Source organism: Dermacoccus abyssi, assembly GCF_003515945.1.
Lineage (GTDB): Bacteria > Actinomycetota > Actinomycetes > Actinomycetales > Dermatophilaceae > Dermacoccus > Dermacoccus abyssi.
This window is the reverse complement of the sequence record NZ_QWLM01000014.1, coordinates 1-54919: the sequence shown is the minus strand read 5'-3', so window position 1 is coordinate 54919 and position 54919 is coordinate 1. Positions and strand designations below refer to the sequence as shown.

Annotated in this window: 60 protein-coding genes, 1 pseudogene and 1 riboswitch (1 of these 62 cut by a window edge); of the genes and pseudogenes, 40 read left to right on the top strand and 21 right to left on the bottom strand. The window is 68.5% G+C overall.

Annotated elements, in window-relative coordinates; translation table 11 throughout:
• On the bottom strand, window positions 1-509 hold the 5' portion of the coding sequence (locus D1832_RS11700; RefSeq protein ID WP_118914211.1) for a YceI family protein. 22 nt of this gene lie to the left of the window's left edge; the window shows 509 of its 531 coding nt (coding positions 1-509); its start codon is at window positions 507-509; its stop codon lies beyond the left edge, outside the window.
• Between the two features lie 212 nt (window positions 510-721).
• On the opposite strand from D1832_RS11700, the gene D1832_RS11695 reads away from it, so the two are divergent.
• The 8 genes from D1832_RS11695 to D1832_RS11660 are packed head-to-tail and all read left to right on the top strand — an operon-like array spanning window position 722 to window position 7655.
• On the top strand, window positions 722-1186 hold the full coding sequence (locus D1832_RS11695) for a MarR family winged helix-turn-helix transcriptional regulator (protein WP_047312429.1): 465 nt from the start codon (window positions 722-724) through the stop codon (window positions 1184-1186).
• Between the two features lie 45 nt (window positions 1187-1231).
• On the top strand, window positions 1232-2560 hold the full coding sequence (hemL, locus tag D1832_RS11690) for a glutamate-1-semialdehyde 2,1-aminomutase (protein WP_118914257.1): 1329 nt from the start codon (window positions 1232-1234) through the stop codon (window positions 2558-2560).
• A gap of 2 nt (window positions 2561-2562) precedes the next feature.
• Window positions 2563-3249 carry a histidine phosphatase family protein gene (locus D1832_RS11685; RefSeq protein WP_118914209.1) on the top strand — a complete coding sequence of 229 codons (687 nt, stop codon included), beginning with the start codon at window positions 2563-2565 and terminating at the stop codon, window positions 3247-3249.
• Complete coding sequence (locus D1832_RS11680; RefSeq protein ID WP_006944694.1) at window positions 3249-3863, top strand: TlpA family protein disulfide reductase; 615 nt, start codon at window positions 3249-3251, stop codon at window positions 3861-3863. Before D1832_RS11685 ends, D1832_RS11680 begins: the two co-directional genes overlap by 1 nt.
• Window positions 3860-4627: a cytochrome c biogenesis CcdA family protein gene (locus tag D1832_RS11675; protein ID WP_118914207.1), complete on the top strand. Its 768-nt coding sequence runs from the start codon at window positions 3860-3862 to the stop codon at window positions 4625-4627. Before D1832_RS11680 ends, D1832_RS11675 begins: the two co-directional genes overlap by 4 nt.
• Window positions 4627-6339: a cytochrome c biogenesis protein ResB gene (resB, locus tag D1832_RS11670; protein ID WP_241510996.1), complete on the top strand. Its 1713-nt coding sequence runs from the start codon at window positions 4627-4629 to the stop codon at window positions 6337-6339. The genes D1832_RS11675 and resB overlap by 1 nt, the downstream gene beginning before the upstream one ends.
• Entirely contained in the window at window positions 6339-7406 is a 1068-nt protein-coding gene (gene ccsB / locus D1832_RS11665) for a c-type cytochrome biogenesis protein CcsB (protein ID WP_118914205.1), read from the top strand. Before resB ends, ccsB begins: the two co-directional genes overlap by 1 nt.
• A gap of 3 nt (window positions 7407-7409) precedes the next feature.
• Window positions 7410-7655, top strand: a complete 246-nt coding sequence (locus D1832_RS11660; protein WP_047312426.1) for a DUF4229 domain-containing protein — start codon at window positions 7410-7412, stop codon at window positions 7653-7655.
• Between the two features lie 21 nt (window positions 7656-7676).
• On the opposite strand, the gene D1832_RS11655 is transcribed toward D1832_RS11660, so the two are convergent.
• Together D1832_RS11655 and D1832_RS11650 are read right to left on the bottom strand one after the other, a co-directional pair.
• Complete coding sequence (locus tag D1832_RS11655; protein ID WP_047312425.1) at window positions 7677-8249, bottom strand: vitamin K epoxide reductase family protein; 573 nt, start codon at window positions 8247-8249, stop codon at window positions 7677-7679.
• A complete protein-coding gene (locus D1832_RS11650) occupies window positions 8246-8902 on the bottom strand; it encodes a DsbA family protein (RefSeq protein ID WP_047312424.1) in 657 nt (218 codons plus the stop codon). The genes D1832_RS11655 and D1832_RS11650 overlap by 4 nt, the downstream gene beginning before the upstream one ends.
• Window positions 8903-8978: 76 nt before the next feature.
• On the opposite strand from D1832_RS11650, the gene D1832_RS11645 reads away from it, so the two are divergent.
• The 3 genes from D1832_RS11645 to D1832_RS11635 all read left to right on the top strand — a co-directional run bounded on the left by D1832_RS11645 (window position 8979) and on the right by D1832_RS11635 (window position 11066).
• Window positions 8979-9362, top strand: coding sequence for an ArsR/SmtB family transcription factor (locus tag D1832_RS11645; RefSeq protein ID WP_415544663.1), 384 nt, complete (start codon window positions 8979-8981; stop codon window positions 9360-9362).
• A 1-nt stretch (window position 9363) separates the two neighbouring features.
• Entirely contained in the window at window positions 9364-10284 is a 921-nt protein-coding gene (locus tag D1832_RS11640) for a cation diffusion facilitator family transporter (RefSeq protein WP_047312422.1), read from the top strand.
• Window positions 10285-10349: 65 nt separating this feature from the next.
• Window positions 10350-11066 (top strand): cation diffusion facilitator family transporter, encoded by a 717-nt coding sequence (locus tag D1832_RS11635; RefSeq protein ID WP_241510995.1) that lies wholly within the window; start codon window positions 10350-10352, stop codon window positions 11064-11066.
• Between the two features lie 72 nt (window positions 11067-11138).
• Here the strand turns inward: D1832_RS11635 and D1832_RS11630 are convergent, their stop codons facing one another.
• Window positions 11139-12023, bottom strand: coding sequence for a 1,4-dihydroxy-2-naphthoate polyprenyltransferase (locus D1832_RS11630; RefSeq protein ID WP_118914204.1), 885 nt, complete (start codon window positions 12021-12023; stop codon window positions 11139-11141).
• A 42-nt stretch (window positions 12024-12065) separates the two neighbouring features.
• Window positions 12066-13265, bottom strand: a complete 1200-nt coding sequence (locus D1832_RS11625) for an AMP-binding protein (protein ID WP_118914249.1) — start codon at window positions 13263-13265, stop codon at window positions 12066-12068.
• Window positions 13266-13590: 325 nt separating this feature from the next.
• Between D1832_RS11625 and D1832_RS11620 the strand changes: the two genes are divergently transcribed.
• From D1832_RS11620 to D1832_RS11600, 5 genes are all read left to right on the top strand, one after another.
• On the top strand, window positions 13591-14334 hold the full coding sequence (locus tag D1832_RS11620; RefSeq protein WP_047312419.1) for an SDR family NAD(P)-dependent oxidoreductase: 744 nt from the start codon (window positions 13591-13593) through the stop codon (window positions 14332-14334).
• Between the two features lie 169 nt (window positions 14335-14503).
• Window positions 14504-15430 carry an EamA family transporter gene (locus D1832_RS11615; protein ID WP_241510994.1) on the top strand — a complete coding sequence of 309 codons (927 nt, stop codon included), beginning with the start codon at window positions 14504-14506 and terminating at the stop codon, window positions 15428-15430.
• 37 nt (window positions 15431-15467) lie between these two features.
• Complete coding sequence (locus D1832_RS11610; protein ID WP_047312417.1) at window positions 15468-16427, top strand: 1,4-dihydroxy-2-naphthoyl-CoA synthase; 960 nt, start codon at window positions 15468-15470, stop codon at window positions 16425-16427.
• A gap of 71 nt (window positions 16428-16498) precedes the next feature.
• The gene (locus D1832_RS11605; protein ID WP_118914202.1) at window positions 16499-16849 is read left to right on the top strand and encodes a DMT family transporter; all 351 of its coding nucleotides are present in this window, start codon (window positions 16499-16501) and stop codon (window positions 16847-16849) included.
• The gene (locus D1832_RS11600) at window positions 16846-17175 is read left to right on the top strand and encodes a DMT family transporter (protein WP_118914200.1); all 330 of its coding nucleotides are present in this window, start codon (window positions 16846-16848) and stop codon (window positions 17173-17175) included. The genes D1832_RS11605 and D1832_RS11600 overlap by 4 nt, the downstream gene beginning before the upstream one ends.
• Window positions 17176-17262: 87 nt before the next feature.
• On the opposite strand, the gene D1832_RS11595 is transcribed toward D1832_RS11600, so the two are convergent.
• Together D1832_RS11595 and D1832_RS11590 are read right to left on the bottom strand one after the other, a co-directional pair.
• Window positions 17263-18084, bottom strand: coding sequence for an SDR family NAD(P)-dependent oxidoreductase (locus tag D1832_RS11595; RefSeq protein ID WP_118914199.1), 822 nt, complete (start codon window positions 18082-18084; stop codon window positions 17263-17265).
• A gap of 16 nt (window positions 18085-18100) precedes the next feature.
• Window positions 18101-18604: a DUF4188 domain-containing protein gene (locus D1832_RS11590; RefSeq protein WP_118914197.1), complete on the bottom strand. Its 504-nt coding sequence runs from the start codon at window positions 18602-18604 to the stop codon at window positions 18101-18103.
• A gap of 64 nt (window positions 18605-18668) precedes the next feature.
• On the opposite strand from D1832_RS11590, the gene D1832_RS11585 reads away from it, so the two are divergent.
• Window positions 18669-19247: a TetR/AcrR family transcriptional regulator gene (locus D1832_RS11585; RefSeq protein ID WP_182434772.1), complete on the top strand. Its 579-nt coding sequence runs from the start codon at window positions 18669-18671 to the stop codon at window positions 19245-19247.
• Between the two features lie 6 nt (window positions 19248-19253).
• Here the strand turns inward: D1832_RS11585 and D1832_RS11580 are convergent, their stop codons facing one another.
• Window positions 19254-19679, bottom strand: coding sequence for an SRPBCC family protein (locus tag D1832_RS11580; RefSeq protein WP_118914194.1), 426 nt, complete (start codon window positions 19677-19679; stop codon window positions 19254-19256).
• 180 nt (window positions 19680-19859) lie between these two features.
• Between D1832_RS11580 and D1832_RS11575 the strand changes: the two genes are divergently transcribed.
• From D1832_RS11575 to D1832_RS11565, 3 genes are all read left to right on the top strand, one after another.
• Window positions 19860-20222, top strand: coding sequence for a TraR/DksA family transcriptional regulator (locus tag D1832_RS11575; protein WP_118914245.1), 363 nt, complete (start codon window positions 19860-19862; stop codon window positions 20220-20222).
• 79 nt (window positions 20223-20301) lie between these two features.
• Window positions 20302-21306: an o-succinylbenzoate synthase gene (locus tag D1832_RS11570; RefSeq protein ID WP_182434771.1), complete on the top strand. Its 1005-nt coding sequence runs from the start codon at window positions 20302-20304 to the stop codon at window positions 21304-21306.
• Window positions 21307-21389: 83 nt separating this feature from the next.
• Window positions 21390-22067, top strand: coding sequence for an SDR family oxidoreductase (locus D1832_RS11565; protein ID WP_118914191.1), 678 nt, complete (start codon window positions 21390-21392; stop codon window positions 22065-22067).
• An 87-nt stretch (window positions 22068-22154) separates the two neighbouring features.
• Here D1832_RS11565 and D1832_RS11560 read toward each other — a convergent pair whose 3' ends face one another.
• Both D1832_RS11560 and D1832_RS11555 read right to left on the bottom strand, forming a co-directional pair.
• Window positions 22155-22922 carry an inositol monophosphatase family protein gene (locus D1832_RS11560; protein ID WP_118914189.1) on the bottom strand — a complete coding sequence of 256 codons (768 nt, stop codon included), beginning with the start codon at window positions 22920-22922 and terminating at the stop codon, window positions 22155-22157.
• 166 nt (window positions 22923-23088) lie between these two features.
• The gene (locus tag D1832_RS11555) at window positions 23089-23769 is read right to left on the bottom strand and encodes a DedA family protein (RefSeq protein WP_118914187.1); all 681 of its coding nucleotides are present in this window, start codon (window positions 23767-23769) and stop codon (window positions 23089-23091) included.
• A 68-nt stretch (window positions 23770-23837) separates the two neighbouring features.
• Here D1832_RS11555 and D1832_RS11550 point away from each other — a divergent pair, with 68 nt between their 5' ends.
• Both D1832_RS11550 and fbaA read left to right on the top strand, forming a co-directional pair.
• Window positions 23838-24578 (top strand): TrmH family RNA methyltransferase, encoded by a 741-nt coding sequence (locus D1832_RS11550; protein ID WP_118914186.1) that lies wholly within the window; start codon window positions 23838-23840, stop codon window positions 24576-24578.
• Window positions 24579-24672: 94 nt separating this feature from the next.
• Window positions 24673-25779, top strand: coding sequence for a class II fructose-bisphosphate aldolase (gene fbaA, locus D1832_RS11545; RefSeq protein ID WP_274541969.1), 1107 nt, complete (start codon window positions 24673-24675; stop codon window positions 25777-25779).
• A gap of 79 nt (window positions 25780-25858) precedes the next feature.
• Here the strand turns inward: fbaA and D1832_RS11540 are convergent, their stop codons facing one another.
• The 3 genes from D1832_RS11540 to D1832_RS11530 are packed head-to-tail and all read right to left on the bottom strand — an operon-like array spanning window position 25859 to window position 28568.
• The gene (locus D1832_RS11540; RefSeq protein WP_118914184.1) at window positions 25859-26677 is read right to left on the bottom strand and encodes an energy-coupling factor ABC transporter ATP-binding protein; all 819 of its coding nucleotides are present in this window, start codon (window positions 26675-26677) and stop codon (window positions 25859-25861) included.
• Entirely contained in the window at window positions 26674-27825 is a 1152-nt protein-coding gene (cbiQ, locus tag D1832_RS15395; RefSeq protein ID WP_182434770.1) for a cobalt ECF transporter T component CbiQ, read from the bottom strand. The genes D1832_RS11540 and cbiQ overlap by 4 nt, the downstream gene beginning before the upstream one ends.
• The gene (locus tag D1832_RS11530) at window positions 27822-28568 is read right to left on the bottom strand and encodes an energy-coupling factor ABC transporter permease (protein WP_082128877.1); all 747 of its coding nucleotides are present in this window, start codon (window positions 28566-28568) and stop codon (window positions 27822-27824) included. Before D1832_RS11530 ends, cbiQ begins: the two co-directional genes overlap by 4 nt.
• Window positions 28569-28602: 34 nt before the next feature.
• A riboswitch (cobalamin riboswitch) is annotated at window positions 28603-28726 on the bottom strand.
• Window positions 28727-28817: 91 nt separating this feature from the next.
• Here D1832_RS11530 and D1832_RS11525 point away from each other — a divergent pair.
• From D1832_RS11525 to D1832_RS11515, 3 genes are all read left to right on the top strand, one after another.
• Entirely contained in the window at window positions 28818-29219 is a 402-nt protein-coding gene (locus D1832_RS11525; protein ID WP_118914182.1) for a DUF3151 domain-containing protein, read from the top strand.
• A gap of 245 nt (window positions 29220-29464) precedes the next feature.
• The gene (locus tag D1832_RS11520; protein ID WP_118914180.1) at window positions 29465-30445 is read left to right on the top strand and encodes a helix-turn-helix domain-containing protein; all 981 of its coding nucleotides are present in this window, start codon (window positions 29465-29467) and stop codon (window positions 30443-30445) included.
• Window positions 30446-30599: 154 nt separating this feature from the next.
• Window positions 30600-31883 carry an adenylosuccinate synthase gene (locus D1832_RS11515; protein WP_118914179.1) on the top strand — a complete coding sequence of 428 codons (1284 nt, stop codon included), beginning with the start codon at window positions 30600-30602 and terminating at the stop codon, window positions 31881-31883.
• Between the two features lie 455 nt (window positions 31884-32338).
• On the opposite strand, the gene D1832_RS11510 is transcribed toward D1832_RS11515, so the two are convergent.
• Window positions 32339-32611 carry a hypothetical protein gene (locus tag D1832_RS11510; protein ID WP_118914177.1) on the bottom strand — a complete coding sequence of 91 codons (273 nt, stop codon included), beginning with the start codon at window positions 32609-32611 and terminating at the stop codon, window positions 32339-32341.
• A gap of 95 nt (window positions 32612-32706) precedes the next feature.
• On the opposite strand from D1832_RS11510, the gene D1832_RS11505 reads away from it, so the two are divergent.
• The 3 genes from D1832_RS11505 to lysS all read left to right on the top strand — a co-directional run bounded on the left by D1832_RS11505 (window position 32707) and on the right by lysS (window position 35872).
• Window positions 32707-33375, top strand: a complete 669-nt coding sequence (locus D1832_RS11505) for a TetR/AcrR family transcriptional regulator (RefSeq protein ID WP_118914175.1) — start codon at window positions 32707-32709, stop codon at window positions 33373-33375.
• 9 nt (window positions 33376-33384) lie between these two features.
• Window positions 33385-33894: a DUF402 domain-containing protein gene (locus tag D1832_RS11500; RefSeq protein ID WP_118914173.1), complete on the top strand. Its 510-nt coding sequence runs from the start codon at window positions 33385-33387 to the stop codon at window positions 33892-33894.
• A gap of 175 nt (window positions 33895-34069) precedes the next feature.
• Window positions 34070-35872: a lysine--tRNA ligase gene (gene lysS / locus D1832_RS11495; protein WP_338067322.1), complete on the top strand. Its 1803-nt coding sequence runs from the start codon at window positions 34070-34072 to the stop codon at window positions 35870-35872.
• A 58-nt stretch (window positions 35873-35930) separates the two neighbouring features.
• Here lysS and D1832_RS11490 read toward each other — a convergent pair whose 3' ends face one another.
• Window positions 35931-37346: a polysaccharide deacetylase family protein gene (locus D1832_RS11490; RefSeq protein ID WP_118914170.1), complete on the bottom strand. Its 1416-nt coding sequence runs from the start codon at window positions 37344-37346 to the stop codon at window positions 35931-35933.
• Between the two features lie 150 nt (window positions 37347-37496).
• On the opposite strand from D1832_RS11490, the gene D1832_RS11485 reads away from it, so the two are divergent.
• The 3 genes from D1832_RS11485 (at window position 37497) to D1832_RS11475 (ending at window position 40997) form a co-directional block, all read left to right on the top strand.
• The gene (locus tag D1832_RS11485) at window positions 37497-38489 is read left to right on the top strand and encodes a thermonuclease family protein (protein WP_241510991.1); all 993 of its coding nucleotides are present in this window, start codon (window positions 37497-37499) and stop codon (window positions 38487-38489) included.
• A 103-nt stretch (window positions 38490-38592) separates the two neighbouring features.
• Window positions 38593-40077 carry a S8 family peptidase gene (locus D1832_RS11480; RefSeq protein ID WP_241510990.1) on the top strand — a complete coding sequence of 495 codons (1485 nt, stop codon included), beginning with the start codon at window positions 38593-38595 and terminating at the stop codon, window positions 40075-40077.
• 107 nt (window positions 40078-40184) lie between these two features.
• Window positions 40185-40997, top strand: a complete 813-nt coding sequence (locus D1832_RS11475; RefSeq protein ID WP_182434769.1) for an acyl-CoA thioesterase — start codon at window positions 40185-40187, stop codon at window positions 40995-40997.
• Window positions 40998-41246: 249 nt separating this feature from the next.
• On the opposite strand, the gene D1832_RS11470 is transcribed toward D1832_RS11475, so the two are convergent.
• Together D1832_RS11470 and D1832_RS11465 are read right to left on the bottom strand one after the other, a co-directional pair.
• Window positions 41247-41579 carry a chorismate mutase gene (locus D1832_RS11470; RefSeq protein WP_047312604.1) on the bottom strand — a complete coding sequence of 111 codons (333 nt, stop codon included), beginning with the start codon at window positions 41577-41579 and terminating at the stop codon, window positions 41247-41249.
• 46 nt (window positions 41580-41625) lie between these two features.
• A complete protein-coding gene (locus tag D1832_RS11465; RefSeq protein ID WP_118914166.1) occupies window positions 41626-43890 on the bottom strand; it encodes a HelD family protein in 2265 nt (754 codons plus the stop codon).
• Window positions 43891-44150: 260 nt separating this feature from the next.
• On the opposite strand from D1832_RS11465, the gene D1832_RS11460 reads away from it, so the two are divergent.
• Window positions 44151-44465, top strand: coding sequence for a type II toxin-antitoxin system RelE/ParE family toxin (locus D1832_RS11460; protein ID WP_118914165.1), 315 nt, complete (start codon window positions 44151-44153; stop codon window positions 44463-44465).
• Window positions 44458-44751: an addiction module antidote protein gene (locus D1832_RS11455; protein WP_047312394.1), complete on the top strand. Its 294-nt coding sequence runs from the start codon at window positions 44458-44460 to the stop codon at window positions 44749-44751. Before D1832_RS11460 ends, D1832_RS11455 begins: the two co-directional genes overlap by 8 nt.
• Before the next feature lie 112 nt (window positions 44752-44863).
• On the opposite strand, the pseudogene D1832_RS15860 reads toward D1832_RS11455, so the two are convergent.
• A pseudogene (locus D1832_RS15860) lies at window positions 44864-44950 on the bottom strand (leucine zipper domain-containing protein); the annotation flags it as partial.
• 403 nt (window positions 44951-45353) lie between these two features.
• Here D1832_RS15860 and D1832_RS11445 point away from each other — a divergent pair.
• From D1832_RS11445 to D1832_RS11435, 3 genes are all read left to right on the top strand, one after another.
• Entirely contained in the window at window positions 45354-46070 is a 717-nt protein-coding gene (locus tag D1832_RS11445) for an RCC1 domain-containing protein (RefSeq protein WP_241510989.1), read from the top strand.
• A 182-nt stretch (window positions 46071-46252) separates the two neighbouring features.
• Entirely contained in the window at window positions 46253-47539 is a 1287-nt protein-coding gene (purD, locus tag D1832_RS11440; protein ID WP_118914161.1) for a phosphoribosylamine--glycine ligase, read from the top strand.
• Window positions 47540-47588: 49 nt separating this feature from the next.
• A complete protein-coding gene (locus D1832_RS11435; protein WP_118914159.1) occupies window positions 47589-48485 on the top strand; it encodes a phosphoribosylaminoimidazolesuccinocarboxamide synthase in 897 nt (298 codons plus the stop codon).
• Between the two features lie 66 nt (window positions 48486-48551).
• Here D1832_RS11435 and D1832_RS11430 read toward each other — a convergent pair whose 3' ends face one another.
• The gene (locus tag D1832_RS11430) at window positions 48552-48908 is read right to left on the bottom strand and encodes a hypothetical protein (protein ID WP_118914158.1); all 357 of its coding nucleotides are present in this window, start codon (window positions 48906-48908) and stop codon (window positions 48552-48554) included.
• Window positions 48909-49266: 358 nt separating this feature from the next.
• Between D1832_RS11430 and purS the strand changes: the two genes are divergently transcribed.
• From purS to purL, 3 genes are read left to right on the top strand one after another with little or no spacing between them, the layout of a single operon-like run.
• Window positions 49267-49530: a phosphoribosylformylglycinamidine synthase subunit PurS gene (purS, locus tag D1832_RS11425; RefSeq protein WP_118914156.1), complete on the top strand. Its 264-nt coding sequence runs from the start codon at window positions 49267-49269 to the stop codon at window positions 49528-49530.
• Window positions 49527-50198 carry a phosphoribosylformylglycinamidine synthase subunit PurQ gene (gene purQ, locus D1832_RS11420; RefSeq protein WP_118914154.1) on the top strand — a complete coding sequence of 224 codons (672 nt, stop codon included), beginning with the start codon at window positions 49527-49529 and terminating at the stop codon, window positions 50196-50198. The genes purS and purQ overlap by 4 nt, the downstream gene beginning before the upstream one ends.
• A 16-nt stretch (window positions 50199-50214) precedes the next feature.
• On the top strand, window positions 50215-52563 hold the full coding sequence (gene purL, locus D1832_RS11415; RefSeq protein ID WP_241510988.1) for a phosphoribosylformylglycinamidine synthase subunit PurL: 2349 nt from the start codon (window positions 50215-50217) through the stop codon (window positions 52561-52563).
• 78 nt (window positions 52564-52641) lie between these two features.
• Here the strand turns inward: purL and D1832_RS15390 are convergent, their stop codons facing one another.
• Window positions 52642-52779: a hypothetical protein gene (locus tag D1832_RS15390; protein ID WP_182434768.1), complete on the bottom strand. Its 138-nt coding sequence runs from the start codon at window positions 52777-52779 to the stop codon at window positions 52642-52644.
• Window positions 52780-53171: 392 nt separating this feature from the next.
• Between D1832_RS15390 and D1832_RS11410 the strand changes: the two genes are divergently transcribed.
• Window positions 53172-54587 (top strand): FAD-binding oxidoreductase, encoded by a 1416-nt coding sequence (locus tag D1832_RS11410; RefSeq protein ID WP_118914152.1) that lies wholly within the window; start codon window positions 53172-53174, stop codon window positions 54585-54587.
• Window positions 54588-54608: 21 nt separating this feature from the next.
• Here the strand turns inward: D1832_RS11410 and D1832_RS11405 are convergent, their stop codons facing one another.
• Window positions 54609-54830: a hypothetical protein gene (locus D1832_RS11405; protein ID WP_118914150.1), complete on the bottom strand. Its 222-nt coding sequence runs from the start codon at window positions 54828-54830 to the stop codon at window positions 54609-54611.
• Window positions 54831-54919: the final 89 nt, after the last annotated feature.

The following is a 54919-nucleotide window of genomic DNA, read 5'->3' as shown; positions in this document are numbered from 1 at the left end:
TCGAGGTTGATCTTGATCTTGTCGGAGACGAGCGCGTTGCCGCCGGGGGCTGCGGCGTCGAAGCTGAGGCCGAAGTCCTTGCGGTTGATCTCGCCCTGGGCCTCGAAGCCGGCGCGGGTGCCGCCCCACGGGTCGTCGGAGATGCCGTTGAACTCGTAGTCGAACGTGACGGGCTTCGTCACGTCCTTGATCGTCAGGTCGCCCGTGATGGTGTCGTCGCCGATGTTCGTGGCCTTGAACGTCATCGTCGGGTACTGCTCGACGTCGAAGAAGTCAGCGCTCTTGAGGTGAGCGTCGCGGTCGGCGTTGCGGGTCTGGACCGATGCCGTCTGCACGGTGAACTCGAGCGTCGAGTTCTTGCGGTCCTCGGCGACCTCCGCGTTGACGCTGACGTCCGTGAAGCGACCCTTCACCTTGGTGACGGCGAGGTGGCGCGCGACGAAGCCGATCTCCGTGTGGTCGGCGTCGATGTTCCAGGTGCCGGGAGCGATGTCGTTGAGGGAAACCATGGTTGTGGTCCTTCCGTTGCGATGTGTGGTCGGTGCTGAAAAGACGATACACGCAGATAGTTGAACATTCAACTACACTGAAGAAACGTGGATGGAAACAAGATGTCCACACGAAAGCGTTGACACTGAACGAAGTGCGAATCAACCCTCCGGTCGGATACCGGACGGTAGGGGCGCGCAATGGTGGCGAAGCACGAAACGGACGGTGGAGGATGACGAAAGAGACGCGCTGGCTCGATGAGGACGAGCAGACGGCATGGCGTCACTACCTGCGGGCATCGCGCGCGCTGAGCCTCGCGCTCGATCGCGAACTCCTCGACCACGGCATGTCGCTGGCCGAGTACGAGATCCTCTCGATGCTGTCCGAGGCCGAGGGGCGGCGTCTGCGGATGGGGGCGCTCGCCGACCTCGTCGTCCAGTCCCGCAGCCGCATCACGCACACCGCCACGCGCCTGCAGCGACGCGGGTGGGTGACGCGGGAGTCGTGTTCCAGCGATTCGCGTGGGGTCGAACTCGTCCTCACCGACGGCGGCTACGACGCCCTCCTGCTCGCAGCCCCCGTTCACGTCGCGAGCGTGCGTCGATACTTCGTCGACACCATGGATGGCGACCAACTGAGCATCGTCGGTGACGGCATGCGCCGCGTGCACGAGGAAGTCGGTGGCGAGCGGGGCTGAGGCCCGCCAAGGGCGTTGTCAGGGGGCGGTGGGAGAATGGACAACATGAGTGGAAGCACCTCGAAGTCCGCAGAACTCCTGGCCCACGCGCGCACGGTGACGCCCGGTGGTGTGAACTCGCCAGTGCGCGCCTTCCGCGCCGTCGGTGGCACGCCGCGGTTCATCCGCGAGGCGAAGGGGCCGTGGCTCACGGACGTCGACGGCAACCGCTACGTCGACCTCATCTGCTCGTGGGGGCCGATGATTCTCGGCCACGCCCACCCCGACGTCATGGCCGCCGTTCAGGACGCCGCCTCGCGCGGTTTCAGCTTTGGCACCCCGAGCGAGAACGAGGTCGCCCTCGCCACCGAGATCGTGCGCCGCGTCGAGCCCGTCGAGCAGGTGCGTCTTGTCTCGTCCGGTACCGAGGCCACGATGTCGGCCATCCGCCTCGCGCGCGGCGCCACGGGCCGGAGCAAGATCGTGAAGTTCGCGGGCTGCTACCACGGTCACGTCGACGCGCTGCTCGCCGCGGCCGGCTCCGGCGTCGCCACCTTCGCCCTGCCCGACACGGCCGGTGTGCCGAAGTCGAGCGCCGGCGAGACCATCGTCCTGCCGTACAACGACGTCTCCGCGCTCGAGGCCGCCTTCGCCGAGCACGGTGACGAGATCGCCGCCGTGATCACCGAGGCATCGCCCGGCAACATGGGCGTCGTGCCGCCCGCAGCCGGTTTCACGAAGGCGCTGCGCGACATCACGACCAAGCACGGCGCCCTGCTCGTCTCCGACGAGGTGATGACGGGCTTCCGCTGCTCCGCCGCCGGCTGGTTCGGCCACGAGGGCCAGCAGGGTGAGAGCGCCCCCGACCTGTTCACCTTCGGCAAGGTCATGGGCGGTGGCTTCCCCGCGGCCGCCTTCGGTGGCCGCGCCGACCTCATGGGCATGCTGGCGCCCGACGGTCCCGTCTACCAGGCGGGCACGCTGGCGGGTAACCCCGTGGCCACGGCCGCCGGCCTCGCCACGCTGCAAGGCTGCACCGACGAGGTCTACGCCCACCTCGACTCCACGGCGCACGCCATCGCCGACGCCGCCTCCGCCGAACTGACGAAGGCCGGGGTGCCGCACACCGTGCAGTGGGCGAGCTCGATGTTCTCGATCTTCTTCCGTGACGGAGCGGTCACGAACTACGACGACGCAAAGGGCCAGGACACCGAGGCCTTCTCGCGCTTCTTCAACGCGATGCTCGACCAGGGCGTCCACCTGCCGCCTTCGGCCTACGAGTCGTGGTTCGTCTCCGCGTCGCACGACGACGAGGCTGTCGCGCATGTGATCGACGCCCTGCCCGCCGCCGCGCGAGCCTCGGCCGCTTCCACAGACTCGGCTGCGACACTCTGACCATGACGAACGACGTCCCGCTTTCCCCGTCGACCGAGGCCCCCACCCCCACGACGAAGACGCTGGTGCACCTCGTGCGTCACGGCGAGGTGTTCAACCCGAAGAAGGTGCTCTACGGGCGCCTCGACGGCTACCACCTCTCCGAGCTCGGCCGTGAGATGGCCGAAGTGACGAGCCAGTGGCTCGCCCCGCGCGACATCACCTACCTCGTCAGTTCGCCGCTCGAGCGTGCGCAGGAGACGGCCGCGCCGCTCGCGGAGAAGCTCGATCTGCCCGTCGTCCTCGACCCGCGCGTCATCGAGGCCGGGAACGATTTCGAGGGTCTGACCGTTGGATCGAACCCCAAGCAACTGCTCCAGCCCCGCTTCTGGCCGAAGCTCGTCAACCCGCTGCGGCCCAGCTGGGGCGAGCCGTACCAGGAGATAGCCGAGCGCATGTACACCGCCATCCTCGACGCACGTGACGCCGCGGCCGGGCACGAGGCCGCCGTCGTCAGTCACCAGCTGCCCGTGTGGACGGCCCGTCGCTTCGCCGAGGGCAAGCGCCTGTGGCACGACCCGCGATCGCGTGAGTGCACGCTGGCGTCGGTTACGACGATCGAGTTCACCGGTGACGAGATCACCGGCGTCCAGTACGCCGAACCCGCGGGTCGTCTGCTGCCCAACTCGACGCAGTCGGTGGGTGCCTGATGGCGCGCCGTGCCCGATCGCTCAAGGCAACCGCAGCGACGTCGCTCGCCCTTGCCGTCACCCTCGGTCTGAGTGCGTGCGGTAGCGAGCAGAACGACAGCATCAGCAAGCAGGCCCAAGCCGGAGACAACAAGGGCTATGTGGCCGGTGACGGTTCCGTCGAAGAACTTGCGGCCGCCAAGCGTGCCGAGCCCGTGAAGCTCACCGGCGAGACGCTGGACGGCAAGAAGTGGAACGTGGAGTCCGAGCGCGGCAAGGTCGTCGTCCTCAACGTGTGGGGTGCGTGGTGCGGCCCGTGTCAGGCCGAGACGCCGCACCTCGAGAAGGCGTGGAAGAACTACGACAACGCGAACAAGCCCGTCGTGTTCATGGGCCTCGACCAGCGTGACTCCGACGCCGTCGCCAAGTCCACGCTCAAGAAGTGGGGCGCCACCTACCCGTCGCTGAAGAACGACGACGGGCAGAACCTGCAGGGTCTGCAGCGCAAGGTCGTGGCCACGCCGACGACGCTCGTGCTCGACAAGCAGGGGCGCATCGCGGCACGCGTCTCCGGTTCCACCACCGAGACCACGGTGCGGAACATGGTCGACAAGGTGCTCGCGGAGAAGGCTTGAGCTCCGGCGTTGCGGCGCTCGCTCACCTGACGAGTTCCCCCGAACAGATCGTCGCGAACGGCGCGTTGCCGCTCGCGATCTTCTTCGCTGCGCTCGCGGGGGTCGTCTCATTCGCGTCGCCGTGTGTGCTGCCGCTCGTGCCGGGCTTCCTCGCCTACGTCACGGGCTTGACGGACGAGAAGCGACGCACCCGACTCGTGCTCGGCGCGTGCCTGTTCGTGCTCGGATTCTCCGTCGTCTTCGTCGGCATCCAGGCCGCCGTCAGCCTCGTCTACGACACGGTCGGAGCTCACCGCAGTCTGCTCACGCGCATCGGCGGCGTCGTCGTCATCCTCATGGGGCTCATGTTCCTCGGCGTCGTGGGTCAGCGCGGCTTCACGGTGCGCTGGCGCCCGGCCGCCGGCCTTGTCGGGGCACCGTTGCTCGGTGCCGCGTTCGGTCTCGGGATGGCTCCCTGTATCTCGCCGGTTCTCGGCACGCTGCTGGCGGCCAATACGTCGCTCAACGCGGACAGCCAGGGGAGGGCTCTGTTCCTCACCGTCTGTTACGCGCTCGGCATGGGCCTGCCGTTCATCCTCATCGCCGCTGGGTGGAGCCGTGCCGAGAAGGCGTCGAAGTGGCTTCGTGACCACCACCGTCCGATCCAGATCGTCGGCGGCACTCTCATGATCGCCATGGGCTTGCTCATGGTGAGCGGGCTGTGGGAGGAACTCATGGCCCTCGTCCAGTCCAACCTCGTCAACCAGTTCGAAACGGTGATCTAGTGGCAGCCAAGAAGGCCCCGGGCAACAACGGGCCCGAGACCAGCGACGACGCAGCGAAGGGCGCAGCCGCCAAGAAGTCGCCGCGAGGCGGCGCGAAGGCCGGTGGCAAGTCCGGCACGTCGGGCAAGGCCGGCGCGAGCATCGGTGTCCTCGGCATGCTGCGCTGGTTCTGGCGCCAGCTGACGACGATGCGCACGGCGCTATTCCTGCTGCTGCTCGTGGCCATCGCGGCCGTGCCGGGCTCGATCTTCCCGCAGCGCTCGATCGACGCCACCCGCGTCACCCAGTACGAGCAGGACCACCCCGACCTGTTCCCGTGGCTCGATCGCCTCGGGATGTTCAACGTCTACAGCACGCCGTGGTTCGCCGCGATCTACCTGTTGCTCGCCGTCTCGCTCATCGGCTGCATCATCCCGCGCGCCAAGGTGCACTGGAAGGCGATGCGTTCCGGGCCGCCGAAGATGCCGCGCAACATCAAGCGCCTGCCGGCTCACCGCAACGAGACGCTCGACGCCAGCCCCGAGGCCGTCGCGCAGGCCGCGCGCGAGGTTCTCCGACGCAAGCGCTTCAAGATCCGCAAGGACACGGGCGACCTCGAGGTTGCCTCCGAGGGCGGCATGCTGCGTGAGACCGGCAACCTGCTGTTCCACCTCAGCCTCGTCGGCATCATCGTCGCCGTTGCCGGTGGCCACGTGTGGGGTTGGCGCGGCGACGTCATCGTGCCCGACAAGAGTGGGTTCACATCGACGATGACCCGCTACGACACCCTCAAGCTCGGCCCCTGGGTCGACCTCGAGGAGGATCTGCCCGACTGGTCGCTGAAGATGGACAGCCTCAAGGTCATCTTCGAGGACAAGGTCGACCCCACGAGCCCGCAGTGGGGGCAGCCGCGTGACTTCACCGCGGACGTCCACTTCAAGGAGTCGCCGGAGGCGAAGTGGCAGCAGGACCAGATCCGCGTCAACCACCCGCTCAAGGTCGGCGGCGGCGAGGTCTACCTCCTGGGTAACGGCTACGCGCCGAAGATCACGTACAAGGACGCAAAGGGCAACGTCCTGTACGACCAGTCGACGCCGTTCCTCGCCGTCGACAACCAGTACAAGTCGACGGGCGCGTTCAAGATCCCCGGCGCCTCGCCGGACCAGGTGGGTCTGTTCGGCTTCTTCCTGCCCACGGCCTACGTCGACCCGAACAAGGGCCCGAGCTCGGCCTTCCCGGACGCGAAGGCTCCCGCGCTCTACCTCGGCGTCTACAAGGGTGACCTCTACCCGAACGGCCGCCCGCAGTCGGTCTTCAGCCTCGACACCGAGAAGATGACGCAGGTCAAGGACGAGAAGGGCCAGCCCCTTCGTCTGCAGATCGCACTCGGTCAGACGGTGAAGCTGCCGAACAACATGGGTTCGGTCACCTTCGAGTCGGTGCCGCGTTGGGCGGGTCTCTCGATCCGGCACGACCCGGGCAAGCTGCCCGCTCTCATCTTCTCCGTCACGGCCCTCGCAGGCCTCGTGCTGTCGCTCATGATTCGCCGCCGCCGCGTCTTCGTCCGGGTGCGCCCGGCCTCGGACGCAGACGGTTCGGGCGCACCGCGTACAGTGGTGGAGATCGGTGGCCTCGCCAAGGGCGAGGACCCCAGGCTCGCTCTCGCGGTCGACGAAATCTTCGAACGCATCCAGGCTCGCGCCGTCACGACCGGAACGACAGGTAAGGCATGATGTCCGCTTTCGCCCTCATCGACGAGGCCAACAGCGCCCTCGCCCAGAACTCGACGTACGCCGTCTACGCCTCCGGGCTCGTCCTGACGTTGGCCATGCTGGCGTTCTGTGTCGACCTGGCACAGACCCCGGGCCGCAAGGAGCGTACCGGCGAAGCCGCTGCCCATACCGGGGACGAGGACGCCGCTGAGGGTGCATCCACGACCTCGAGCAGGGAGAAGTCGGCGGGCGGCGCCACGGCCGTCCTCGAGCGTACCGAGACCCACTCCTCCAAGCGTGACCTCGACGGCGACGGCGGGAGCGATCTTCCTGCCGACCCGGCACCGCGCAAGTGGGCCGGCACGGGCATGGCCCTGACGTGGCTCGGAACGGCGGCGCTCGTCCTCGGCATCGCGCTGCGCGGATTCGCCGTCGGTCGCCCGCCGCTGGGCAACATGTACGAGTTCGACCTCGTCGGCACCGCGTTCCTGCTCGTGTGCTTCCTCGGCTGGAGCCTGCGCAAGGACGTGCGCTGGCTCGGTGCGTTCGTCACGCTCCCCGCCGTCCTCTTCATCATGCTCGCGGCCCTCGTGTACTACACCGAGGCGAGCAAGCTCATGCCGTCGCTGCAGTCGTACTGGCTGTCGATCCACGTGACGGTGGCAACGCTGTCGATCGGTCTGTTCACCATCGGCTTCGTCATCACCTGCCTCTACCTCGCGCAGCTCAACCGTGAGGAGAAGGGCAAGACGGGCGGCTTCCTCAAGGCCCTGCCGGATTCCAAGACCCTCGACCGTCTCGCGTACGGCGTGCACATCATCGCGTTCCCGCTGTGGATGTTCACGATCCTCGCCGGCGCCATCTGGGCCCAGGAGGCCTGGGGCGCCTACTGGAACTGGGACCCGAAGGAAGTGTGGTCCCTCGTCATCTTCATCGTGTACGCGGCCTACCTGCACAGCCGCGTGACGGTCGGGTGGAGCGGTCGCAAGGCCGCCGTCGTCGTCATCATCGGCTTCGCCTGCATCCTCATCAACTACGGCGTCGTCAACGTGTACTTCGTCGGCCAGCACTCCTACTCGGGGCTCTGATCCATGGCACCTGTCGCGCGCTACACCGTCCTGCGCCTCCTCGTCTTCTTCGGCTGCCTCAGCGTCGGCTGGCTCGTAGGGCTCCGTGGTTTCCTGCTGCTCATCGTGGCGGCCATCGCCTCGACGGTCATCAGCTTCTTCGCGCTCAACCATTTCCGTCAGGAGACGGTCGACGTCGTGGAGAGCCGCGTCGAGCGTCGCCGCGAGCGCTCCAAGGAACTGCGCGAGGCCGAGGACAACGACGAGTAGTTCGTCGGACTCATCCACCCGTCACACCAGGGTCAGCCAGTAGTCCTGGAATCGTAGGAAGATGGCGAGCACGAGGAGTGCGAGCCACATGACAGCTGCGCTGGGTGCCCAGCGGCTGACCGCCGCGGGTACCGCGCCTTCCGAGGCGCCGGCCCGAACTGCGACGGTGACCAACGCGAGCATGACGACCCACACCACCATGCAGTAGGGGCAGAGCGCCCCGATCACGGTGAGGCTCTGCCAGATGAGCCAGTGGACGAAGGCAAACCCCACGAGGACGCCGGCGAGCAAGCCGACCCAAACCCAGCGGCTGAAGTGGAGGCCGCCCGCGCCCAGGGCGCCGGCGGTCATCACGATGCTGAAACCCACGATCCCCAGTACAGGGTTCGGCAGGTCTGCCACGACACTTGCCTGCCACGAGGTGATGACCGAGCCGCAGGCGACGACGGGATTGATGCTGCAACTCGGGACGTGCTCCGGATCGGCCAGCAGTGCGAGCTTTTCCATCAGGAGAATGACGGAGCAGACGAGGCCGACGGCAGACAGGCCGACGAGGGCGATGCTCTGCCGCCGCTCGCCCGCGGAGCTGCTCACTTCACCGCTTCATCGATGAGGGAACGGAAAGCCTCCATGGAGTCGACGGTGACCTTTTCGCCGTCGAGGAAGAACGTCGGGGTGCCTTCGACGCCCGCTTCCAGGCCGGCTTTGTAGTCCTTCTCGACGCGGGCCTTGGTGGCGGGGGACGCCACGGCCCTGTCGTAGGCGGCCATGTCGAGGCCAAGTTCTTGCGCGTAGCCTCGGAACACGGAGGCTTGGGATGTCTGCTTCTCGCCCCACTGTGTCTGACGTTCGTACATCGTGGAGTACATCTGCTGGAGTTTGCCCTGCTGTGCCGCGGCCTCCACAGCGAGCGCGGCGGTCATGGAGTTCTTGTGGCCCGGCAGCGGGAAGTAGCGGATGACGAAGGTGACCTTGCCCTTGTAGTCCTTGCGGAGTTCCTCGACGAACGGGTATGCGGCGCGGCACGCCTCGCATTCGAAGTCGAGGAATTCGACGAGGACCGGTGAGCCGTCGGGTGCCTTTTGCAGCCGGTGGCTGTCAGGGGCGGCGAGGTTGGACACGGCCGTGTCCCCGGATGCGGACGGCGTCGGCTTCGGTTCTGGGGTCCTGTTGAGGAATATCACTGCGACGATGACGGCGGCAACGATCGCGACGACAAGTGCGGCGGCGAGGGCGGGCTTCTTCATGCTCATCCTTGTACGGCGGGCGACAGTGGGATTACGCTAACATCTGTTCAATTGATCAGATGTTAAGGAGTTGCTCGTGTCGTCGAATGTCGAAGCGCTCGATGCTTGTGCGCCGGGGGCCGACTGCCCCGACAAGGTCGCTTTGGCGATGGAGGCATTGCCGCCGCTCGAGGTGATCGAGGAGATCAGCAGCGTCTTCAAGCTGCTTGGCGATCCCACTCGAACCCGTCTGCTCCACACACTGCTCGACGCGGGGGAGCTCTGCGTCTGTGATCTCGCGGAGGCGACCGGGGTGACGGAAACGACTGTCTCACAGGCTTTACGTCTGATGAGGTCGTCCGGGGTTGTCATCGGTCGTCGAGCGGGCCGAAACGTCTTCTACCGCCTTTCGGACGGCCACGTGCGCATGTTGCTCGACGTGACGCGGGCGCACATCGATCACGACACGAGTAAGTCCTGAGATGGGGCACGGTCACTCGCACGGCCCCACGGCCGCTGAAGGCACTTCGGCCGCAGGGCGTCATCGGTGGCGCCTGGCGGTCTCGTTCGGCCTCGTTCTCGCGTTTTTCGTCGTCGAACTCGTCGCAGGTCTGCTCTCGGACTCACTGGCTCTGATCAGCGACGCCGGCCACATGGCCGCCGACGTCGTGACGTTGGGTGCGGCGCTCGTCGCCACACGCATCGCGACACGGAAGGACACGACAGGCCGCCGCACGTTCGGCTCCTACCGCGCTGAGGTCTTCGCCTCCGGGTTCGCAGTGCTCGTCATGCTTGGCGTGTCGATCTACATCGCGGTGGAGGCGATCGGACGTTTCGGGTCCCCGGGCGAGCCGGCTTCGGGCGTCATGCTCGTCGTCGGTGCGATCGGGCTGGTCATCAACCTCATCAGCATCGCGCTGTTGCGCGCCGGGGCGAGCGAGAGCCTGAACGTGCGCGGCGCCTACCTCGAGGTTCTCGCGGACAGCCTGGGCTCCGTCGGGGTCATCGCCGCCGCACTTCTCGTTCGATTCACCGGCGCAACGTGGTGGGACACAGGAATCGCCCTCGCCATAGCGGCCTTCGTTGCCGTACGCGCGGTGATGCTCGGGCGTGAGGTGCTCGCTGTGCTGGGCCAGCACGCTCCTGCCGACGTCGAGCCGCGCGAGATCCTCGAGGCGCTCGAAGCCCTCGGGTCGGTCGAGGACGTGCACGACCTGCACGTGTGGCAGCTCACGAGCGGAATGAATGTCGCTACAGCTCACGTCGTCGCCTCCCCAACGGGTGCCCGCGACGGAGTAGCCCTGCGAGAAGCGAGCGACCTGCTGCGAACGAAGTTCAGCATTGCCCACGCGACGCTCCAGGTGGAGACCGGCGTCGAGAACTGTGAAGGGGCGGATTGGTGACGACATTGACTGCTGAACGTCGGGCCGCCCTCGGGCGCCGGGCGCAGTGGCTTGCGCTCGCGACGGTGCTCTACAACACCGTCGAAGCGTTCATTGCCATTTCCGCCGGCAAGATTGCGGGCTCGGTGGGTCTTGTCGGTTTCGGTCTCGACTCGATCATCGAAGTGTCAAGCGGCCTCATCATCCTGTGGCAGTTCCGTCATGCCATGCCAGAGTCCAGGGAGCAGACCGCGCAGAAGGCGATGGCCTTCGGGTTTGCTGCGTTGGCGCTGTTCGTCGGCTACGAAGCCATCTCGGCGCTCGTGCGGCGGGAGGCGCCGGATGTCTCGTGGGTCGGCATGCTACTCGCGGCGTTGAGCGTCGTGATCATGCCGTTCCTGTCTTACGCCCAGCGATCCACGGGTCGAGAGCTCGGTTCGGGATCGGTTGTCGCCGATTCGACACAGACGCTGCTGTGCACGTATCTGTCGGTCGTGCTCCTCGTGGGACTCGGGCTCAATGCACTGTTCGGATGGTGGTGGGCCGATCCGATCGCGGCCCTCGCCCTGGCTGCGGTCGCCGCCCGGGAGGGTTGGCGGGCATGGCACGGGGAAGGCTGCTGTGCCGTTGGGAACTCAGGTACCCCTTGCTCGGCAACCTCCACGGTCGACGACTGCTGCTCCGGCAACGTTGCCACCGGACCCGAGCGTGTCGATGCCTGCGCAGACGGCTGCTGCTCGGGTGAGCACTCGAAGTCGTCCACGCCGCAGCTCGTGCAGTTGGGGCGCAGCTCTGACGCGTGAAGTCCGCGGATGATGATCGGGCCGGGCACTCTCCATTGAGGTGCCCGGCCCGATCGTCATCGGTGACCGTGGTCAGTTCATGAAGTGCGCGGCGAGGAGACCCCCGCCGAGCAGGATGCCGTAGGCGAGCTGGAAACGTCCGGTGCCGGCGAGGGCGGGTACGAGGTCGCGGCCCGTGGCCCCGCCGAGAACACGACGCAGTGGCGGCACCGCGAGGACGAGGGACACGAAACCGGCGGCTGCGGGCAGGTGGTAGACGGCGCAGACGCCGACGGCGAGGGCCGCGACAGCCACGAGGACGGCGTAGAAGATGCGCGTCGGGCGGTCGCCGAGCCGGACGGCGAGGGTGTTCTTACCGACCTCGGAGTCCGAGGGGATGTCGCGCAGGTTGTTCGTCACGAGGATCGCGCAGGCGATGGCACCGACGCCGACAGCGCCGGCGATCGCCGGAACGGAGATCTCCTTGGCCTGGGTGTACGTGGTGCCGAGCACTGCGACGAGGCCGAAGAAGATGAACACGAAGACCTCGCCGAGGCCCTGGTAGCCGTACGGGTTCTTACCGCCGGTGTACTTCCACGCGGCGATGATCGCGGCAACCCCGACGAGCAGCAGCCATGGGGTGTTGGCCAGCGTGATGAGCGCGAGCCCGACGAAGGCGGCCACGAAGAAACTGGCGAACGCGGCGAGCTTCACGTTGGACGGGTTCGCGAGGCCCTGACCGACGAGTCGAACGGGCCCCACACGGTCCTCGTCGGTGCCGCGGATGCCGTCGGAGTAGTCGTTGGCGTAGTTGACGCCGATCTGGAGGAAGAGCGCCACGAATAGCGCGAGCAGCGCGAAGCCGGCGTTGCCCCGGTCCAGCGCGTACGCGGCGCCGGTGCCCACGGCGACCGGTGCAACGGCGGCGGGCAGGGTGCGGGGGCGTGCGCCTTCGACCCATTGGTTGAGCGTGGCCATCGGTGTCTTTTTCTCCGTCGGATCGGCAAGGAAGCAGAAGTGCTAGCGCAAATTCTGCCACTGGTCATGGCGAGCGACGAACGCGCGATCCGGCTTGCCCACGCCCGTCAGCGGCAGGGCCTCCTCGTAGCGGACCAATCGTGGAACCGCGTACGGCGGCAACAACCTTCGGCACTCGATGAGCAGACGTTCGGAGAGTTCCTCGGTTGCATCGACGGCCGCGTCCGTGACGATTGCCACAGCGACGGTCTGGCCCCAACGCTCGTGCGGGCGGGCGACAACCACAGCGTCGCGTACTCCGGGCACGCGTTGGACGGCTTCCTCGACGACGCGCGGGCTCACCTTGTAGCCACCGGTCGTGATGACGTCGTCGATGCGTCCGGTGATGGCGAGGGTGCCGTCGAAGCTGCCGAGGTCGTCGGTGAGGAAGTGATGTGCGCCGGCCTCGTCGACGAACGTGACGGCGGTGCGCTCGGGGTCGCCGAGATAGCCGGCGGCGAGCATCGGGCCCGTGAGGGCGATGCGACCGACACCGTCGTCGTCGGGCTCGATGACGCGTACGCCGACGCCGTCCAGCGGGGTGCCGTCGTAGACGCAACCGCCGGAGGTCTCGCTCGAGCCGTACGTCGTGACGACGGAGAGGCCCCCCTCACGGGCCCGCTCCAGCAAGGCGCGGGGTGTGGCCGAGCCGCCGACGAGGATGCTGCGGTACCGCCGGGCCGCGGCGAGGGCGCGCGTGTGTGTTTCGTCGTCACCGTCGAGCAGGTCGCGCAACTGAGTGGGCACGAGGCTCGTGTGGATCGGCGAGAACGGGGGAGCGTTTCGGGCGACGAGGCCGGTCGCCTTCGTAAAGCCCTCGAGGCTCCAGGCGTCGAGGACGGTGGGCGTCGTGCCGGAGACGATGGAGCGGACGATCACCTGGGTGCCGGCGATGTGGTGGGGCGGCAGTGGCAGAAGCCACGTCCCGGCGCCGATGCGGTCGTGGGTGGCGGTAGCACTCGCGACGAGAGCGCCGCGCGTCAGCATCGCGCGTTTGGGGGTACCGGTGGAGCCGCTCGTCGCGACGACGAGGGCGAGGTCGTCCGGTGCGGCGGCGAGTGCGGCGGCGTCGAACTCGGGTTCCGGGGTGCCTGCTTCGTACGGCGCGAGGCCAGGTCCTGAGCCGTCGAGGGCGGCGGCGAGGGCCTCGTAGTAGCCGGTGATGTCGGCGCGGTCGACGGGGAACGGAACGAGCTCGGGCATGTCCTTCACCCTAGCCAGGCCGGTCGGCGAGCCCGCGCAGGGCACATGGTGACGGTTGGGGTTCTTGGTGACGCTTGACCGTCACCAACTACCCCAACTGTCACCAACTGTGGGAGGGGTCAGTCTCGTCGGGCCTGAACGAGGCCCCACAGGCCCAGGCCGACGACGATGACGGCGACGCCGATACGGACCAACGCTCCCCTTCGGGCGGTGAGTTCATCGCCTGCGGAGGATCGCGTGGCGCACAGTTCTGACCGTACTCGTCTGCAGCCCTCCACCGCGGACCTGAGCGCTCATTGTGGAGACCACGCGACACAATGAGCCCATGACGAATCGCAAGGTGGCAGTGGTGACGGGTGCGAGCAGCGGCATCGGGCGGGCCAGCGCCCGCGCGCTCGCGGCGAAGGGCTACGAGGTCGTGTGCGCGGCCCGTCGCCTCGATCGCATCGAGGAGCTCGCTCGCGAGATCGACGGCCGCGCCGTCCAGTGCGACGTGACGAACCGCGAGGACGTCGAGCGTCTCGCCGCCGAGGCCGGGCCCCGCGTCGACGTCCTCGTCGCGAACGCCGGGGGAGCGTTCGGCACCGACCCCGTGGCGAGCGCCGACCTCGACGACTGGCGTCGCATGTACGAGATCAACGTGCTCGGCACGCTCTCGACGATCCAGACGACGCTGCCCGCCCTCGAAGCGGCGCACGGCGTCATCATCACGATCGGCTCGACGGCCGGGCTCGTCTCGTACGAGGGTGGCGGCGGGTACTGCGGCGTCAAGCATGCGGTGCGCGCCATGATGGGTTCGCTGCGCCTCGAACTGTTCGACAAGCCCGTGCGCGTGTGCGAGATCGACCCGGGCATGGTCAAGAGCGACGAGTTCGCGCTCGTGCGCTTCGACGGTGACGAGGAGAAGGCCGCAGCCGTCTACGCAGGTGTCGAGGCGCCCCTGACGCAGGAGGACATCGCCGACGCCGTCACGTACATCGCGGAGCTGCCGGAGCATGTCAACATCGACCAGATGGTCGTGCGCCCGCGCGCTCAGGCGGCCCAGCACAAGGTGTTCCGCACGTCTTGACCGGCGCGCCCGACGCGCGTTCCACCCGCCGAACTGCTCGGCGGGCGGATCCTCTTCCAACGCGGCGTGCCGCGGCTCTACGGTGGGTGAATGCGGCCCGATCGGATGGCAGCATTCATGACTGACCGGGTCCACGCGTCGGCCCGAAGCGCTCTCAGGAGGTGGCTCGTTGTCGACCCCACGTCTGCGCACCCGGGGCGGCACAGCCCCCGCGGTGCTCATGGTCGTCGGATCCTGCGCGTCGCTGCAGTTCGGTGCCGGCCTCGCCGTCCAGCTCTTCCCGGAGATCGGCGCCGCGGGTGTGACGACGTTGCGTCTCGGCTTCGCTGCCGTGCTCCTGCTGCTCGTCACCCGTCCGAAGCTGCGTACCTGGACGAAGCAACAGTGGTTCGCCGTCGTCGCGTTCGGTCTGTCGTTGGCCGGCATGAACGGCCTGTTCTACGAGGCGATCGCGCGTATTCCGCTCGGTCCGGCCGTGGCCATCGAGTTCCTCGGTCCACTCGGTCTCGCGGCGGTGCTCTCGCGCAAGCTGCGCGACTTCGCGTGGATCGGCCTCGCCCTCGCCGGCGTCGCGATGCTCGGTCTCGACGACGTGGGCGGTTCGCTGGACCCGGTGGGCGTCGCGTTCGTGCTAGGCGCGGGCTTCTTCTGGGCCCTCTACATTCTGGCGAGCGAGCGCGTCGGCTCGCTCCTCGACGGTGCGGGTGGCCTCGCGATGGCACTCGTCATCGGCACGCTCGCGATCATGCCGTTCGGCGCTCCCGGGGCTGTCGAGGGCCTCACGGACACCCACTTCTTCATGCTGGCGCTCGGCGTCGGCATGCTGTCGTCGGTCATTCCGTACGGCTTGGAACTGTCTGCGCTGCGTCTGTTGCCGAAGGCGGTGTTCGGGGTGCTGCTGGCGCTCGAGCCCGTCATCGCGGCGCTCGCCGGGTGGCTGTTGCTCGATCAGGGTTTCGGCATGGTCAGTGCTCTCGCTGTGGCGCTCGTCGTCATCGCCGGCGCCGGCTCCGCCATCACTGCGTCACGCTCGGCCAGCACCATCACGCCGCCGGAGGACACCCCCGACGAGGTGACGGCGTCCGTTCACGCGTGACGCACCACGCCGAGGAGGCACCGATAGGCTGACCGGCGTGAGTGACGAGACGCAGAAGCAGCCGGGCAACCCGTTCGACCCCACGGCCTGGAAGGTCGTCGAGGGGTTCGAGGATCTCACGGACATCACCTACCACCGCAGCGTCGAACTCGGCTGCGTGCGCGTGGCGTTCGACCGCCCTGAGGTGCTCAACGCGTTCCGCCCGCACACCGTGGACGAGCTGTACCGCGTGCTCGACCACGCGCGTCGCACGCCGGACGTCGGTGTCGTCCTTCTCACCGGCAACGGCCCCGGCCCGGAGGGCACCGGCAGCGCCGGCAAGTGGGCGTTCTGTTCGGGCGGCGACCAGCGCATCCGCGGCCGCTCGGGCTACCAGTACGCGGCCGACCACGACGGCGACCAGACGGCGTCCGGCGTCGACGAACTACGCGTCAAGGCCGAGGGTGGGCGTCTTCACATCCTCGAGGTGCAGCGCCTCATCCGCACGATGCCGAAGGTCGTCATCTGCCTCGTCAACGGTTGGGCAGCCGGTGGCGGCCACAGCCTCCACGTCGTCTGCGACCTGACGATGGCCTCCCGCGAACACGCGCGCTTCAAGCAGACCGACGCCGACGTGGGTTCCTTCGACGGCGGCTACGGCTCCGCGTACCTCGCGAAGATGGTGGGCCAGAAGTTCGCGCGCGAGATCTTCTTCCTCGGCCGCACGTACACGGCCGACGACATGCACCGCATGGGCGCGGTCAACATCGTCAGCGCGCACGACGAACTCGAGTCGGATGCCCTCCAGGCGGCCCGCGAGATCATGAGCAAGTCGCCGCAGGCGCAGCGCATGCTGAAGTTCGCGTTCAACCTCTCCGACGACGGCCTCATGGGCCAGCAGGTCTTCGCCGGCGAAGCCACGCGCCTCGCGTACATGACCGACGAGGCTGTCGAGGGGCGCGACCAGTTCCTCGAGAAGCGCGACCCCGACTGGTCGGGCTTCCCCTGGTACTTCTGATCGGCATTTCGTACTGCCCTGTCGGACAAGCGAACCAGCGAGAAATCGACGCCGAGTGATACATTGGAGCGGTGAGAGCATGGTGGTTGCTGGCCGTTGCGGTCGCGTGTGAGGTCTCCGGTTCGCTTGCCATGAAGGCGGCTGTCGATGTGCCCGCCTGGTACGTCCTCACCGCCGTCGGGTACACGGCGTCGCTCGCTCTGCTCGCGCTCGTGCTGCGTACGGGAATGACCGTCGGCAAGGCCTACGGCATCTGGGGCGCCACGGGCGTCGCACTCACCGCCGTTCTCAGTGCCGCCATCTTCGGTGAACCTCTGACGCCCCTCATGGGACTCGGCGTGCTCCTCGTCATCGCAGGTGTTCTGCTCGTCGAGTTCGGCTCGCACCCCAACGCGAGCGACACGGTGGAGGCAGCGTCGTGAGGTGGGCTTACCTGGCGGTCGCCATCATCTGCGAGGTGACGGCAACCCTTTCGCTGCGGCAGGCCACCGTCACCGGGCGTCGGCGCTGGTACGCCTCCGTGGTGGCGGGATACCTCGCCGCGTTCACCCTGCTCGCCCTGACGGTGGCCGCAGGCGTCCCGCTCGGCGTCGCCTACGGAACGTGGGCCGCCTGCGGCGTCGCGCTCACGGCGCTCGCGAGCCGCGTGCTCTTCGACGAGCCTCTCACCCGGACGATGTGGGTCGGCATCGGCTGCATCGTCGTGGGTGTGCTGCTCATCGAGCTCGGCGCCAGCGGCGCGCACTGAGCCGGCTTTCCTGTCGCGGGGACCAACGCCAGTGTGGCGAGCCCGAAGGCATCGTCGCTCGCTGCGGTGCGGGGTCGGTCGAGCCGATCAGGCCTGCGTCCAGGGCGTCGTCATACCGAGAACCCGCGAGCCGTCGAGGTCGCCGAGCGACACCCCGGCGAACGTCGCGGCAGCGTCGCTCGTCTGCCAGCGGAAGCGGTACTCGTCGGCGAGGGCCGCGCCCGCGATCGCCTCGCCGGCGCTCTCCGCCGACTGCGCGTTCGCGAACGCGCCCGCCGTGCGCGCGAGGTAGGCGTCGAGCTGTTCCTGATACGGTCCGCCGTCGATCTTCTCCACGTTGTCGACGAACTGGGTTGCAACAGCGGCAGGCTCGATGACGGAGACGCGAACGCCGTGGTGTGCCGCGACGGTGGAGAGCGACTGCATGAAGCCCTCGACGGCGAACTTCGCGGCGCAGTACGCGTCGGCGAACGGCTGTCCGACCACGCCGCCGACGGAGGTGACCGTGACGATCGTTCCGCGTCGTGCCTCGCGCATGTGCGGGAGGGCGGCCTGCGTCAGGGCGACGACGGAGAAGTAGTTCGTCTCCATCTGCTCGCGCACGGTCTCCATCGGCAGGGTCTCGGCGGTGCCGACGCATCCACGGCCCGCGTTGTTGACGAGAACGTCGATGCTGCCGTGATCGGCGATGACCTCGTCGACGAAACGGGCGTTCGCGGCATGGTCGGTGACGTCGAGTTCACGGATGTCGAGTGTGACGTCGGCGCCGCCCGCCGCCTCTTCGAGCGCGACGGCGCGCTCCTTCGAGCGGACCGTCGCGACGACGGTGCACCCCGCCTTCGCGAGGGCCACGGCGGCGTGCAGGCCCATACCGCTGGAGGTTCCGGTGACGACGGCGACGCGATTCATGCCCCCAGTGTGAGCCCTATCGGATCTCGCCGTCAGCGGCGTCCACAGGTGCCCCGGTCTGCGCCAGGCGCTGACGGGCCGTTGCCAGGCCCGGTCCGACCGGGACGGTTCCCAGCGCCTTCCCGAGGCCGAACTCGGGCATGTTGACGTACACCGACTCGTACCCCTCGGGCGGGCACACGTAGGTCTCGTGCCAGATGCCCACGTGTCCCTCGCGCCCGAGCTTGCGGAAGTCGCGCCACGGCTTGAGGTGGGGAGCGTCGGCGTTCGCGGCGAAGGCGTGAAGGTGTTCAGGGGAACGCCAGTACTGCACCGAGATCGTGGTGCGCCCGAACCACTGTTCGTGGTGGAGCAAACCGGCGTCCGGGTCCCGCATGAGGTGGTTCAGCATCCGGGGCATCGCGACGGCGACAGGCCCCCAACGGTCAGGGCGCCACAGCGAGTTGAAGCGCATGCCGATGAGGAAGACGGTGACGTCGCCGTCCGTCGTCGCCGTCGTGCGAGCAGTGTTGATGGTCATGGCAGCCTCCGGTCGCCGAGTTCCGTAACAATGTTATAAAACGATGTTTTGTTACCGTCGTCAAGTGCCTCGACCCAAGACCTACGACGACGCCGACCGTGCGCGCATCGTCGAACGCGCTGCCCGTGTCATCGCGACGGAGGGCGCCTCGGGACTCTCGTTGCGCTCCCTTGCCGCCGACTCCGGCGTCTCGACCACGGCGGTCTACTCACTCATCGGGGGCAAGGACGCCGTCATCGCAGCCGTCGTTCACGAGGCCACTCTGTCGTTCGCCACAGCGCAGGCGAATGCCGTCACGGGCGAGGATGCCCACACCGACTTCGGGCGTCTCGGCGTCGCCTACCGGGCATGGGCGATCGAGCATCCGAGCCTGTACGCCGTCATCTTCACCGGCCGCGCAGGCAGCGCCGGCGAGACGCACGAAGCGGCGGCATTCGAGCCCCTGCTCGACACCGTGACGCGATTGTCGGAGGTGGGGCGACTGCACGGCGACGACCCGCAGGCGGCGGCGCTCGCCATCTGGGGCTCGGTGCACGGCGCCGTGTCGCTCGAACTCGAACTGTGGCCCGATCAGCCGAAGGCGGAGTCGGCTCGCGCGTTCGACGTCATGCTCGACGCCGTCGAACGCGCGTGGGTGCGCTGACGCGCTTCACGCGGTGCGGGTCGACGCCTGCGCTTCGCAGTAGTCGCGAAGCTGTGCGGCTTCGGCGTTCAGCTTCTTCTCGAGCAGCGGGCCGCTCATGGACGCGTTCACCTTGGCGAATGTGCTGTCCATGCGCAGCAGGAAGTGGACAGCGACGTGACGCTCGTCCACCTGGCGCAGCGTGTACTCGAACGTGACGCCGCCGCCGGTGGTCTCCGCGGAGTACGTGAGGCGCTCGTTCGGCTGGTGGTCGTGGATCGTGAGGCGCTGATTGTCGAAGCGCCACCAGGCCTGGGAGGCCCTGTACCGAGCGCCGGGCCCGGGGGCCGTCGTACCGTCCTCAGGTTTCACGTCGGTGAGGTCATCCATCCACTTCACCCGGTTCTGCGGGTCGCCGAGTGCGGCCCAGACCGTCGCGAGGTCCGCGTGAATTTCCTACGTTGTCGAAAACTCCATGACGATTGCTCCCTCAGATGGCGTTCCCCGATGACAAGAACCTAAATGCGTATGACGCGCCGTGACGCGGTCGAAGGCGTTGTTCACCAGAACGTCACCCGGACGGCGGCCGACCTCCCACGTGGTTCGACTGCGGCGCCTGTCTACGCTGACGGGATGACGTTCGATGCACGCGCCGCGCTGCTCACCAAACGTGCCGAGACGACGCAGCGGCTCAAGGGGCTCGACGAGAGCTTCGCCGACATCGTCGAGTCGGTGCGCGACAGCAACCTCGACGACGAGCACGATCCGGAGGGCTCGACAGTGGCCGTTTCACGCGCCCAGGTCGCGTCGCTCGCGCAGGAGGGGCGCGAACAGCTGCGTGAAATCGAGGCGGCCCTGCGGCGTCTGGACGACGGCGCGTACGGCACCTGTGCCCGCTGTAGTGGGCCAATCGGCGATGAGCGCCTCGAAGCGCGGCCGACAGCGACGCTGTGCATCGGCTGCGCGCAGCAGGAGAACGCGAGCCCTCGCCGATGACGCCGGGCAGCCACGTTCGCACTGGAGCGGGCGTCGGGTCCCACGGGCCGCGCATCTGACCTGGTCCTAGGCTTCGATCATGGCGTTGCCCCCGCTCTCCGACCTGCTCGACGGCCTCAAGGCCGTCTCACTGCCGCTCAACACGCGCTTTCGCGGCGTGCAGCACCGCGAGATCGCCTACATCGAGGGGCCCTGCGGCGTGGGGGAGTTCGCCCCGTTCCTCGAGTACGAGCCGGACGAGGCATCACGATGGCTCGCGGCCGCCCTCGAGGCTGCGTACGTGGGGTGGCCCGAGCCGGTGCGTGACGTCGTCGCCGTCAACGCCACCGTGCCGGCCGTCCCGGCGGCCGACGTGCCGCGGGTGCTCGCGCGCTTCGACGGCTGCTCGACGGCCAAGGTCAAGGTGGCGGAGAAGGGGCAGGCGCTCGACGACGACGTTGCCCGCGTCGCCGCGGTGCGTGACGGGCTGGGGCCCGAAGGCAGAGTGCGCCTCGACGCGAACGGCGGCTGGGGCGTCGACGACGCCGTCGCAGCCATCACGCGGCTCGCGGCCTTCGACCTCGAATACGTCGAGCAGCCCGTCATGCCGGTCGACGACCTGGCGCGCGTGCGCCGAAGCCTCGCCGCATCGGGCGTCGACGTGCGCATCGCCGCCGACGAATCCATCCGCAAGGCCGACGACCCCCTGCGCGTCGTCGAACTCCATGCCGCTGACCTCGCCATCGTCAAGGTTGCACCGCTCGGCGGGGTGGCGGGCGCGCTGCGCATCGCGGAGGAGACGGGCCTGCCCATGGTCGTCAGTTCCGCGCTCGATTCGAGCCCCGGCATGGCGGCGGGCCTGGCGCTCGCGGCGGCACTGCCGGAACTTGACCACGCGTGTGGCCTGGGCACGATCAACCTGCTCGACGGCGACGTCGTCGAACGGTCGCTCGTGCCGGTGGGCGGCAACCTCACAGTCGCTCAGATCGACGACGCGCGTGCGCTCGACCCAGAACGCCTCGAGCGCTACCGGGCGAGCGCCGAGCGCGAGGCGTGGTGGCGCGAGCGCGTGGCCGCGAGCTACGAGGTGCTGGCCGCTCACTGAGCGAGCGAATTGACAGCGTGGGCATAGAGACGGCACCGTCGCCGTTGTCAGGAAGGACCAACGCAATCGACCGAGGAGGTCCCGTGGCACACGTCGGAATCGTCGGAGGACACGGCAAGATCGCACTGCTCACCGCACCGCTGCTCGTCGAGGCAGGGCACGAGGTGACGTCCATCGTGCGCAACCCTGACCACGTGGGCGACGTCGAGGCGACCGGAGCCACTGCGCTCGTCGCCGACATCTCCGCCCTCAGCACCGAGGAGATCAAGGAGCTCTTCACCGAGCAGGGCTTCGACGCTCTCGTGTGGTCGGCCGGTGCCGGAGGAGGTGACCCGGAGCGCACCATCGCCGTCGACCGCGACGCCGCGATCCGCACGATGGACGCTGCGTCCGCCGTCGGGCCCGAGCGCTACGTCATGGTGTCCTACCTCGGCGCATCGCTCGATCACGGGGTGCCCGAGGACAACGACTTCCACACCTACGCTCAGGCGAAGGCGGAGGCGGACGAACACCTGCGCGGCACGTCGCTGAAGTGGACGCTCGTCGGGCCGACGGCGCTGTCGCTGGACGAGCCGAGCGGTTCGATCGAGATCACGACGACGCGCGGCGACGTGAAGGCGTCGCGCGCCAACGTGGCCCGCGTCATCGCCGCGGTGCTCGCCGACGACTCCACGATCGGCAAGGCGCTGCCGTTCACCGACGGTGACGTGCCGATCGCCGAGGCCGTCGCCCAGGCGCCGGCGTCGGAGCGGCTCGCCTGAGCGTCCACCCAGGAAAACCCGCGATGACGACGAAGGGGCGAGGACCGTGGTGGTCCTCGCCCCTTCGTCGTCATCGCTGGCGCCGAGTCAGAGGTGTGAGCGCAGGCGCTCGTGCAGCTGCGGGTCGGCGGCGACGAGCAGCGGAGTCGGAGTGCGCTCGAAGCGCGGGTCGTAGTCGGTGCCGTCGGCGTAGGCGGAAACACCACCCGATTCGCGGATGAACAGCGCGCCGGGTGCGTGGTCCCAGGGCTTCGTCGTGACGTAGAGGATGTAGTCGGCGCCGCCGGAGGCGATCTGGGGGTAGTCGACGGCACAGCACACCCAGGAGAGCTTGAGCGGCGGCAGGCCGTCGAGCGACTCACCGACGCGGGTGGGGCGCGACGTGACGCCCTGGGCAACCTCGCCGACGGTGCGCGGGGCGATGCGCTCGCCGTTGCGGAACGCCCCTGCGCCCTTCTCCGCGACGTAGGCGACGCCGTGCTGCGGCTGCCACATCCAACTGCGGACGACGTCGCCGCCGCGCATCTCGGCCACCATGACGCCGTGGTCGGGGGAGCCGTGGACGAAGTTCTTCGTGCCGTCGACCGGGTCGACGGTGAACCAGTGATCGGCGTGCTCGGTTCGGCCGAGGATGCTCGGGTCGGCGGCGACCGCTTCCTCGCCGACGATGAGTGCGTCCGGGTAGGCGTCCAGCAGGCGGGCGGTGATGGCGACCTCGGCCTCGCGGTCGGCGACCGTCACGAGGTCGCCGGGGTTCTTCTCCATGACCTCGTGTCGGGCGAGGGATTCGAATCGGGGGTTGATGAACTCGTCGGCGGCTTCTTGCAGCATGGTCAGGACGGCCTGGGTATCCACGCGTCCGATCCTAGTGGCCCCGGGGGGCCCGCGATGTCGCCGTCGTGAGCGTGCAACACGCAAACGAGGGCATCTTCCGAACCGTGTTGTATCGCGCGAGAAAACCTCAGGCCCCCGAGAACCTTCTCGGGGGCCTGAGGTCGAGCCGCGCAATGCGGCGAGCAAGTCAGTTCGTCGGGTCGTGGTCGATGATGTCGCCGGCTTCCTTGACGAGAGCCTTGGTGCGACGGCGGTGGGCGAACCACTCGTAGGCCATCGGCAGCACGCTCACGAGGACGATGGCCATGATGGCGATGTCGATGTTCTTGCCGAGGCCGGGGAAGGCCTTACCGAGGAAATACCCGGCGAACGTGATGGAGAAGACCCACAGCACGGCGCCCACGGCCGACCACGTGAAGAAGCGCTTGCGCTCCATGTGGCTGGCGCCGGCAACGACGGTGATGAACGTGCGCACGATGGGCACGAATCGGCCGATGACGAGGGCCTTGTTGCCGTGCTTGTCGAAGAACGCGTTGGTCTGTTCGAAGTATTTCTTCTTGAGGACCTTGCCGTCGCGTTCGTACAGCGGTGTGCCGAGCAGGCGTCCGAGTTCGTAGCCGACGACGTTGCCGAGGAACGCCGCGATGCACAGCGCGGGCAGCGAGACGTAGAGCGGGATGTCGAAGCCGCTCGTCGCCGACGTCGCGGTGAACATGCCGATGGCGAAGAGCAGGGAGTCGCCGGGAAGGAGCGGGAAGAACAGTCCGCACTCGACGAAGACGATGGCGAGGGAGACCCAGAAGAACGCTCCGCCGAAGTGGCTGAGGAGGTAGTTCGGGTCCATGAAGTCGGGGCCGAGGGCATGCATCACGTTGTCGAGCGTACCGGGGTGGCCGGTGTGGGGCCTGTGAGCAACGCCGCGGCGGTGAGGGGCAAATGAGAGGTTCGCGCGGGCCGCCGGGGCGGCCACTACCCTTGACGCTCGTGGGTGAAGCGAGCGGGGAACGTCCGGATCACGTCGTCGGGGTCGGACCGTGGCAGGGGCCGTGGCCGCTCGATGACGACGGTGAACTCGACGCTCGCTTCGACCCGGAACTCCTGCGTGACGGCGACCGCCGCAACGTCGAGGACCGGTTCCGATACTGGCGCCACGACGCCATTGTCAGGCACCTCGACGAGTCGCGGCACGACTTCCACGTGGCGGTGGAGAACTGGGAGCACGACTTCAACATCGGCTCCGTCATCCGCACGGCCAACGCGTTCAACGCCAAGGCGTTCCACATCGTCGGCCGGCGCCGGTGGAACCGTCGGGGCGCGATGGTGACCGACCGGTACCAGCACGAGATGCACCACCCGTCGGTCGACGACCTGCTCATGTGGGCGGCGACTGCCGGCCCGGCTGACGCCGCGGGTAACGCGACGCGCATCCCCGTCTACGCCATCGACAACGTCGCGGGCAGCGTGCCCCTCGAGACGTTCGACCTGCCGCGACACTGCGTCCTGCTGTTCGGTCAGGAGGGCCCTGGCGTCAGCGCGGAAGCGCTCGAGAAGGCCGACATCGTTCTCGACATCGCGCAGTTCGGCTCGACGCGCTCGATCAACGCCGGCGCCGCGGCCGCCGTCACGATGCACGCCTGGATCCGCCGGCACGTGTTCGGCCAGCGCATCGGCGAATGACCCCGCAGTGTCAGTGTCCGAAAGCTGAGCATCGCTGCTCACTCCTCGGCCCGTCCGGCGACGTAACGCCCACGTCCGTGTGGTGCGTGAAAGGATGAATCGGACGGCCGTGCCAGCACCCGGTACGGCCCACGAACCGCAGATCGACAAGGGAGTGGACATGCCCATCGCAACCCCCGAGGTTTACCGCGAGATGCTCGACCGCGCGAAGCGTGAGGGCTTCGCGTACCCGGCCATCAACGTTTCGTCGTCGCAGACGCTGAACGCCGCCATCCGTGGTTTCGCCGAGGCCGGTTCGGACGGCATCATCCAGGTCTCCACCGGTGGCGCCGAGTACTTCTCGGGCCCCACGGTGAAGAACATGGTCACCGGCGCCCTCGCGATGTCGGCCTTCGCCCACGAGGTGGCGAAGAACTACGACGTCAACATCGCCCTGCACACCGACCACTGCCCGAAGGACAAGCTCGACAGCTTCGTCCGCCCGCTCGTCGACGCCTCGATCGAGCGCGTCAAGGACGGCGGTCAGCCGTACTTCCAGTCGCACATGTGGGACGGTTCGGCCGTTCCGCTCGAGGAGAACCTCGAGATCGCCAAGGAGCTGCTCGACAAGTGCCAGCAGGCGAACATCATCCTCGAGATCGAGGTCGGTGTCGTCGGCGGTGAAGAGGACGGCGTCGACAACGAGATCAACGACCAGCTGTACTCCACGCCCGAGGACGCCATCGCCACGGCCGAGGCTCTCGGCGCCGGTACCGACGTGTACTACATGACGGCCCTCACCTTCGGAAACGTGCACGGCGTCTACAAGCCGGGCAACGTCCAGCTGCGCCCGTCCGTGCTCAAGGACGCGCAGGACGCCGTCAAGGCCAAGTTCTCCGAGGCCGAGGACAAGCCGTTCCACCTCGTCTTCCACGGTGGCTCGGGCTCGTCGGAGGAGGAGATCAAGGAGGCCGTGTCATACGGCGTCGTCAAGATGAACGTCGACACCGACACGCAGTACGCCTTCACCCGCCCGATCGCCGGCTGGATGCTCGGCAACTACGAGGGCGTCCTCAAGATCGACGGCGAGGTCGGCAACAAGAAGCAGTACGACCCGCGCGCCTGGGGCAAGGCTGGCGAAGAGGGCATGGCCAAGCGCGTCGTCGAGGCGTGTGAGCACCTCGGCTCCGCCGGCAAGAGCCAGGGCGCCAAGAAGGCCTGACGCCTCACCCGAGTCGTTCGACGCGAGCGGCCCGTCCACGAACAATCGTGGGCCGGCCGCTCGTTTCGTTGTGCGGCGTTCAGCGGTGGAGGGCTGCCGCCAGAACGTCAGCGCGGGAACGCGGGCGGTCGGCTGCCGAGACGGGGAGGCCTGCGGCATCGAGAAGGTCCGCCTGCCACGGTCGATCGAGCTGCGCATGACGCAGGAGGTCGGCGTCGCCCAGGAGGGCGCCGGCGTCGTCACTGACAGCACGCCCGGCGTCGAGCAGCGTGACGGTGTCGGCCCACTCCCACACGAGCGCCATGTCGTGGGTCGACAGGACGACGGTCGTGCCCGCGCCTTCGAGCCGCCCGAGGCACGCGAGGAGAGCCGCGCATCCGGCGGGGTCGAGGCCGGCCGTCGGCTCGTCGAGCAGGAGGAAGCGCGGCTGCATCGCCACGGCGCCGGCGAGGGCGACGCGTTTGCGCTGGCCGTACGAGAGGTGATGCACGGGGCGGGTGAGCAGCTCGGTGATGCCCAACAGTTCAGCGGTCTCGGCCACCCGCGCACGGACGGCGTCGAGGTCGAGGCCGAGGTTGGTGGGACCGTAGGAGATCTCGGCGTGGACATCGGCGGAGAAGAGCTGATCGTCCGGATCCTGTAGGACGAGCTGCACGGCGCGGCGGTGGGCGGTGAGTGCTGTGCGCTTGAAGTTCAGGGGCGTCTCGTCGACGAGGACCTCGCCGGCGGTGGGCCGCAGGCTGCCGCTCAAGGTCCGCAGGAGCGTCGTCTTGCCCGCACCATTGGCGCCGATGAGCGCGAGGCGACGGCCCGCCTCGACCTCCACGTCGGCGTCGCGCAGCACCCACGCGTCGCGGCCGTACCGGACGCTGACCCCGTGCAGGGCGAGCGCACTCATCGGGTCATCACCGCGACGACGCCCAGCACCATGACCACGCAAGCGCTGAGGCCGACGAACGGCACTGAGACGTTCTGCGCCCGGGGCGTGACGACGAGCGCGCCGTCGAAGCCGCGCCCTTCGAGCCCTTCGCCGAGACGCTGAGCCCGCACCCAGGCCGTTCGGAGCGTGGCGGACAGCAACGACGCGACGCTGGCCCGGGCGATGCGCGGAGACGCGTACCCGAGTCGGGCCTCCTGCGTCGCGCGGACGTTCCCTGCCACGTCGAGGAGGACGAAGAGCATCCGGTAGACGAGGCCCGCGATCTCCACCATCGTCGCGGGCACCTTGGCGCGACGGGCCGCCGTCAGGAGGTCGGTCATCGGGGTGGTGAGGGCAAGCATCATGAGGGCCGAGGCCGCCGCGAGTGAGCGGCCGACTGTCTCGACGGAACGCTCGATCGACGCCGGCGCCGACCAGAACGGGCCGAACGACCACACGGCGTCAGGAGCGGGGTGGCCGATCGACACCGCGGCAGCGAGTGCGCCGATCACGATGAACGCCACCGGCAGCGTGAGCACGCGCGAGGCGAGCCTCGGTTCGACGCGGGCGCCGACGAGGATGGCGACCAGGCAGACCACGACGAGGGCGGCGTGGAGCCAGGGCGCCCTCGTCACCATGGCGACGACGAGCAGGCCGAGACTGAGCACCGACTTCTCGAGAACGGAGCGATCGCGCCACCTGTTGCTCCAGGCGGCGCGATCGACGGCCGGGCCGGAGCCCGTCCTGGCTCCCACGGTCAGCTGCTGCGGGTTGTCGACTCGGGGGGCGCGTGCGGCGTTCTGCGGGGAGTCGTCGGCGTTCGGCGCCGTTTCCGTCGAACGCTTACGGCGCTCGCGGAACGTGCCGAGCACGAAGCCGAGAACGCCGGCGCCGATCGCTGCCTGCAGCGCGAAGAGGCCGGATTCGACCTCGCCGCCGGGCTGCTCCCAGATCGGCGAGAACCACGGCTCGTAGTCCTTGTTCGAGGCCTCGATCTGCTCGGAGGCGGCGGCATCCGTCCCGCCGAACTCACCTCCGGAGCGGGCGCCCATGAGCAGTGCGACGGCGAACACCAGGGCCGCCAGGGCAAGGAGTGCGATGTTCTTCCACACGGTCGAGCGCTTCATCGGGCACCTCCGGCGGGCGTGTTGAGGGTGTCGTCGGTCGTGGCGGGAGTGTCGGATTCGCCAGGCTCGTCGTCGAAGACATCGCGGCGGCCCTTGCCGAAGCCGAGGCCCTGCAGCTGCGGGCCCGCCCACGAACGCAGGGCGTTCATGAGGAGCACGCCGATGAGGCCCTCAACGATGGCGAGCGGAATCTGAGTGAGCGCGAACAGGCCGAGGAAGCGCGACCATGCGCCGAAGAAGCCGCTCTGGGCGTCGGGGAACGCGATGGCCAGCTGCGTGGCGGTGACGACGTACGTGGCCAGGTCGGCCAGGGCGACGGCGAAGAAGACGGCCACCGAGAACGGCGCCCGGCCCAGGAGACGGTAGGTGCCGTAGGCGACCCACGGCCCGACGATCGCCATGGAGAACACGTTGGCGCCCAACGTCGTCAGGCCGCCGTGCGCGAGCAGCAACGCCTGGAAGATGAGCACGATCGTGCCCAACGCGGCCATGACGGGTGGCTTGAAGATGACGGCGCCCTCACCCGTGCCCGTCGGGTGCGACGAACTGCCCGTGACCGACGGCAGCTTGATGGCCGACAGCACGAACGAGTAGGCACCGACGCCGGCGAGCAGGAGTTTGGAATCAGGGTGTTCACGCGTGATCTGCGTGATGCGGCGGACGCCGTGAACGACGAACGGCGCGGAGACGGCCGTCCAAGCGGCCGCGTGGAGGGGTGGCAAGAAGCCCTCGGCAATATGCATCGCAATGCACCTTCCCGGGATGACGCGTCCCGACAATGCTTCGCCCTCGAGTTCCTGACTCGCGGAAAACCCGCTCACAGTGGCGCGACCGTCCCGGACTCTCACCGGGTTCCTCGATCTTGAGGCGACGACGGGAGCCTAACAGCGGCGAGTTGCGTGGTGGGGACAGCGGGCGCGGCTTCTTCGACGACGTGAGTGGGTGTCACCACCGTGGACGAGGTTGTCGGCGCTCGATGTTTGAATGGCGCCATGGACAACCTGCTCGGAATCCCCGAAACCAAGCTCGACGTCGACCCGGCCGCCGAGAAGCTCGACGCCGGCGTCCACCCGCGCGACGTCGCCCGCATGTACCCGGCCAGCTCGCTCGTGTGGGCCCAGCTCGCCGAGGACGCGCTCGACGACGGCGAGGCCGTCGAGGGGTACGCCTACGCCCGCACCGGCTACCACCGCGGGCTCGACTCGCTGCGCAAGGCCGGCTGGCGCGGCCAGGGCCCGGTGCCGTGGGAGCACGAGCCGAACCGCGGCTTCCTGCGTGCACTCGGCGCGCTGAGCAAGGCCGCCGGCGCCATCGGCGAAACCGACGAACAGCGTCGCTGCGCCGACTTCCTGCGCGACTCCTCGGCCACGGGCGCTCGCGAGCTCGGCCTCTGACCAGCTGAGCGAGCCCCGGCGCGACTCGCGTTGGTGCTGTCCCGATTCGTCGTCACGTGAGGGAACCGATCGTCACCCGCCTGCGTCAGAGGTGTGCGATGGCGCGTTCAGGGAGCGTTCGTCTCTGGGGGACGAGCGAACGAGGGAACAGCGTGCGCATCGTCTGCCACCGTCCGCGGTGGCGGGGACGAGGGGGACATGGCCGGGAGGGGTCATGTCCCCCTCGTCTGTCCTAATGTGGACGCGTGAACCGCCTCGCCGTCCTCGGCCTCGACGACCTTGCCGAACAGCTCTACCGCCAGGTGCTGCGCGATCAGGCGCGTCCCGCGTCCGTGTATGCCGCGCGCCTCAACCGGTCCACCGCCGAGATCGACGACGCCACAGAGGCGCTGCGCGCCATGCGGCTCGTGCGTATCAACGAGGAAGGCCTTGTCCAGGCCGACCACCCGCGCGCCGGCCTCGAACGCATCCTCTCGGCCGAGGAGGCGCGCCTCGCGGAGCGACGCCGAGACCTCGCCCGGCTGCGTGACGCCATCGACGGATTCGCCGGCGACCACCGTGCGGGGCAGGAGCACTCGTCGTCCGACGAGCCGGTCCGCGAGTACATCGACGCCTCCGGCCTTGCCGATGTCATGGAGCACCTTGCGGCGTCGACGTCCGGCCCCATCCGCATGACGCACACCGACGCCGTCGCCTTCACGCCCGACGAACAGCCCGTCCTGTGCCGCCTCGTCGAGGAGGGGCGCGGGCTCTACGGACTGCACGAGTTCGACGCCGCGAGCAGCCGCACCCTCGAGGTGGCCCAGTGGGCGGCCATGGGGGAGAGTCAGCGCCTCGCCAACCACATTCCGAACGAATTCGTCTGTTACGGCACCGATCTCGTCCTCGCCAACACCGAGTGGGGTGGTGACGAGGGCCGATACGCCGTGCTGCGGGACCCGGTCGTCGTGCGGGCCTTCGTCGAACTGTTCGACCGCCTCTGGGCAGCCTCGACCACCGTCGACGACGGCGTCGACACGACATCGGAGCGTCTCGTCGAGCTTATGCAGGCCGGCCTCAAGGACGAGGCCATCGCCCGCGTGCTCGGCGTCAGCCTGCGCACCGTCCGCCGTCGGATCGCTGCCCTCATGGACGAGTGCAACGTCGAGACACGCTTCCAGCTGGCGGTCGAACTGACCGAGCGCGGAATCGTCGGCTCAGTTCCGCGAAGAAGCTCCGGAGCCTGAACGTCCCCATGCCGCCGTGAGCGTCATCACGGCCCCGACGGGGCGAGCGGGTACCCTTGGGCGGTAAGAGTCGACGCCTCGCGCGGGTGTGCCGCACGGCACGCGCCGCGCCCGAGGGCGTCGGCCCAGCAGCAACCAAAGGCAGTTGATCCGCATGCCGGCAATCGTGCTCGTCGGTGCCCAGTGGGGCGACGAAGGCAAGGGCAAGGCCACCGACCTCCTCGGAAGTCGCATCGACTACGTCGTGAAGTTCAACGGCGGTAACAACGCCGGCCACACCGTCGTCGTGGGCGGCGAGAAGTACGCCCTGCACCTGTTGCCCTCGGGCATCCTGACGCCGGGCGTCACGCCCGTCATCGCCAACGGCGTCGTCGTCGACCTCGGCGTCCTCTTCGAGGAGCTCGACGCTCTCGAGGCCCGCGGCGTCGACACGTCCAAGCTTGTCGTGTCCTCCAACGCGCACCTCATCCCGCGCTACAACAAGGTCATCGACCAGGTTTCCGAGCGCTTCCTCGGCCAGCGCAAGATCGGCACCACCGGCCGCGGCATCGGCCCCACGTACGCCGACAAGATGAACCGCATCGGCATCCGCGTGCAGGACATCTTCGACGAGTCGATCCTGCGCCAGAAAGTCGAGGCGGCGCTCGAACTGAAGAACCAGCTGCTCGTCAAGACGTACAACCGCCGCGCCATCGAGGTCGACGAGGTCGTCGAGGACCTGCTGCAGTACGCCGAGCGCCTGCGCCCCATGGTGGCCGACACGTCCCTGCTCCTCAGCAAGGCACTCGACGCCGACGAGGTCGTCCTCTGCGAGGCCGGCCAGGCCACGCTGCTCGACGTCGACCACGGCACCTACCCGTACGTGACGTCGTCCAACGCCATCTCCGCGGGCGCCTGCACCGGCGCCGGCATCCCGCCCACGAGCATCGACCGCGTCATCGCCATCCTCAAGGCGTTCACCACGCGCGTCGGCGAGGGCCCGTTCCCCACCGAATTGCACGACGAGGTCGGCGACACCCTCCGCGAGATCGGCCACGAGTTCGGCACGACGACCGGCCGTCCGCGCCGCGTCGGCTGGCTCGACGTCGTCATCGGCCGCTACGCCGCACGCGTCAACGGCGTCACCGACTTCGTCGTGACGAAGCTCGACAACCTCGACACCTTCGACGAGATCCCCGTCTGCGTCGCCTACGAGGTCGACGGCAAGCGCTTCGACGAGATGCCCGAGAACCAGACCGACTTCCACCACGCGAAGCCCGTCTACGAAATGCTGCCCGGTTGGAAGCAGGACATCACCGGCTGCCGCACCTTCGAGGACCTGCCGGAAAACGCGCAGAAGTACATCCTCTTCGTCGAGGAGCAGATCGGCGCACGCATCTCCGCCATCGGCGTCGGCCCCGGCCGCGACGAGATCATTCAACGCCACGAGCTGGTCTGAGTCTTCCCTCGCCCCGTCTTCCGGCGAAGGCCCCCGAACTGCGAGCGAGCTCGCTATTCGGGGGCCTTCGCTCGGTGCGACAGGGCTTCGGGCCGTGAGGTCGGGCGCGGGGCTCGCACCGGCTTCGCAAGCTCAGCCACTGCTTCGCGCCGCGCTCGACCTCACGGCGTCCGCCTCCAGCGTGGTGCCGTTGGGGGGCGGCTCTCGTTGCTGCTCGGACGTGACCTCGTCCGCGTCTTCGGACATGGCCTGCGTCGCGTCGGGTCGGGTCGGTCCGAATTGGGATGTTTTCTTCCCTTCTTGTGTCCAAGACGTCTGCTTGCGCGCAAGAAGGGAAGGTCTCTTCCCTTGTGGTGTGCAAGGCGCTTGCTTGCGCACTCGTGGGGAAGATTTCTGCGCTTGTGGTGGGCGGGGCATCCGGTCGCGCAAAAGAAGGGACGATTTCGGGTCCGTGATCAGTGAGCGCGACGGCGCCGGGCGGCCAGGCGGCGCACTCCGACGATGGTGAGTCCGAGCATCAACCCGAGCCAGGCAGCGGGCGCACCGACCTCGAGCGCCGCAAACCACGCCGTCGGCGTGTACGTCCTGAGACCGACGGCGAGTCCGACCACTGCGCCGAGAGCGCCGAGTCCTCCGCTCAGGCTCGCCACGAGTCGAGCGTCGTTCCGCGAGAAGCCGGGTGAGGGGTGCGTCGGACGCGTCGTACCCGAGGTGACGTGCTGTGACATGGCGTTCCGCCCTTCTCCGCACATTTGAGCGGTTGCTCAATTGCTGATGTAGGGCTCATTGAGCGACTGCTCAAGGGTTTCGGGGGAGGAGTTCCATGGCGAGGGAAGCAGCCGCACTCACCCAGCGGCGTCTTCGTGCGGCCGTCGTCACGATCGTCGGACGGCGCGGACTCGCGTCCGTCACGGCGCGATCCGTGGCGGCCGAGGCAGGCGTCAACCAGGCGCTGATCTTCTACCACTTCGGCACCCTGGGCGACCTCGTCGCGGCCGCCTACCGCGAGTCCGTCGACGAGGCGCTTGAGCGGTACCGCGAGGCCCTCGCCTCGGCCCACGGGCTCGGCGAGGTCCTCGACGCCGTGAAGGCCGAACTCGGCACCGACCGCGCTGACGGCGGTGCGGCGCTCATGGCTCAGCTCCTCGCCGCTGCGGGGCAGGACGAGGCGCTGGCGAAGCTGGCGCGGGAGTTGCTCGGCGAGTGGCGCACGGTCGTCGGCGAGGCGCTCGAGCGAGCGATGGTCGACAGTCCCGTCGAGGGGCTCGTCTCGCCCGCGAGCGTCGTCGAGGCAGCCCTGTCGGGCATGCTCGGCACAGTGCTCGTCGACGGCGCCGAACCGGGCGCCCTGTCGGGCTCCTTCGCCACACTGCGCGAACTCGACCGAACCCTCGCGCGGTTCTCCCGGCTGCCCTCACCCGTTCGTCGTGCCGTCCGGTCCGTCATCGCGCCGAAGTTCGCATCGGACGCTCCGAACCACCCCTCTCGGTAGGCTGACGACGTGGCGCGCGAGAAAACACGACTTCAATTCGGCAAGTACAACGGCGACGAGCACTGGGGCAGCGAACTGGAGATCCTCGGCCAGGACGCCAACGGCCTGTGGCTCGGCGGGCGCAAGGGCACCGAGGTGAGCAAGCCCGGCACGAGCCAGAAGGTGCCGTGCAACCACGTCGTGCTCATTCCTGACGAGCAGTGGTGGGTCGCCACGTTCAACGCCGAACCCGCCGGGCGCAGCCGCACGATCGAGGTCTACGTCGACATCACGACGCCGACCACCGTCAACCAGGGCGAAGCCTTCACGCTCGACCTCGACCTCGACGTCATCAAGCGGACGACGGGCGTCGTCGAGATCGACGACGAGGACGAGTTCGAGGCGCACACGCGCGACTTCGCCTACCCGGCACGGCTCGTCACGGCTGCTCGCGAAGCGGCCGACGCCGTCCGCTCGATGATCGAGAACGGTGAAGCGCCCTTCGACGGCTCCCACCGAGCCTGGCTCGCCAAGATTTGAGCCGAGTACGCCCGCTCGACGCCCTCGGCGCTGGGCAGACTTCCCTGCGGTTGGGTAGTCGCTGCCTGGGCCCAACCGCAGCAAACTCCGCCCAACGGCATGAGGTGACCCCTCCGTCGCCAAACGCGCCGAAACCCGGTCGAGCCGCCGCGCCGCCGCCCTCTAAACTGGCCGGGTGACTACTGTGCTGCCGCCCGACGCCGACTGGGTTTCCCGACTTGCCGACGAGACGATCGCCGAGGCCGAACGCCGCGGCACGAAGGTCGTCGTCGCCTCCGGCATCAGCCCCTCTGGCCCGGTGCACCTCGGCAACCTGCGCGAGGTCATGACCCCGCACCTCGTCGTCGACGAGATCCGCCGCCGCGGCGTCGAGTGCGAGCACATCATCAGCTGGGACGACTTCGACCGCTACCGCAAGGTGCCCAACGTCCCGAACGTCGACGACTCCTGGCAGCAGTACATCGGCATGCCGCTCACGCGCGTGCCTGCGCCGAAGGGTTCCAGCGCGTCGAGCTGGGCCGAGCACTTCCGCACCGAGTTCGAGGCCGGCCTCGACGCCCTCGGTGTCGTCTACCGCGGCATCAGCCAGACCGAGCAGTACACGTCCGGGGCCTACACCGACGAGATCCTCTTCGCGATGAGCAAGCGCGACGAGCTCGACGCCATCCTCGCCCGCTACCGCACGCTCCCCAAGAACGACGCCGCTGCGAAGCCCGTCAAGGGTGGCAAGAAAGCGCCCGTCCTGTCGGAAGAGGAGCAGGCTGCGGCCGCCGAGGCCGAAGAAGGTTCCGGTGCGGCCGGTGAGGACGACGGCGGCAGCTCGAGCGGCTACTACCCGTACAAGCCCTACTGCTCGAAGTGCGGCACCGACTTCACCACCGTCACCGCCTACGACGACGAGACCACCGACCTCACCTACACGTGCCGCTGCGGCCACGAGGAGACGGTCGTTCTGCGCGAGCACCACAACGGCAAGCTCGTGTGGAAGATCGACTGGCCGATGCGCTGGAAGTACGAGGGCGTCGTCTTCGAGCCCTCCGGCGTCGACCACCAGAGCCCCGGCAGTTCATTCGTCGTCGGCAAGGACGTGGCACCCATCTTCGGGTGGGAGCGTCCCCTCGGCCCGATGTACGCCTTCGTGGGCATCAAGGGCATGGCGAAGATGAGCTCGTCCAAGGGTGGCGTGCCGATTCCCACCGACGCCCTGACAATCATGGAGCCCGCGCTGCTGCGCTGGCTGTACGCGCGCAAGAAGCCCAACCAGAGCTTCACCGTCGCGTTCGACTCCGACGTGCAGCGCATGTACGACGAGTGGGACGCGCTCGTGGCCAAGGTGGGCTCCGAGAAGGGCCAGCCCGGTGACGTGGCTGCGCTCGTGCGCGCCTCGACGACGGCCGAGGGCGAGCTGCCCTCCACGCCGCACCCGGTGGCCTACCGCACCCTCGCGAGCATCAACGACATCACGACGGGCGATGAGGAGCAGACGCTTCGCATCGTCGGCAACCTCGACCCGGCGAACGCGCCGTCGAGCCTCGACGTCCTGCGTCCGCGCCTGAGCTGTGTGGAGCGCTGGGTCGAGCGGTACATGCCCGACGACGAGCGCACTGTCGTGCGTGAGACGAAGGACGAGGCAGGCATTGCCGCGGCCACCGACTCGCAGCGCGAACAGCTTCGGATCCTGCTCGACGGCAAGGACGTCGACGGCGCCGAGGGCCTCGGCCGCATCGAGGACGTGTGGACGCTCGACGGACTCACCACGCAGGTCTACGGCGTGCCGAAGGTGCAGGCGGGCAAGGACGCGAACTTCCGCCCCGACCGCAAGGCCGACCCCGAGACGGCCGCCGAGCTCGGTGCGAGCCAGAGGGAGTTCTTCAAGCTGCTCTACAACCTGCTCATCGGCAAGGACACGGGTCCGCGCCTTCCCACGCTCCTGCTGGCCGTCGGCCCGCAGCGTCTGCGCGAACTCGTCACGCCCTGATCGAGCCGTGACGAAGCCCGCTCACCTCACGAGGTGAGCGGGCTTCGTCATGTCGTGCCTACTTCGTCGGCGCGCTCGAGTAGACGCCGTCCTTCGTCATCGACGGGATCAGCTCGTCGATCGTGACGAGGGTGTAACCCTGCTTCTGCAGCTCGTCGACGATGCCGGGCACGGCCTTCGCCGTCGACGGGTGAATGTCGTGCATGAGGACGATGGCGCCCGGGTGCGCGCCGTCGACGACACGCTTGGTCGTCGTGTCGGCGTTGCGGTTCTTCCAGTCCTCGGTGTCGATGTCCCACAGGACGGAGGGAGCGCCGGCGCGCGGCGTCGCCTCGGTGTAGGCGCCGTAGGGCGGGCGAACGGCGACCGGGTCACTGCCCGTGATCTTCTTGAGAACGTCGGCGGTGCGGGTGATCTCGCTCGTCACCTGGGCGTCGGTGAGGGTGGTGAACTGCGGGTGCGACCAACTGTGGTTGCCGACTCCCATGCCGAGCTTCACCATGCGCCGCACGGTGGCGGGCGCGGCCTGGACGGCCGGGCCGAGGGTGAAGAAGGTGGCGCGCGCTTTCTTCTTCTCGAGGGTGTCGAGGATCGAGTTCGTGTACGGGCCCGGGCCGTCGTCGAAGGTCAGCGCGATGCACTTGGCCTTGGTGCAGTCGGTCTTCTTGCCGGCGTTCTCCGGCTTGGTGGTGGACGTCGACGGCGCCGGTGACGTACTCGACGCCGGGCTCTTCATCGCGGCCTCGCGCACGCGGCGCCCGTCGTCGGAGAGGTAGCGCTCCGGGTTCTTCACCGTGGCGTAGTGCTGCCCGGCCGACATGGGCCCGATCGTTCCCTCGGCGACGGCGGCGACGAGGGTGCCGTCGGGGGTGAAGCTGACGTCGGTGAAGACTTCCTCGGGTGTGGCACCTTCGAACGGCTCGCCGCCGCCGTTGACCTGCACGGCCTGACGTTCGAGTTCCTTGACGAGGGCGGCGCGTTGCGAGTCGTCGATGAGCTGGAGCGAGGTGAAGGAGGAGTCACCGTCGCCGTACAGCGTCGTCGAGGTGGCCGCAGAATCGGCTGCCGTGACGGTGTGTCGGAGCCGGATGCCGTACAGCCCCGAGGCGTTGACGACGGGCTCCCACACGACCGTCATGCCGGAACGCGGCCCCGAGTACGTGCCGACGTAATCGCGACGCCAGCTCTGGATCTGGCGCTCGAGCGCTTCGGAGAGCTTCTCCGATCCCGGGAGCGCGGGCCACTGTGCCGAGTAGCGGGGGGCGTTCCACGAGCTCTCGGCACGAACGTCGGAGGCGTCGAGTTCGAGCTTCACCGGCGACACCTTGGGCGCCGACGAGGAGACGCTGACGCTCGGCTTCACCGAGGCGCCCTTCGAGCCCGACGACGAGCCGGACGGGTCGTCCGTCGTGCACCCCGCAACCGCAGTGGCAACGACGAGGGCGAGGGCAGCGAAGCGACGAGACGTTCTCACGGCGCAATCATTCCAGCGTCACCTCGGTGGCGGCTGGACGGGAAGGGAGTGTCGCCCGACCACGCCCGATCGGGCACCCTGCGGACCGAGGGGTTCGTTTCTCCTGCAAACGGCCCGACGTTGTCGGTGGCGTCTCCTAGAGTTCGGGGCGTGCTTCGTTCTCGCTCCCGCATTGCCGCCTGCTCGTTGTTTCTCTCGGCGGCCGTGCTGGGCGTGACGGGGTGTGGCTCGCTCGACTCTTCGCCATCACCGTCGGATGCCTCGACCACGAGCAGCACTGAGACGCCTACCGCCGAGACGTCGTCGCCGAGCGATGCTCCGTCGTCCACACCGACCACGTCGGGTGACGCCCACGAGTCCGGCAACTCCAGCGACGCGTCGAGCGACCCGAGCAACACGTCAGCGGCCGAAGGGGCGGACGGCGACCGTCGCGGCATCGGTGCGGGCACAGGCGCGGGGCCGCTGTACGACATCGTCGGCATCTCGGACGGGGACACCATCAAGGTGCGCATCAACGGGGTGAAGGAGAGCATCCGCATCATCGGGCTCGACACCCCGGAGACGCGTAAGCCGAACGCGCCGGTCCAGTGCTTCGGCAAGGAGGCGAGCAGCAACATGCAGTCGCTCGTGCAGAGCAAGCAGGTTCAGCTCGAGGCCGATCCGAGCCAGGGGGAGCGCGATCGGTACGGGCGCCTGTTGCGCCACGTCTTCGTCGGCGGTTCGACCAACGTCGCGCTCGCGCAGATCGAGGGCGGGTTCGGCAAGGAGTACACCTACCACGGGCCGTACGCGCACCGGCTCGAATACCTGGCGGCGATGAACCGGGCGAAGACGGCGAAGCGCGGCACGTGGGGGCCGCCGTGCAACGGGTTCCACGAGGGGCTCGCCACCACGGCGCCTGCGCAGCCGGCCCCTACCGCCTCCGCGCCTGCGGTGAAACCCTCGGCCGCCCCCTCAGCCTCGACGAGTGAGCCGGGCGCCTGCTCGATCAAGGGCAACATCAACTCCGACGGCGAGAAGATCGCTCATCGCCCGGGCGACTCGGCGTACGAGCGCACCAAGATCTCGACGGGCAAGGGCGAGCGCTGGTTCTGTTCCGAAAGCGAAGCTCTCGCGGCGGGGTGGCGCATGGCCCGCGCCTGAGCGCTTCCTGAAAAGTTCCTGGCGAGTAACTGAAGCAATTCCCTTGTGGTATGGCACAGTTCACAGCGGTCGCAACCGGGCGGCCCGAATCAGGAGGATCTTCGTGAACCACACCTTCATGCGTAAGGCCGTCGCCACGTGCGCGGCTACCGGAGCCGCGGCAAGCTTCGCGTTGTTGTCGGCACCGGCTCAGGCTGCGCCGCCCGTGCCCTCCGAACCCCTCCCTTCGCCGACGTCCTTCGTCGTGCTTCAGGCGGGAAAGGGCACCGACAAGGCAACCGCTGCAGTGAAGGCGGCGGGCGGCACTGTCGTTCAGGAATGGCCGCAGATCGGCGTCGTCATCGCTCAGGCCTCCGACGGCGCCTTCGACGACAAGGCGCGCAAACGTCCGGGCGTCGTCGCAGCTGGTCCAACGCGCGCCATGAGCGCCCTCGCGGGAGCGGGCAACGTTGTCCCTGACGGCGAAGTGACGGGACTGGGCCCCGGAACCTCCGGTGGCGACGACACGAAGGAAGCCCTCAACGCGGACCAGTGGGACATGCGTCAGATCGGCGCCGACAAGGCCCACCGCAAGACCGACGGCAACCGGGCGATCACCGTCGGCGTCCTCGACAGCGGAATCGAAGCCGATCACAGCGATCTCGCGGCCAACGTCGACCCCTCTCAATCCGTGAGTTGCAACGACCGAGGGGTGCCGAACACCAACCCGAAGGCCTGGCAGCCCACGACATCCGACCACGGAACACACGTCGCCGGCACCATCGCGGGTGCCCGCAACGGCACGGGTATCGTCGGCGTCGCGCCGAACGTCAAGCTGGCAGCGGTCAAGGTCGTCGACGACGACGGGTACATCTACCCCGAGTACGCGATCTGCGGCTTCGTCTGGGCGGCTGACAAGGGCATGGAGGTGACGAACAACTCGTACTTCATCGACCCGTACTTCCTGTGGTGCAAGGCAGACCCCGAGCAGCGACCCGTCATCGAGGCCGTGAATCGCGCACTCAAGTACAGCGAGAAGAAGGACGTCGTCAACGTCGCCGCAGCAGGCAATTCGGGCTGGGATCTGTCGAAACCCATCACCGACACCGGCAGCCCGAACAACTCCGATGACCCGCAGCCGCGTGAAACGGACCACCGCTGCTACGACATCCCCGCCGAGGCCGGCAACACCGTTGCGGTGTCCTCGGTCGGCCCCACGGCGGTGAAGTCCTACTTCTCCAACTACGGTCGCGGTGTCGTCGACGTGGCCGCACCGGGTGGTGACAGCCGCGTTCCCGCTGACACTCCGAGCAAGAACGGGCGCATCCTGTCCACCGTTGTCGGCGGTGGCTGGGGCTACAAGCAGGGCACCTCCATGGCTTCGCCGCATGCGGCGGGCGTCGTGGCGCTGCTGCGCGGCACGCAAACAGGCCTCAACGCCAAGCAGACGATCTCCACCCTGAAGCGCCAGGCGAACCCTCTTGCGTGCCCCGAGTTCTACGACCAGGACCGTGACGGCGTGAACGACGCGACGTGCGAGGGCAAGAAGCGGGGCAGTGGTTACTACGGCGCTGGGCTCGTCGACGCCTTGAAGGCTGTCGGCGGCTGACGTTCCTCCTGTTCGTTCGCATCGGCCCGTCCTCGCGCAGTGTGGGGGCGGGTCGGCCGATGAACGGCGGGTGTTCGGCGTCAACGGCGGCCACTAGCATCGCGTTCATGAGCGAACACCCCCTCGACGTCCTCTTCACAGCGGCCCGCGACGGTGAGAGCGTCGTCGTTCCGCCCGGTTGGGGACAGGGTCGTGCCACGTTCGGTGGCGTCGTCGCAGGCGCGATGCTCAGCCGCGTTCTCGCCGCGGTGGACCTGCCGGAGCAGGACGTGCGGGCCATGACGATCAACTTCGTCGGCCCCGTCGAAGCCGGTGACGCACGCGTCACGGCCGAGGTGCTGCGTCAGGGCAAGTCCGCGACGCAGGTGGAGGCCCGCGTGATGCAGGCCGACGCCTCGGGCGTCGAGTCGGTGCGGGCCGTCGCGCTCGTGACGATCGGTGCGGCGCGCCCGTCGTCGCTCTCCCTCGCGGCGTCACCGCTCGGCAAGGACCTTCCCGAGCACGACTCGCTCACGCCGATCCCGTACATCGAGGGCGTCACGCCCGAGTTCATCGCGCGCCTCGACATGCGCCTCGCGAAGGGCCACGGACCGTTCAGCGGCGGCGCCGACGGCGACATGCACGGCTACATGAGCTTCCGCGAACCCACCGACGACTTCGGGCTCGCCCACCTCGTGGCACTCGTCGACTGCTGGCCGCCCGCAGCAGGACAGATGCTGACCAAGGTCGTCCCGATGTCGACGATGACGTGGACGATGGACTTCGTCGCGCCCGTCACCGGAACCGGCGCCGACCGCTGGTGGTACGAAGTGACCACCGATGCGGCTCACGACGGCTACGGCCACACGGCCGCCCGGGTCTACACGGCGAGCGGCGATCCCGTCGTCATCAGCTGCCAGACGGTGGCCGTCTTCGGCTGAGTTCAGGCACTTTGCGCGCCTTTGTCGCGTGGCGGTCTCGCAGGGTCCTCGCTTCGCTGCGGTCCTACGATCCATGTGCGCTCGGCGGCACGGTGTTTTTTTGGCGCGCCTTTGTCGCGTGGCGGTCTCGCAGGATCCTCGCTTCGCTGCGGTCCTACGATCCATGTGCGCTCGGCGGCACGGTGTTTTTGGCGCGCCTTTGTCGCGTGGCTGACTCGCAGGATCCTCGCTTCGCTGCGGTCCTACGAGTCAGCCACGCTCGGCGGCGCGCACGTGGTGGTGGATGACCTCGTCGATCACGAAGCGCAGGAACTTCTCCGAGAACTCCGGGTCGAGGCCCGACTCGGTCGCCAGCGCGCGCAGCCGCGCAACCTGACGTTCCTCGCGCGACGGGTCTGCCGGCGGCAGCTCGTGCGTCGCCTTGTACTCACCCACGGCCTGCGTGATGCGGAAGCGCTCGGCGAGCATGTGGATGATCGCCGCGTCGATGTTGTCGATGCTGCGCCGGTAAGCGCCCAGCACCTCGTCCGACGTACCGGCCACGGAACTGTGTGGCGAACGCCCGCCGTCGCTCGGCGGCATGGCGGGCTCGGGGGTGGTCGTCATGGCAGGGCCCTTCGCATCGGGGTCAGCGAACGTCGAGCACCGTCATGCGATGCGCGGCACGAGTCAGCACAACATAGAGAACCCGGGCGCCGCCAGGCGATTCAGCTGTGATCTCATCGGGGTCGACAACGAGCGTCGCGTCGTACTCCAGGCCCTTCGTCGACATCGGGTCGATGACGACGACGCGTCCCGAACGTCCGTCGAGTTCCTCGAGAACCTCACGCCACTTCGCAGGAGCGATGACGGCGACACTGCCGTCGACCTGCTCGAGCAGCGTGGCGACCTCCGAGCGGGCCTGGGCGAGAACGTTGTTCGGGGACACCGTGACCGACGTCGGGTGATTGCCGGTCTCGCGAACGGCCTGCGGGATGTCGGCGTCCGGCACGTAGCGGCGGATGAGCTCGGCGGCGAAGTCGAAGATCTCGCGCGCGTTGCGGTAGTTCGTTGTCATGTGGAAGCTCTGACGCTTCTTGGAGCCGAACGCTTCGTCGCGCGCCGCAGTGGCCTCTTCGAGGTCCGGCCACGACGCCTGCGCGAGGTCGCCCACAACGGTCCACGACGCGTAGCGCCCGCGGCGGCCGACGGCCCGCCACTGCATGGGGGAGAGGTCCTGCGCCTCGTCGACGAGCACGTGGCTGTACTCGTCCGCGCGCGTCAGGCGTCCGGCGAGCAGGCGCTCACGGGCATCCTTCGGCGTCACCTCGTAGCCGACGTCGTGGCTCTGGCGGCGCGAACCGGTCACCTCGACCTCGGTGACGCCGTAGTCCGAGAGGCTCTCGAACTCCTCGATCTCGTAGAAGCCGCGTTCCTCACGCTGGGCCTCCGGCACCTCGGCGAGGCGCGCGAGCAGGTCGTCGACGAGGGCGACGTCGGCCACGGACCACTCACCGGTGGCGAGGGCGGCCTCGAACGAGCGGACGAGCTCGGCCTGTTCGGCGTCGGTGAGGACGCCGCGGGCGAAGCGCGCCAGGCGGCCCGCGTCGGTGAGCCACAGGAGCACCTGACGCGGGTCGATCGGGCGCCACCAGTCGGCGACGAACGCCTCGACGTCACGGCTGTCCTCGAACCGATCGATGAACTCGGTTCGCTCCATGTTCGTGTGCGTGCGCACCTGATTCCATGCGGCAGAAGCGAGTTCGCTGACAACATCGCTAGGGTCGCCCGCGAGCTTGTTGTGCTGGTGGTGAGAGAGCAGGCGGCCGCGGATGCGACGCAACGTCGGCTCGTCGAGGTTGACGGCGAGGCCCGCGACCATCGCGCGCAGGCTCCCCGGCGCGTCGGGTGCCACGTCCTTCGCCGCGCGCGAGAGCACCGTGCGGATGCTGAGCGTGCCCTTGATGCGGGCGGCCTCCGGGGTGTCGAGGCGCGTTGCCGTCATGCCGCCCACGACGTCGCCGAGGGCTCGGAGAGCGACGGAGTCCTCACCGAGTGAGGGCAGCACGCGCTCGATGTAGGCGGTGTACGCGGACGACGGGCCGACGACGAGGATGCCGCCCGACTCGAAGCGGCGGCGATCGGAGTAGAGCAGGTACGCCGCGCGGTGCAGCGCGACGACGGTCTTGCCCGTACCCGGGCCTCCCGTGATGAGGGTGACGCCGCGCGCGTCGGCCCGGATGGCCTCGTCCTGGTGACGCTGGATCGTGGCGACGATGTCGCGCATCTGCGCGCCGCGCGAACGGGTGAGCGCCGCCATGAGCGCGCCGTCGCCAACGACCGTCATGCCCTCGGGCGCCTCGACGACCATGAGGTCGTCCTCGACGCCGAGCACGTTCGCGTCGCGGCAGCGCAGCACACGCCGGCGCACGACGTTCTCGGGCGCCACCGGCGTCGCGCGGTAGAAGGGCGACGCCGCGGGGGCGCGCCAGTCGATGACGAGGGGCTCGTACTCGTCGTCACGCACGCCGAGGCGGCCGATGTAGCGCACCTCGAGGTCGTCGCCGGAGCCGGTGGAGACCGAACCGGACCCGTCGGAACTCATCGCGTGGTCCATGTCGAGGCGCCCGAAGACGAGCCCCTCGAACTGCTGCTCGAGGGTGGCGCGGCGCTTGCCCGCGGAGAACATGAGGGCGTCGCGTTCGAACAGACCAGCCTTCTCCTCGTCGCGCATGTCGCCGGAGCGGCTCGCGCGCCCGCGCGCGAGGCCTTCGCTCTCGACGAGCTGGACGCGCTCGCCGGCCTTCGCCAGTTCGGAGTACACGCGATCGACGTGCGCCTGCTCGTGCGCGATCTCGTGCTTCACCTCGTCGGGCAGTTCTTCGTGCGAACGTGTGCCCTGAGCTGTGCTCACGCAGTGTTTCCCATCGCCGTGCGGTCCGTTCACCCTCGCAGGGTGGCACTCCAGCTTAGTCGTCGCTCGGTGTGCGATCACGCCCCGCCCGGCGCCCGTCTCACGCGCGCCTGTGCGGCCCGCCCGGGGTCGAGCGACGTCAGCCCTGTGCAAGCAAGTACTCACGCGGCGCACGACCGACCTTCGCGCCCACTCCTGCCGCGGAGCGGACCTCTTGGAGAGCTCTGGCCCGAATCCCCTCTGTCGACTATAATCGACACATGTTCGAGGTTCTCACCACCCAGGACTTCGATCGTTGGCTGCGTCGGCTGAAGGACAGGCAAGGCCGTCTGCGGATCTTGGCCCGTCTCGATCGTCTGAGCGCCGGCAACCTCGGCGATGCGAAACCGGTCGGTGGCGGCGTCCTGGAGCTGCGTCTCACCTTCGGTCCCGGATACCGGATCTTCCTGACGCGCCGAGGTCAGCAGGTGGTCCTGCTGCTGTGCGGCGGGGACAAGTCCACCCAGACCGACGACATCGCCAAGGCGCGGCAACTGGCCAGCGCTTGGAACACGCAGGAGGGGCACGATGACTGAGACCTACACCCGATTCGACGCCGCGAGCTACCTCGAGAACATCGAGGACGTCGCCGGCTACCTGCAAATCGCCCTCGAGGAGTCTCACGAGGACCCCACCGCGGTGCCCCGCGCTCTGGGGGTCATCGCCCGGTCGGGCAACATGAGCGAACTCGCCCGCCGGGTCGGCATGAGCCGCGACGGCTTGTACAAGGCCCTGTCCGACCAGGGCAACCCCACCTGGACGACCGTGCTGAAGGTGAGCGAGGCGCTCGGGCTTCGCCTGTCGTTCGAGGCTGTAGCCTGACCCACGCGTGCTTCGCCGCGTAGCAGGGCCCTTCAGGTGTCTTCATGGCGGCGCTGGCCTCACTCGATGCCTCACGTCCCGGCTCGAGTCTGCGAGTCCAACGAGGCTGGCGAGGTGGACGGCTGGAGCGATCCTGTAGGCCGTCACCGCCTTCACTCGTGTAACGGATCGCCCATTTCGCGGCGGTTCTCCACGACACATCACAAGCGTTCCGCGGCGCGAGTGCCACCCGTCGTCGATGATCATCGGGCCAGACACAAGCGGGTACGGACTGTGAGAGCGGTGTTGGAGCGGGCAGCGTGGGCACTCAAGGCCTCCCGGCGTGGTGTGGGAACCAGACACTCCAATTGCACCTAGCGAGGCCTTCGTTTGTCACCCGATCAGATCATCGTGCGTCGCCGCTTCGCACAGACCGGACCAACGTTCCTGGTCTTCACAGCTAGGCGCAGCAGACTGGGACCATGCCGAGCCATTCTGTTTCCCTCGCGAACCACCTCGCTGCCGGGTGTCGCCACTCTGTGGGTTTGTGCAGTGACGGCACGGTGGTCGCGTCCGGGGGTGATTCCGCCGGCGAAGGGGCCGTGGGCGGGTGGAGCGACATCGTGGCCGTAGCGGCGGGGAACGTGCACGCGTTCACCAACACCGGCAAGTCTCACACCGTGGGTCTGAAGTCTGACGGCACTGTTCTCGCCGTCGGTTGGAACGGGAACGGTCAGTGTGATGTCAGCTCGTGGAACAGTATTCGAACTGTTGCTGCCGGGTGGCGCTTCACGTTGGGCGTCTGTCAGGACGGGACTGTCGTTGCGACCGGCCGAAGCACGGAGGGCCAGGCGGCCGTCAATGAATGGTGTGGGGTCACGGCTGTGACCTGCGGTGATTGGCACTCCGTGGGAGTGACGACCGCCGGAACGGTTCTTGCTGCAGGGAACAATCGTGCGGGGCAGTTGGACGTGGTCGGTTGGCGGGATGTGGTCGGGGTCTCGGCGGGCTACCTCCACACGCTTGCGTGCACGGTCGACGGAAGCTCGTTGGCTGTTGGGGCGAGAAACAGCGGAGTCGACATCGTCCTGACGTGGCGAAACGTCGTCCAGGTGTCCGCAGGCAGTCACCACAGCGTGGGGCTCACCGGCTCGGGGCGAGTCTTGGCCGCCGGTTCGAATAGCCACGGCCAGTGCGATGTCCAGGATTGGCGGGATGTCATCGCCGTGGCCGCGGGCGCCCGTCATACCCTCGGGCTCCGAGCGGACGGGGTCGTGCTCGCGACGGGCAGCGACGAGCATGGTCAGTGCAACGTCGGGAGCTGGCCGCACTTGCTCTGATCCAATGCGCGCTCAGACGGCGAACCGTGCGTCGGAACAAGACACCGTGTACCTTTCCCGCAGGCTCAGGTGTTGCGATCTCGACAACGAGCCCTGCGATGTTCGTCGCACGGACGCCCGCGCGCTCTGCGGGCTCACCTACGCCCCGTTCGGTCGCGGGCAGCCCCGGTAGGGTTGGGCGCATGAAGACACTCGTCGTCGGTACGGGCGCGCGCGAGCACGCGATCGTCAGGGGTCTGGCCGCAGACCCGCAGGTCGAAGCCGTCCTCGCAGCGCCGGGAAACCCCGGAATCGCGCAGATCGCTGACTGCCGACCGGTCGATGCGAACGACGGCGACGCCGTCGCGGCGCTCGCGCAGGAGGCCGGGGCCGACCTCGTCGTCATCGGGCCCGAGGCGCCGCTCGTCGCGGGCGTCGCTGACGCGGTGCGGGCTGCAGGAATCGACACGTTCGGCCCCTCTGCCGAGGCCGCTCGCCTCGAAGGTTCGAAGTCGTTCGCCAAGGACGTCATGAACGCCGCGAACGTCCCCACTGCGGGGGCTCACACCTGCACCGATCTGGATGCCGTCGCTGCAGCGCTCGACGCGTTCGGCGCCCCGCACGTCGTCAAGGACGACGGGCTCGCTGCCGGCAAGGGCGTCGTCGTCACTGACGAGCGTGACGAGGCGCTCGCCCACGCGAAGGCCTGCCTCGACGCGGGCTCGACCGTCGTCATCGAGGAGTACCTCGACGGCCCGGAGGTCTCCCTCTTCTGCATCACCGACGGCACGAGTGTTGTTCCCCTGCAGCCGGCGCAGGATTTCAAGCGCGTCGGCGACGACGACGCCGGCCCGAACACCGGTGGCATGGGCGCCTACTCGCCCCTCGAGTGGGCGCCGCACGATCTCGTCGACGAGATCGTGCGCTCCGTCGCGCAGCCGACGATCGACGAGATGGCGCAGCGCGGCATCCCGTTCGCGGGTGTGCTCTACGTCGGCCTCGCGCTGACGTCGAAGGGCCCGAAGGTCGTCGAGTTCAACGCGCGTTTCGGTGACCCGGAGACGCAGGTCGTCCTCGCGCGCCTTGTCACCCCGCTCGGCCAGTTGCTGCGGGCGGCTGCACGCGGCGAACTCGCCGATTTCCCGGCGCTGGAGTGGCGCGACGAATCCGCGGTGACCGTCGTCGTCGCGAGCGACGGCTACCCGGCTCAGCCCAAGACCGGTGACCCCATCAGCGGGCTCGAGGACGTCGATGGTGACGGCTCGCGCGCCGGTGGCGGCGCCTACGTCCTGCACGCGGGCACGAAGGCCGGCGACGACGGCACGCTCGTCTCCTCGGGTGGCCGCGTGCTCTCCGTCGTCGCCCTCGGCGCCGACCTCGGCGAGGCCCGCGAGGTGGCCTACGCGGGCGTCGAGAAGATCGACCTGCCCGGTTCGCACCACCGCAGCGACATCGCACTCAAGGCCCTGCGCGGCGAGATCACCGTCTGAGCCTCACGCCCACACCCTCGACGAACCCGCACCGCTCCAAGGAGAGTCCATGACCGACGCCCCGAACCTGCCGGGTTACGCGCACGTCTACTCGGGCAAGGTGCGTGACCTCTACGCGCCGCTCGACGACGCGGGCAACCCGCGCGACGACCAGGTGCTGCTCGTCGCGAGCGACCGCATCTCGGCGTTCGACTACGTCCTGTCGACGCCGATTCCGGACAAGGGCGCGGTGCTGACGCAGCTGTCGCTGTGGTGGTTCGAGCAGATGGCGGACCTCGTGCCCAACCACGTCATCTCCACGGACGTGCCGGAGGCAGTCGCCGGGCGCGCGGTGCTCGTCGAGCGTCTCGACATGGTGCCGCTCGAGGCGATCGCCCGCGCCTACCTCACCGGTGGCGGGCTGGCCGAGTACCGCGAGACGGGTTCGGTGTGCGGCGTCGCGCTGCCCGCGGGGCTCGAGGACGCGTCGAAGCTGGACGAGCCGATCTTCACGCCGACGTCGAAGGCCGAGCTGGGGGAGCACGACGAGCCCATGACGTACGACGAGGCCGTCGATCTCATCGGTGCCGAGCGAGCCGAGGAGATTCGGGACCTCACCGTCCGGATCCTGCAGCGCGGCAACGAGATCGCGTCCGAGCGCGGCATCCTCATCGCCGACACGAAGGTGGAGTTCGGGGTTCGCGCCGACGGCACGCTCGTGCTCGCGGACGAACTGCTCACGCCCGACTCGTCCCGCTTCTGGCCGGCCGACGACTGGCAGCCTGGTCGCGCACAGAACAGCTTCGACAAGCAGTTCGTACGCGACTGGCTCACCTCCGACGCATCGGGCTGGGGGGACAAGGCGAGTGGCGAGGAGCCGCCTGCGCTGCCGGCCGACGTCGTCGAGGCCACCCGCGCCAAGTACGTCGAGGCGTACGAGAACCTCACGGGTCGCATCTTCGCCTGAGCCCCGGGACGCACGAAGCGCGGGCGCCCTCCACCGGGTCGCCCGCGCTTCGTATGTCTGCTGCGGTCAGCCCGTCTGTCCGACGAAGCAGCTGCTGGGTTCCCAGTGCTCCGGTGCCGCGCCGAGCTTGACTCGGAAGTCGCCGCTCTTGGCGCCGGTGACGGTGGGTAGGCCGTTGCCGACCACGACGCGACCGGTGGAGTCGTGGCACACGGCGCTGAGACCGACCGGGCCGATGTCCTCGGGCGCCTTGAACGTGCCCGTGATGAGCGGCCAACGGCCCTCGTGGCCGTCCTTCGTCACCTTGACGTTGCTCACCGAGATGTCGTGGGAGTTCTCGTCCTCGGTCACCTTGGTGATCTTCATGCGGACCTTCTTCGCGCCGGCGGGGGCTTTGCTGATCTTGTTCGAGACCTTCGTCATTCCGGTGCCCGAGCCGACGTTGATCTTGTCCTCGGTGGTTTCGAGAACCTTGCCCGCGGAGTCGAGGAGCTCGTATTCCGTCGCTTTGCGCAGGACGATATCGGGCGCGGCGGGCCTTCGGGCGGAAGAGAAACACCGCTCGTGAGCGTGGAGGCAACGCCGGCCCGGCGGAGTACGGGCAACCGGCCTCTGGCAGGCTCGCTCGACGTCGCAGAACTGGCTCGTCGGTGGGACAGCGAGCCCGATCTCGCCGTCGGGCGGAGGCTGCCGCCCCCGTACACTCGGAAGGGCAAAGGTTCGCCTCAGCCAGCCAACGACGCCCACGCCGGTGTCAAAGAAAACCTGCAGGAGTTAACCCATGGGCCACGTCGTCGTCGACGTCATGCTGAAGTCCGAGATCCTCGACCCCCAGGGTCAGGCCGTCGCCGGTGCGCTCCCGCGCCTCGGTTTCGAGCAGTTCACCGACGTGCGCCAGGGCAAGCGCTTCGTCCTCGAGGTCGAGGGTGACGTCACCGAAGCCCACCTCGCCGCGGCGCGCGACGCCGCCGGCAAGCTCCTGTCGAACCCGGTCATCGAGGACGTCGTCAGCGTCCACGACCTGGCCGACGAGGACGCCCGATGAAGATCGGCGTCATCACCTTCCCCGGTTCGCTCGACGACCACGACGCCAAGCGCGCCGTCCGTCTCGCAGGCGGAGACCCGGTCGACCTGTGGCACGGCGACGCTGACCTCAAGGGCGTCGACGCAGTCGTCGTCCCCGGCGGGTTCAGCTACGGCGACTACCTGCGCTGCGGCGCCATCGCGCGCTTCGCGCCGGTCATGGAGAAGCTCGTGCCCGCCGCGCAGGGCGGCATGCCGGTGCTCGGCATCTGCAACGGCTTCCAGATCCTGTGCGAGTCCCACCTCCTGCCCGGCGCGCTCATCCGCAACGAGCAACAGAAGTTCTTCTGCACCGACCAGGTGCTTCGCGTCGAGAACGCCTCCACCGCGTGGACGAACGACTTCGAGCAGGGCGCGGAGATCACCATCGCGCTCAAGAACGGTGAGGGCTGCTTCGTCGCCGACGCCAAGACCCTCGACGAACTCGAGGGCGAGGGGCGCGTCGTCTTCCGCTACCTGCACGGCAACCCGAACGGCTCCTACCGCGACATCGCCGGCGTGACGAACGAGCGCGGCAACGTCGTCGGCCTCATGCCGCACCCGGAACACTGCGTCGAGGAGGGCTTCGGCCCCTCGACCGACGGCCTGGCGTTCTTCACGAGCGCGATCAAGGCGCTCGCGAACGTCTGAGGGGATACGAGAACACATGAGTGACCTGAGCATGACGCCCGAGCCCGGCCACGAAGCCGGCGCCCGCGAACACCACACCGACAGCAACCAGATCATCGCTGCTCCACAGACCGACGGCCTCGACACGGTGACGAAGGCCGAGGCCTCGCCCGACGTCGAGCAGCCGTGGGCGGAACTCGGCCTCAAGGAGGACGAGTACGCCCGCATCCGCGAGATCCTCGGCCGCCGCCCGACAAGCGCCGAACTGGCCATGTACTCCGTGATGTGGAGCGAGCACTGCTCCTACAAGAGCTCGAAGGTGCACCTGCGCCGCTTCGGCGACCTGCCGAGCGAGACCCCGCGCGGCAAGCAGCTCGCCGGCATCGGTGAGAACGCCGGCGTCATCGACATCGGCCAGGGCTGGGCCGTCACCTTCAAGGTGGAGTCGCACAACCACCCGAGCTACATCGAGCCCTACCAGGGCGCGGCCACCGGCGTCGGCGGCATCGTGCGCGACATCATGGCCATGGGCGCGCGCCCGATCGCCGTCATGGACCCGCTGCGCTTCGGCGCCCTCGACCACCCCGACACCGCCCGCGTGCTGCCCGGCGTCGTCGCCGGCATCGGCGGGTACGGCAACTGCCTCGGCCTGCCGAACATCGGCGGCGAAGTCGTCTTCGACGACTGCTACCAGGGCAACCCGCTCGTCAACGCCCTGTGCGTCGGCAAGCTGCGTCACGAGGACCTGCACCTCGCGAAGGCTGCGGGCAAGGGCAACAAGGTCATCCTGTTCGGCGCCAAGACGGGCGGCGACGGTATCGGAGGCGTCTCTGTTCTCGCCTCGGAGACGTTCGACGCCGAGGGCCCGGCCAAGCGTCCGGCCGTTCAGGTCGGCGACCCGTTCGCCGAGAAGGTGCTCATCGAGTGCTGCCTCGACCTGTACGCCGCGGGCGTCGTCGAGGGCATCCAGGATCTCGGTGGCGCGGGCCTCTCGTGTGCGACCTCCGAGCTGGCCTCGGCCGGTGACGGCGGCATGCGCATCGAGCTCGACCGTGTTCCGCTGCGCGACAGCTCCCTTCGGGCCGAGGAGATCCTCATGTCCGAGTCGCAGGAGCGCATGATGGCCGTCGTCGAGCCGGAGAAGCTCGACGAGTTCATGGCGATCGCGAACAAGTGGGACGTCGAGGCCACCGTTCTCGGCGAGGTCACGGACGGCGAGCACCTCGTCATCACGTGGCACGGCGAGGTCGTCGTCGACGTTCCGCCGCGTTCTGTTGCTCACGACGGCCCCGTCTACGAGCGTCCGCTCGCGCGCCCCGACTACCTCGACGCACTGCAGTCCGACTCCGCGTCGCTGCTGACGCGCCCGTCGTCGGGTCACGAGCTGCGCGAGCAGCTGCTCGCTGTGCTCGGTTCGCCGAACATCGCCGACAAGTCGTGGATCACCGACCAGTACGACCGCTACGTCATGGGCAACACCGCGCTCGCGATGCCGGACGACGCGGGCGTCGTGCGCGTCGACGAAGGCACCGGCCTGGGCGTCGCCGTTTCCACCGACTGCAACGGACGCTTCACGAAGCTCGACCCGTTCATCGGCTCCCAGCACGCCGTCGCCGAGGCGTACCGCAACGTCGCGGCCACGGGTGCGACGCCGCTCGCCGTCTCCGACTGCCTCAACTTCGGTTCGCCGGAGGACGCGGGTGTCATGTGGCAGTTCAGCCAGGCGGTCGACGGCATCATCGAGGCGTGCCGCTCGTTCGGTACGCCGGTGACCGGCGGCAACGTGTCGTTCTACAACCAGACCGGTGACGTGGCCATCCACCCGACCCCAGTCGTCGCTGTGCTCGGCGTCATGGACGACGTCAGCAAGCGCACGCCGTCGGCATGGAAGGACGCTGGCCTCGCGCTCTACGTCCTAGGCGAGACGCGCGACGAGCTGAACGGCTCCGAATGGGCGTGCGTCGTGCACGGCCACCTCGGTGGCACGCCGCCGCAGATTCACCTCGACAACGAGAAGGCACTCGCCACCGTCCTCATCGACGGTGCGCGTGACGGCCTGTTCGCCTCGGCGCACGACCTCTCGTCCGGTGGCCTCGCGGTCGCACTGGCTGAGGGTGCGGTGCGTCACGGTGTGGGTGCGTCCGTCGAGTTCGAGCAGGGCAACGCGTTCGTCTCGCTGTTCTCCGAGTCGGCCGGACGTGCACTCGTCGCTGTTGCGCCCGAGCACGTCGAGGCCTTCGAGGCCATGGCCGGTGGGCACGGCGTGCCCGCGACGAAGATCGGCGAAACGGGCGGGGGAGCGCTCGCCGTCGGCGACCTGTTCTCCGTGCCGGTGGCCGAGCTCGCCGAGACGCACCAGGCGCCGCTGCGCAAGGTCTTCGGCTGATCGACCGAACGAAAGCGGCGGGCCGGTTCTTCGGAACCGGCCCGCCGCTTCGTTGTGCGCGGTGGGAGCGTCACACGATCAGCAGGGGGAGAGGATCAGCCCGAAGCCGCGCAGCAGGTGGACGGCGGCCAGGGCGAGCAGGATGGCAACCAAGCCCGCGCGCAGCGCCACCGGCGGCTTGTCCGCAAGGCGCTGGACGGTCGGAGACCACGTCACCCAGGCGCAGACACCGAGAGCGATCGCAACGAAGAAACCGGTCAGATCGACGGACGAGCACGAGGTGACCTCGCCGTCGTGAGTTTGATTTGAGGTCTGACTGAGTTTGACGCCGAAACCGAGCAGACCGATGGCCAGACCGACTCAGAACGCGTTGGGGACGGCATTGAGGTTCGGCGTGGTCCGGGAGGGTGCGTTCGGTGACGTCGTCAACGGTCTCATTCCTTCATCGGCGATCTGAAAGCGTTGCGGGGCAGGTTCTGTGGCCACGCTGAGGGTGAGACGCACCGAACAGTTGGATGGCTCCACTGGACTTTGCGAATGTTGGGTCTCGTCGTGAGCCGCGGCGGGCACTCTGTCGATGGGCTGCTACCGATGAGTATGGTCGGACCATGCCTGCGATCGTCGAAGCCCTGCGTGGAGTTCTGCCCGCCGACGTCCTCGTGACCGACACTGACGTCATCGCGTCCTACGCCCACGACGAGGCCGAGTGGGCGCCGTTCGGAACCCCGGCCGCCGTCGTACGACCGACGACGTCGGAGCAGGTTCAGCAGGTTGTTCTGGCCTGCCTCGAACACGATGTCGCCGTCGTGCCGCGGGGCGCCGGAACGGGCCTGTCGGGTGGCGCGAACGCACTCGACGGCTGCGTCGTCGTCAGCCTCGAGAAGATGAACCGCATCGTCGAGATCAACGCGACGGAGCGCCTCGCGGTCGTGCAGCCCGGCGTCGTCAACGACCACCTGCGCGCCGCTGCGGGAGAGCAGGGCCTGTGGTACCCGCCGGACCCGGCCTCCGCGCCCTGGTCGACGATCGGCGGCAACTGCGCCACCAACGCCGGCGGCCTGTGCTGCGTCAAGTACGGCGTCACGCGCGACTACGTCCTCGCCCTCGAAGTCGTCACCGGCACCGGCGAACTCGTGCGCGTGGGACGCCGAACGGCGAAGGGCGTCGTCGGCTACGACCTCGTCGGCCTCATGGTCGGCAGCGAGGGCACGCTCGGCATCATCACCGAGATCACCGTCAAACTGCGCGCGGCCCGCGCACCCGAGACGACGGTCGTGGGGTTCTTCCCGGACGTCGTCTCCGCCGGAAACGCCGTCCAGGGCGTCGCGGACGCCGGAATCGCTCCCTTCGCACTCGAACTCGTCGACCAGGTGTGCCTCAAGGCTGTGGACGACTGGAAGAACATGGGCCTGCTCGACATGTGCTCCGAGCACCTCGACGGCAAGAGCGAGGGTAGGGGCGGCGCTGCCGTTCTGCTCGGCCGCATCGACGACCCGGGCGCCGTCGGCGAGCAGGAGGCCACCCGCATGGTCGACGTGTTCACCTCCGCCGGAGCGAGTTTCGCCGCCCGCTCGACGAGCGAGGAGGAAGCGGAGACGTTCTTCGCGGCGCGCCGCCTGGCCTACCCGGCGCTCGAACGCCTCGGCGACACCCTCACCGAAGACGTCTGCGTGCCCAAGGCCGAGGTGCCCGGCATGCTCTCGCGCATCGAGGAGATCGCCGCGAAGCACGACACCGTCATCGCCAACATCGCGCACGCCGGCGACGGCAACCTCCACCCGCTGCTCATCACCGAGCCCGGCGATGACGCCGCCCGCGAACGCGCCCAAGCGGCGTTCGCCGAGATCATCGACGCCGCCCTTGCCGTCGGTGGCACCGTTACCGGCGAGCACGGCGTCGGCCTGCTCAAGATGCCGGGGCTCGAGCAGGAGCAGACGGGTGTCGTCATCGACATGCAGCGCGCGATCAAGCGCGCACTCGACCCGAAGGGCATCTTCAACCCGGGCAAGGTCTTCTCGGCCTGACGGCAAGCCGCGTGCCGGGGGTCACCGCTGGCGCAGCGCGGTCATCTCTCCGACGGCAGGACGTCTCGGCGGGTCACTGAAGCCGAAGCCGCACGCGGTGAGGTCCGTCAGGTTGCCGAGTGGCCGTCCTGTGTAGGTGCCGGAGACGGCCGTGATGACGCGCTCGCCGCGCGCACAGTGGTGCTCGCGGCGGCCGTCGCGTAGGCGTCCGACGGCGTGCACCGCGCGAAAGCGGCTCTTCACAGATGAGGGTGTAGTCGGTTGAGCGCGTCGGTGGCCGGGTAGGGGTCGAGGTCTCCCGGATGATGGAAGTTCTTCACGCTCGCCATCCC

Excerpts from the sequence above, each read along its gene's own strand:
- D1832_RS11695 (WP_047312429.1), top strand. The coding sequence starts at position 722 with ATGACGAAAGAGACGCGCTGGCTCGATGAGGACGAGCAGACGGCATGG.
- hemL (WP_118914257.1), top strand. The coding sequence starts at position 1,232 with ATGAGTGGAAGCACCTCGAAGTCCGCAGAACTCCTGGCCCACGCGCGC.
- D1832_RS11685 (WP_118914209.1), top strand. The coding sequence starts at position 2,563 with ATGACGAACGACGTCCCGCTTTCCCCGTCGACCGAGGCCCCCACCCCC.
- D1832_RS11680 (WP_006944694.1), top strand. The coding sequence starts at position 3,249 with ATGGCGCGCCGTGCCCGATCGCTCAAGGCAACCGCAGCGACGTCGCTC.
- ccsB (WP_118914205.1), top strand. The coding sequence starts at position 6,339 with ATGTCCGCTTTCGCCCTCATCGACGAGGCCAACAGCGCCCTCGCCCAG.
- D1832_RS11660 (WP_047312426.1), top strand. The coding sequence starts at position 7,410 with ATGGCACCTGTCGCGCGCTACACCGTCCTGCGCCTCCTCGTCTTCTTC.
- D1832_RS11650 (WP_047312424.1), bottom strand. The coding sequence starts at position 8,902 with ATGAAGAAGCCCGCCCTCGCCGCCGCACTTGTCGTCGCGATCGTTGCC.
- D1832_RS11640 (WP_047312422.1), top strand. The coding sequence starts at position 9,364 with ATGGGGCACGGTCACTCGCACGGCCCCACGGCCGCTGAAGGCACTTCG.
- D1832_RS11630 (WP_118914204.1), bottom strand. The coding sequence starts at position 12,023 with ATGGCCACGCTCAACCAATGGGTCGAAGGCGCACGCCCCCGCACCCTG.
- D1832_RS11625 (WP_118914249.1), bottom strand. The coding sequence starts at position 13,265 with ATGCCCGAGCTCGTTCCGTTCCCCGTCGACCGCGCCGACATCACCGGC.
- D1832_RS11620 (WP_047312419.1), top strand. The coding sequence starts at position 13,591 with ATGACGAATCGCAAGGTGGCAGTGGTGACGGGTGCGAGCAGCGGCATC.
- D1832_RS11595 (WP_118914199.1), bottom strand. The coding sequence starts at position 18,084 with ATGAATCGCGTCGCCGTCGTCACCGGAACCTCCAGCGGTATGGGCCTG.
- D1832_RS11590 (WP_118914197.1), bottom strand. The coding sequence starts at position 18,604 with ATGACCATCAACACTGCTCGCACGACGGCGACGACGGACGGCGACGTC.
- D1832_RS11575 (WP_118914245.1), top strand. The coding sequence starts at position 19,860 with ATGACGTTCGATGCACGCGCCGCGCTGCTCACCAAACGTGCCGAGACG.
- D1832_RS11570 (WP_182434771.1), top strand. The coding sequence starts at position 20,302 with ATGGCGTTGCCCCCGCTCTCCGACCTGCTCGACGGCCTCAAGGCCGTC.
- D1832_RS11555 (WP_118914187.1), bottom strand. The coding sequence starts at position 23,769 with ATGCATGCCCTCGGCCCCGACTTCATGGACCCGAACTACCTCCTCAGC.
- D1832_RS11550 (WP_118914186.1), top strand. The coding sequence starts at position 23,838 with ATGAGAGGTTCGCGCGGGCCGCCGGGGCGGCCACTACCCTTGACGCTC.
- fbaA (WP_274541969.1), top strand. The coding sequence starts at position 24,673 with ATGAATCGGACGGCCGTGCCAGCACCCGGTACGGCCCACGAACCGCAG.
- D1832_RS11540 (WP_118914184.1), bottom strand. The coding sequence starts at position 26,677 with ATGAGTGCGCTCGCCCTGCACGGGGTCAGCGTCCGGTACGGCCGCGAC.
- cbiQ (WP_182434770.1), bottom strand. The coding sequence starts at position 27,825 with ATGAAGCGCTCGACCGTGTGGAAGAACATCGCACTCCTTGCCCTGGCG.
- D1832_RS11530 (WP_082128877.1), bottom strand. The coding sequence starts at position 28,568 with ATGCATATTGCCGAGGGCTTCTTGCCACCCCTCCACGCGGCCGCTTGG.
- D1832_RS11525 (WP_118914182.1), top strand. The coding sequence starts at position 28,818 with ATGGACAACCTGCTCGGAATCCCCGAAACCAAGCTCGACGTCGACCCG.
- D1832_RS11515 (WP_118914179.1), top strand. The coding sequence starts at position 30,600 with ATGCCGGCAATCGTGCTCGTCGGTGCCCAGTGGGGCGACGAAGGCAAG.
- D1832_RS11510 (WP_118914177.1), bottom strand. The coding sequence starts at position 32,611 with ATGTCACAGCACGTCACCTCGGGTACGACGCGTCCGACGCACCCCTCA.
- D1832_RS11505 (WP_118914175.1), top strand. The coding sequence starts at position 32,707 with ATGGCGAGGGAAGCAGCCGCACTCACCCAGCGGCGTCTTCGTGCGGCC.
- D1832_RS11475 (WP_182434769.1), top strand. The coding sequence starts at position 40,185 with ATGAGCGAACACCCCCTCGACGTCCTCTTCACAGCGGCCCGCGACGGT.
- D1832_RS11470 (WP_047312604.1), bottom strand. The coding sequence starts at position 41,579 with ATGCCGCCGAGCGACGGCGGGCGTTCGCCACACAGTTCCGTGGCCGGT.
- D1832_RS11460 (WP_118914165.1), top strand. The coding sequence starts at position 44,151 with ATGTTCGAGGTTCTCACCACCCAGGACTTCGATCGTTGGCTGCGTCGG.
- D1832_RS11455 (WP_047312394.1), top strand. The coding sequence starts at position 44,458 with ATGACTGAGACCTACACCCGATTCGACGCCGCGAGCTACCTCGAGAAC.
- purD (WP_118914161.1), top strand. The coding sequence starts at position 46,253 with ATGAAGACACTCGTCGTCGGTACGGGCGCGCGCGAGCACGCGATCGTC.
- D1832_RS11435 (WP_118914159.1), top strand. The coding sequence starts at position 47,589 with ATGACCGACGCCCCGAACCTGCCGGGTTACGCGCACGTCTACTCGGGC.
- D1832_RS11430 (WP_118914158.1), bottom strand. The coding sequence starts at position 48,908 with ATGACGAAGGTCTCGAACAAGATCAGCAAAGCCCCCGCCGGCGCGAAG.
- purS (WP_118914156.1), top strand. The coding sequence starts at position 49,267 with ATGGGCCACGTCGTCGTCGACGTCATGCTGAAGTCCGAGATCCTCGAC.
- purQ (WP_118914154.1), top strand. The coding sequence starts at position 49,527 with ATGAAGATCGGCGTCATCACCTTCCCCGGTTCGCTCGACGACCACGAC.
- purL (WP_241510988.1), top strand. The coding sequence starts at position 50,215 with ATGAGTGACCTGAGCATGACGCCCGAGCCCGGCCACGAAGCCGGCGCC.
- D1832_RS11410 (WP_118914152.1), top strand. The coding sequence starts at position 53,172 with ATGCCTGCGATCGTCGAAGCCCTGCGTGGAGTTCTGCCCGCCGACGTC.